The 57,671-nt window shown below is 46.7% G+C and carries 59 protein-coding genes, 1 pseudogene and 1 riboswitch (1 of these 61 running past the window's edge); of the genes and pseudogenes, 1 reads left to right on the top strand and 59 read right to left on the bottom strand.

The genetic code is table 11. The features are described 5' to 3' along the window. The 59 genes and pseudogenes from pyrH to selD form a co-directional block, all read right to left on the bottom strand. Positions 1-527, bottom strand: the 5' portion of a protein-coding gene (gene pyrH / locus Ga0451573_RS15995) for a UMP kinase (protein WP_231685157.1). Its footprint begins 199 nt before the window's first position; only the first 527 of its 726 coding nucleotides appear in the window; it begins with the start codon at positions 525-527; its stop codon lies off the left edge, out of view. A gap of 153 nt (positions 528-680) precedes the next feature. Beyond that, on the bottom strand, positions 681-1,568 hold the full coding sequence (gene tsf, locus Ga0451573_RS15990) for a translation elongation factor Ts (protein WP_231685156.1): 888 nt from the start codon (positions 1,566-1,568) through the stop codon (positions 681-683). Positions 1,569-1,637: 69 nt separating this feature from the next. After that, a complete protein-coding gene (rpsB, locus tag Ga0451573_RS15985) occupies positions 1,638-2,384 on the bottom strand; it encodes a 30S ribosomal protein S2 (RefSeq protein WP_231685155.1) in 747 nt (248 codons plus the stop codon). A 489-nt stretch (positions 2,385-2,873) separates the two neighbouring features. Further along, the gene (locus Ga0451573_RS15980; protein ID WP_231685154.1) at positions 2,874-3,344 is read right to left on the bottom strand and encodes a hypothetical protein; all 471 of its coding nucleotides are present in this window, start codon (positions 3,342-3,344) and stop codon (positions 2,874-2,876) included. Beyond that, positions 3,337-3,975 carry a hypothetical protein gene (locus Ga0451573_RS15975; protein WP_231685153.1) on the bottom strand — a complete coding sequence of 213 codons (639 nt, stop codon included), beginning with the start codon at positions 3,973-3,975 and terminating at the stop codon, positions 3,337-3,339. The genes Ga0451573_RS15980 and Ga0451573_RS15975 overlap by 8 nt, the downstream gene beginning before the upstream one ends. Before the next feature lie 37 nt (positions 3,976-4,012). Further along, on the bottom strand, positions 4,013-4,333 hold the full coding sequence (locus Ga0451573_RS15970) for a hypothetical protein (protein WP_231685152.1): 321 nt from the start codon (positions 4,331-4,333) through the stop codon (positions 4,013-4,015). A gap of 19 nt (positions 4,334-4,352) precedes the next feature. Further along, positions 4,353-6,035, bottom strand: a complete 1,683-nt coding sequence (locus tag Ga0451573_RS15965) for a FapA family protein (RefSeq protein ID WP_231685151.1) — start codon at positions 6,033-6,035, stop codon at positions 4,353-4,355. Between the two features lie 15 nt (positions 6,036-6,050). Continuing rightward, a complete protein-coding gene (gene whiG, locus Ga0451573_RS15960) occupies positions 6,051-6,842 on the bottom strand; it encodes an RNA polymerase sigma factor WhiG (RefSeq protein WP_231685150.1) in 792 nt (263 codons plus the stop codon). A 19-nt stretch (positions 6,843-6,861) separates the two neighbouring features. After that, positions 6,862-7,248: a hypothetical protein gene (locus Ga0451573_RS15955; RefSeq protein ID WP_231685149.1), complete on the bottom strand. Its 387-nt coding sequence runs from the start codon at positions 7,246-7,248 to the stop codon at positions 6,862-6,864. Positions 7,249-7,260: 12 nt separating this feature from the next. Beyond that, positions 7,261-7,743 carry a chemotaxis protein CheD gene (locus Ga0451573_RS15950; RefSeq protein ID WP_331459435.1) on the bottom strand — a complete coding sequence of 161 codons (483 nt, stop codon included), beginning with the start codon at positions 7,741-7,743 and terminating at the stop codon, positions 7,261-7,263. After that, positions 7,743-8,360, bottom strand: a complete 618-nt coding sequence (locus Ga0451573_RS15945; RefSeq protein ID WP_231685148.1) for a chemotaxis protein CheC — start codon at positions 8,358-8,360, stop codon at positions 7,743-7,745. The genes Ga0451573_RS15950 and Ga0451573_RS15945 overlap by 1 nt, the downstream gene beginning before the upstream one ends. Then, on the bottom strand, positions 8,360-8,818 hold the full coding sequence (locus Ga0451573_RS15940; protein ID WP_231685147.1) for a chemotaxis protein CheW: 459 nt from the start codon (positions 8,816-8,818) through the stop codon (positions 8,360-8,362). Before Ga0451573_RS15940 ends, Ga0451573_RS15945 begins: the two co-directional genes overlap by 1 nt. Positions 8,819-8,833: 15 nt before the next feature. Beyond that, the gene (locus tag Ga0451573_RS15935) at positions 8,834-10,915 is read right to left on the bottom strand and encodes a chemotaxis protein CheA (RefSeq protein ID WP_231685146.1); all 2,082 of its coding nucleotides are present in this window, start codon (positions 10,913-10,915) and stop codon (positions 8,834-8,836) included. Between the two features lie 30 nt (positions 10,916-10,945). Beyond that, positions 10,946-12,004: a protein-glutamate methylesterase/protein-glutamine glutaminase gene (locus Ga0451573_RS15930; protein ID WP_231685145.1), complete on the bottom strand. Its 1,059-nt coding sequence runs from the start codon at positions 12,002-12,004 to the stop codon at positions 10,946-10,948. Between the two features lie 15 nt (positions 12,005-12,019). Further along, positions 12,020-12,676 carry a flagellar brake protein gene (locus tag Ga0451573_RS15925; RefSeq protein ID WP_231685144.1) on the bottom strand — a complete coding sequence of 219 codons (657 nt, stop codon included), beginning with the start codon at positions 12,674-12,676 and terminating at the stop codon, positions 12,020-12,022. Between the two features lie 46 nt (positions 12,677-12,722). Continuing rightward, the gene (locus Ga0451573_RS15920; RefSeq protein ID WP_231685143.1) at positions 12,723-13,607 is read right to left on the bottom strand and encodes a MinD/ParA family protein; all 885 of its coding nucleotides are present in this window, start codon (positions 13,605-13,607) and stop codon (positions 12,723-12,725) included. Between the two features lie 2 nt (positions 13,608-13,609). Further along, positions 13,610-14,791, bottom strand: a complete 1,182-nt coding sequence (gene flhF / locus Ga0451573_RS15915; protein WP_231685142.1) for a flagellar biosynthesis GTPase FlhF — start codon at positions 14,789-14,791, stop codon at positions 13,610-13,612. Next, complete coding sequence (gene flhA / locus Ga0451573_RS15910; protein ID WP_231685141.1) at positions 14,791-16,857, bottom strand: flagellar biosynthesis protein FlhA; 2,067 nt, start codon at positions 16,855-16,857, stop codon at positions 14,791-14,793. The genes flhF and flhA overlap by 1 nt, the downstream gene beginning before the upstream one ends. A gap of 13 nt (positions 16,858-16,870) precedes the next feature. Beyond that, on the bottom strand, positions 16,871-17,971 hold the full coding sequence (flhB, locus tag Ga0451573_RS15905) for a flagellar biosynthesis protein FlhB (RefSeq protein ID WP_231685140.1): 1,101 nt from the start codon (positions 17,969-17,971) through the stop codon (positions 16,871-16,873). 2 nt (positions 17,972-17,973) lie between these two features. Next, a complete protein-coding gene (fliR, locus tag Ga0451573_RS15900; protein WP_231685139.1) occupies positions 17,974-18,762 on the bottom strand; it encodes a flagellar biosynthetic protein FliR in 789 nt (262 codons plus the stop codon). A 21-nt stretch (positions 18,763-18,783) separates the two neighbouring features. Further along, a complete protein-coding gene (fliQ, locus tag Ga0451573_RS15895; protein WP_231685138.1) occupies positions 18,784-19,059 on the bottom strand; it encodes a flagellar biosynthesis protein FliQ in 276 nt (91 codons plus the stop codon). 13 nt (positions 19,060-19,072) lie between these two features. Next, complete coding sequence (gene fliP / locus Ga0451573_RS15890) at positions 19,073-19,852, bottom strand: flagellar type III secretion system pore protein FliP (protein ID WP_231685137.1); 780 nt, start codon at positions 19,850-19,852, stop codon at positions 19,073-19,075. Beyond that, positions 19,845-20,450 carry a flagellar biosynthetic protein FliO gene (gene fliO / locus Ga0451573_RS15885; protein WP_231685136.1) on the bottom strand — a complete coding sequence of 202 codons (606 nt, stop codon included), beginning with the start codon at positions 20,448-20,450 and terminating at the stop codon, positions 19,845-19,847. Before fliO ends, fliP begins: the two co-directional genes overlap by 8 nt. 27 nt (positions 20,451-20,477) lie before the next feature. Beyond that, complete coding sequence (locus Ga0451573_RS15880; protein ID WP_231685135.1) at positions 20,478-20,840, bottom strand: response regulator; 363 nt, start codon at positions 20,838-20,840, stop codon at positions 20,478-20,480. Positions 20,841-20,861: 21 nt separating this feature from the next. Continuing rightward, positions 20,862-22,100 carry a flagellar motor switch phosphatase FliY gene (gene fliY, locus Ga0451573_RS15875; RefSeq protein ID WP_231685134.1) on the bottom strand — a complete coding sequence of 413 codons (1,239 nt, stop codon included), beginning with the start codon at positions 22,098-22,100 and terminating at the stop codon, positions 20,862-20,864. Further along, the gene (gene fliM, locus Ga0451573_RS15870; protein ID WP_231685133.1) at positions 22,090-23,088 is read right to left on the bottom strand and encodes a flagellar motor switch protein FliM; all 999 of its coding nucleotides are present in this window, start codon (positions 23,086-23,088) and stop codon (positions 22,090-22,092) included. Before fliM ends, fliY begins: the two co-directional genes overlap by 11 nt. Before the next feature lie 27 nt (positions 23,089-23,115). Continuing rightward, positions 23,116-23,622: a flagellar basal body-associated FliL family protein gene (locus tag Ga0451573_RS15865; RefSeq protein WP_231685132.1), complete on the bottom strand. Its 507-nt coding sequence runs from the start codon at positions 23,620-23,622 to the stop codon at positions 23,116-23,118. Between the two features lie 14 nt (positions 23,623-23,636). Further along, positions 23,637-23,876 (bottom strand): flagellar FlbD family protein, encoded by a 240-nt coding sequence (locus tag Ga0451573_RS15860; protein WP_231685131.1) that lies wholly within the window; start codon positions 23,874-23,876, stop codon positions 23,637-23,639. Between the two features lie 77 nt (positions 23,877-23,953). Then, entirely contained in the window at positions 23,954-25,240 is a 1,287-nt protein-coding gene (locus Ga0451573_RS15855) for a flagellar hook protein FlgE (protein ID WP_231685130.1), read from the bottom strand. Positions 25,241-25,399: 159 nt separating this feature from the next. Continuing rightward, positions 25,400-25,786 (bottom strand): TIGR02530 family flagellar biosynthesis protein, encoded by a 387-nt coding sequence (locus Ga0451573_RS15850; RefSeq protein ID WP_231685129.1) that lies wholly within the window; start codon positions 25,784-25,786, stop codon positions 25,400-25,402. Between the two features lie 48 nt (positions 25,787-25,834). Next, complete coding sequence (locus Ga0451573_RS15845; RefSeq protein ID WP_231685178.1) at positions 25,835-26,461, bottom strand: flagellar hook capping FlgD N-terminal domain-containing protein; 627 nt, start codon at positions 26,459-26,461, stop codon at positions 25,835-25,837. Positions 26,462-26,482: 21 nt separating this feature from the next. After that, positions 26,483-28,111, bottom strand: coding sequence for a flagellar hook-length control protein FliK (locus tag Ga0451573_RS15840; RefSeq protein WP_231685128.1), 1,629 nt, complete (start codon positions 28,109-28,111; stop codon positions 26,483-26,485). Positions 28,112-28,511: 400 nt separating this feature from the next. Next, positions 28,512-29,102 carry a MotE family protein gene (locus Ga0451573_RS20110; protein ID WP_231685127.1) on the bottom strand — a complete coding sequence of 197 codons (591 nt, stop codon included), beginning with the start codon at positions 29,100-29,102 and terminating at the stop codon, positions 28,512-28,514. A gap of 17 nt (positions 29,103-29,119) precedes the next feature. Beyond that, positions 29,120-29,572, bottom strand: a complete 453-nt coding sequence (fliJ, locus tag Ga0451573_RS15830) for a flagellar export protein FliJ (protein WP_231685126.1) — start codon at positions 29,570-29,572, stop codon at positions 29,120-29,122. Positions 29,573-29,589: 17 nt separating this feature from the next. Beyond that, positions 29,590-30,912: a flagellar protein export ATPase FliI gene (gene fliI / locus Ga0451573_RS15825; RefSeq protein WP_231685125.1), complete on the bottom strand. Its 1,323-nt coding sequence runs from the start codon at positions 30,910-30,912 to the stop codon at positions 29,590-29,592. Further along, entirely contained in the window at positions 30,899-31,681 is a 783-nt protein-coding gene (locus Ga0451573_RS15820; RefSeq protein WP_231685124.1) for a FliH/SctL family protein, read from the bottom strand. Before Ga0451573_RS15820 ends, fliI begins: the two co-directional genes overlap by 14 nt. Continuing rightward, on the bottom strand, positions 31,674-32,678 hold the full coding sequence (fliG, locus tag Ga0451573_RS15815) for a flagellar motor switch protein FliG (protein ID WP_231685123.1): 1,005 nt from the start codon (positions 32,676-32,678) through the stop codon (positions 31,674-31,676). Before fliG ends, Ga0451573_RS15820 begins: the two co-directional genes overlap by 8 nt. A gap of 11 nt (positions 32,679-32,689) precedes the next feature. Further along, positions 32,690-34,267: a flagellar basal-body MS-ring/collar protein FliF gene (fliF, locus tag Ga0451573_RS15810; protein ID WP_269438339.1), complete on the bottom strand. Its 1,578-nt coding sequence runs from the start codon at positions 34,265-34,267 to the stop codon at positions 32,690-32,692. A 42-nt stretch (positions 34,268-34,309) separates the two neighbouring features. Then, complete coding sequence (fliE, locus tag Ga0451573_RS15805) at positions 34,310-34,621, bottom strand: flagellar hook-basal body complex protein FliE (RefSeq protein WP_231685121.1); 312 nt, start codon at positions 34,619-34,621, stop codon at positions 34,310-34,312. Positions 34,622-34,635: 14 nt separating this feature from the next. Further along, positions 34,636-35,079, bottom strand: a complete 444-nt coding sequence (flgC, locus tag Ga0451573_RS15800) for a flagellar basal body rod protein FlgC (protein ID WP_231685120.1) — start codon at positions 35,077-35,079, stop codon at positions 34,636-34,638. Between the two features lie 24 nt (positions 35,080-35,103). Beyond that, on the bottom strand, positions 35,104-35,517 hold the full coding sequence (flgB, locus tag Ga0451573_RS15795; protein WP_331459434.1) for a flagellar basal body rod protein FlgB: 414 nt from the start codon (positions 35,515-35,517) through the stop codon (positions 35,104-35,106). Between the two features lie 72 nt (positions 35,518-35,589). Next, positions 35,590-35,775: riboswitch (cyclic di-GMP riboswitch) on the bottom strand. Between the two features lie 751 nt (positions 35,776-36,526). Continuing rightward, positions 36,527-37,309, bottom strand: coding sequence for a GTP-sensing pleiotropic transcriptional regulator CodY (gene codY, locus Ga0451573_RS15790; protein ID WP_231685119.1), 783 nt, complete (start codon positions 37,307-37,309; stop codon positions 36,527-36,529). A gap of 25 nt (positions 37,310-37,334) precedes the next feature. Further along, positions 37,335-38,732 carry an ATP-dependent protease ATPase subunit HslU gene (hslU, locus tag Ga0451573_RS15785; RefSeq protein WP_231685118.1) on the bottom strand — a complete coding sequence of 466 codons (1,398 nt, stop codon included), beginning with the start codon at positions 38,730-38,732 and terminating at the stop codon, positions 37,335-37,337. Positions 38,733-38,949: 217 nt separating this feature from the next. Beyond that, the gene (gene hslV / locus Ga0451573_RS15780) at positions 38,950-39,480 is read right to left on the bottom strand and encodes an ATP-dependent protease subunit HslV (protein ID WP_231685117.1); all 531 of its coding nucleotides are present in this window, start codon (positions 39,478-39,480) and stop codon (positions 38,950-38,952) included. A gap of 20 nt (positions 39,481-39,500) precedes the next feature. After that, positions 39,501-40,403 (bottom strand): tyrosine recombinase XerC, encoded by a 903-nt coding sequence (gene xerC / locus Ga0451573_RS15775; RefSeq protein WP_231685116.1) that lies wholly within the window; start codon positions 40,401-40,403, stop codon positions 39,501-39,503. Between the two features lie 71 nt (positions 40,404-40,474). After that, on the bottom strand, positions 40,475-41,125 hold the full coding sequence (trhA, locus tag Ga0451573_RS15770) for a PAQR family membrane homeostasis protein TrhA (RefSeq protein WP_231685115.1): 651 nt from the start codon (positions 41,123-41,125) through the stop codon (positions 40,475-40,477). 17 nt (positions 41,126-41,142) lie between these two features. Beyond that, the gene (gene trmFO, locus Ga0451573_RS15765) at positions 41,143-42,462 is read right to left on the bottom strand and encodes an FADH(2)-oxidizing methylenetetrahydrofolate--tRNA-(uracil(54)-C(5))-methyltransferase TrmFO (RefSeq protein WP_231685114.1); all 1,320 of its coding nucleotides are present in this window, start codon (positions 42,460-42,462) and stop codon (positions 41,143-41,145) included. Between the two features lie 53 nt (positions 42,463-42,515). Further along, positions 42,516-44,612, bottom strand: a complete 2,097-nt coding sequence (gene topA, locus Ga0451573_RS15760) for a type I DNA topoisomerase (RefSeq protein WP_231685113.1) — start codon at positions 44,610-44,612, stop codon at positions 42,516-42,518. Positions 44,613-44,775: 163 nt separating this feature from the next. Next, positions 44,776-45,888, bottom strand: coding sequence for a DNA-processing protein DprA (gene dprA, locus Ga0451573_RS15755; RefSeq protein ID WP_231685112.1), 1,113 nt, complete (start codon positions 45,886-45,888; stop codon positions 44,776-44,778). Positions 45,889-46,011: 123 nt separating this feature from the next. Further along, complete coding sequence (ligD, locus tag Ga0451573_RS15750; protein WP_231685111.1) at positions 46,012-46,917, bottom strand: non-homologous end-joining DNA ligase; 906 nt, start codon at positions 46,915-46,917, stop codon at positions 46,012-46,014. A 5-nt stretch (positions 46,918-46,922) separates the two neighbouring features. Then, on the bottom strand, positions 46,923-47,864 hold the full coding sequence (locus Ga0451573_RS15745; RefSeq protein ID WP_231685110.1) for an ATP-dependent DNA ligase: 942 nt from the start codon (positions 47,862-47,864) through the stop codon (positions 46,923-46,925). Then, the gene (gene ku / locus Ga0451573_RS15740) at positions 47,861-48,733 is read right to left on the bottom strand and encodes a non-homologous end joining protein Ku (RefSeq protein ID WP_231685109.1); all 873 of its coding nucleotides are present in this window, start codon (positions 48,731-48,733) and stop codon (positions 47,861-47,863) included. The genes Ga0451573_RS15745 and ku overlap by 4 nt, the downstream gene beginning before the upstream one ends. Before the next feature lie 184 nt (positions 48,734-48,917). Continuing rightward, positions 48,918-50,018: a HAMP domain-containing sensor histidine kinase gene (locus Ga0451573_RS15735; protein WP_231685108.1), complete on the bottom strand. Its 1,101-nt coding sequence runs from the start codon at positions 50,016-50,018 to the stop codon at positions 48,918-48,920. Positions 50,019-50,171: 153 nt separating this feature from the next. After that, positions 50,172-51,422 carry a (Fe-S)-binding protein gene (locus tag Ga0451573_RS15730; RefSeq protein WP_231685107.1) on the bottom strand — a complete coding sequence of 417 codons (1,251 nt, stop codon included), beginning with the start codon at positions 51,420-51,422 and terminating at the stop codon, positions 50,172-50,174. Next, positions 51,419-52,204, bottom strand: a complete 786-nt coding sequence (locus tag Ga0451573_RS15725) for a respiratory nitrate reductase subunit gamma (protein ID WP_231685106.1) — start codon at positions 52,202-52,204, stop codon at positions 51,419-51,421. The genes Ga0451573_RS15730 and Ga0451573_RS15725 overlap by 4 nt, the downstream gene beginning before the upstream one ends. Positions 52,205-52,246: 42 nt before the next feature. After that, on the bottom strand, positions 52,247-53,371 hold the full coding sequence (gene tsoY / locus Ga0451573_RS15720) for a selenoprotein TsoY (RefSeq protein WP_376797701.1): 1,125 nt from the start codon (positions 53,369-53,371) through the stop codon (positions 52,247-52,249). 136 nt (positions 53,372-53,507) lie between these two features. Continuing rightward, positions 53,508-54,887: a dihydrolipoyl dehydrogenase gene (gene lpdA / locus Ga0451573_RS15715; RefSeq protein ID WP_231685104.1), complete on the bottom strand. Its 1,380-nt coding sequence runs from the start codon at positions 54,885-54,887 to the stop codon at positions 53,508-53,510. A gap of 69 nt (positions 54,888-54,956) precedes the next feature. Beyond that, positions 54,957-55,307 (bottom strand): annotated as a pseudogene (locus tag Ga0451573_RS15710) (DsrE/DsrF/TusD sulfur relay family protein). 51 nt (positions 55,308-55,358) lie between these two features. Next, complete coding sequence (gene selD, locus Ga0451573_RS15705; protein WP_231685103.1) at positions 55,359-56,402, bottom strand: selenide, water dikinase SelD; 1,044 nt, start codon at positions 56,400-56,402, stop codon at positions 55,359-55,361. 123 nt (positions 56,403-56,525) lie between these two features. Between selD and Ga0451573_RS15700 the strand changes: the two genes are divergently transcribed. Continuing rightward, positions 56,526-57,410 carry a LysR family transcriptional regulator gene (locus Ga0451573_RS15700; RefSeq protein ID WP_231685102.1) on the top strand — a complete coding sequence of 295 codons (885 nt, stop codon included), beginning with the start codon at positions 56,526-56,528 and terminating at the stop codon, positions 57,408-57,410. The last annotated feature ends 261 nt before the right edge of the window (positions 57,411-57,671 follow it).

The raw sequence follows: 57,671 nt of genomic DNA, 5'->3' as shown, positions 1-57,671 counted from the left end.
GGGTTTTTGACAGGATCAGAATCATAAACCCCGTCCACCTGCTTCGCCATCAGGATAGCATCAGCCTCTATTTCGGCAGCCCTTAAGGCTGCAGTTGTATCAGTAGAGAAATAGGGGTTACCGGTTCCCGCACCGAAAATTACCACCCGGCCCTTTTCAAGATGCCTGATGGCACGACGGCGAATATACGGTTCTGCAACTTCACGCATTTCTATGGCAGTAAGTACTCTGGTGTCAACCTCCAGTTTTTCCAGGGCATCCTGCAAAGCCAGTGAGTTCATTACAGTTGCCATCATGCCCATGTAATCTGCGGTAGCCCTATCCATTCCCTTGGTACTGCCTGCAATACCACGCCAGAAATTGCCACCTCCGACAACAATGGTAACCTGCACTTTGTGGGAGATAATGTCCTTAATCTGCTCTGCTATTGAAAAGACAGTATCCGGATCTATTCCGAATCCTTTCTGACCGGCTAAGGCTTCCCCGCTCAATTTCAGGACCACTCTTGTATATTTGGGCTTATCCATGTAGTTGTTTACCTCCCATTTCTCTGAATAATGTTCTACACAACAGCAAAAAATCCTTTTGGGAAATATTTTTTTTTTTAAAAGGTTGCCACCTTTAAAAAAAGAGAACACCGAGAGTGTTCTCTTTTTTTGATAGGCTCAAGCTTTCCCAGGCTAGGATTTTTTCTGCATGGCAGCAACCTCTGCCGCCAAATCGTTTTCTCTCTTTTCAAGCCCTTCGCCCATTTCAAAACGGATAAAACGAGCTACCTTAACCTGTTTTTGCTCAAGCATCTGCTTTACACTTAAATCAGTATCTTTTATAAAAGGCTGTTCTACCAGGCAGTTTTCCTTGTAGAATTTCTCTATCCTGCCCATAACAATCTTTTCAGCGATATTTTCCGATTTACCTTCGTTCATAGCCTGAACTTTAAGAATCTCTTTTTCTTTTTCAATTACATCTGCAGCAACCTGGTCACGGGTTGCATAATCAGGTTTGGATGCAGCAACCTGCATAGCCACATCTTTGGCAACTTCACCGAGGTTATCCGAATTACCTGAAAGCTCGACCAGGACGCCAATACGTCCCACACCGTGGATATATGCTTCTACAAAACCATCGGGTGCCTCAAATGATGCGAAACGGCGAATAGATATATTTTCTCCGATTTTGGCAACCTTTTCGGTAAGCATTTCACTAACAGTACTTTGGCCAGCCTTAACTTGAAGAAGTCCATCCACATCTGTCGGATTATTGTGTAAAATTACATCAGCAACTTCATCCACAAATGCTTTGAATTCATCTGTCTTGGCTACAAAATCCGTTTCACAGTTTACTTCCAGAAGAACAGCCTTTTTGTTACCGGAAGCCACTTTTGCCGAAACCAGCCCCTCAGCGGCAATACGCCCTGATTTCTTGGCTGCAGCGGCAAGGCCTTTTTCACGCAAGAATTCAATTGCCTTTTCCATGTCGCCCCCAGTTTCGGCCAAGGCTTTTTTACAGTCCATCATCCCTGCCCCGGTGCGTTCCCGCAACTCTTTAACCATTGCAGCAGTAACCATTTTAATTAATCCTCCTTAAAAATAAGGGTGACTAGGGCTCCTCAAAAACCCTGGTCACCCTGATTTGTTTTATGCTTCCATTACTTCAGCCTGAGCTTCAGCTTCAGCCTCGGCTTCAGCTTGTTTATCCTTACTTAGATTAATCCCTTCAATAACTGCATCTGCCATCTTGGAAGTCAGTAACCTAACTGCCCTGATTGCATCATCATTCCCGGGAATTACTAAGTCAATCTCATCGGGATCACAGTTAGTATCAACTATCGCAATAATAGGAATCCCAAGCTTTCTTGCTTCTGCCACTGCGATGCGCTCTTTACGCGGGTCAATAATAAACAGGGCGCTGGGAAGTCTTTTCATTTCCTTAATACCGCCAAGAAACTTTTCCAGTTTCTCTTTTTCATGCAGTAAAACAGCTACTTCTTTTTTGGGAAGTACGGTAAAGATCCCGTCAGCCTCCATCTTTTCCAGTTCATGAAGGCGGTCAATCCGCCTTTTGATGGTTTGGAAATTGGTCAGTGTTCCCCCAAGCCAGCGCTGATTTACGAAGAACATCCCACAACGGGTTGCTTCTTCTCTGACAGCCTCCTGAGCCTGCTTCTTGGTTCCCACAAACATGATGCTTTTGCCTTCTAAAGCTAACTGTCTGACAAAATTATAGGCTTCGTCAACCTTCTTAACAGTACGCTGCAGATCGATGATATAAATCCCGTTCCGGTCGGTAAAAATGTACTCCGCCATTTTCGGGTTCCACCTGCGTGTCTGGTGTCCAAAGTGAACTCCGGCTTCCAGAAGTTGTTTCATGGAAATTACAGCCATTGGAGTCACCTCCTCTCTTATTGGTTTTTTCCTCCGTTCCTTTCATCTTCTGCAGAGCCGGTATTAACCCGGCACCACTGCAAAAATCCGGAAACGTGTGTATTTTACACCGTTTGATATTGTAGCACATATTTCAGTCAAGTGCAACTATATTATTGCAATCAATGGAAATTTTTATACAGGAAGCCTTAATTTCCTCAGACTGCTGATAAAAGTATTGGTTTTGTATTATAAAAATATTATTGAGACAGGGGTAGATGTGTTCCGGCAGGCGGATGTCGTCCGTCCGGCCCACGACCCGCGAAGCGGGAGTGGAAGCCGGCGGAGACGTCGGGGGTCCCCCCAAACCGTCGAAACGGCGGCCTTTCCAAAAGGCCGGGGTTTCGGTAACGGATTGGGGGCCCCGCCAGAGGAACATATCTGCCCCTGTCTAAAATATAGTTTGATATATTCAAAATCAGTGCCCTTTGTCAGCAGCCTAAAGAATTGTTACCTCCCTGTTAAAATTTTCAGGATCTCCTCCATATCTCCATCACAAGGCAGGTCAAAGGTTCCGGTTCGGAACCTGCGGTGAGCGCCCTTATCGGTTACCAGTTGGTAAAACTGACTTCTGTCTGTAACTACGCCCTGTTCTTCAAGCATTCGGGAAATCTCTTCCGACCCGGTTCCCGGCCTTATCACAAACTTCACAAATTTTGTGTTTTCAGGCGGATTTGACTCTTCGGTTTTAACAGGTTCTTTTGCAGCATCATTAACAGGGGTTTTTACCGGAATCCCCGGCACTTTATCAGTTTCTTTATCAGTTTCTTTTTCAGCGTGGACCATGCCTAGCTGGGCTGCCCGTTCCATAATCTCACTGTCGGTTAATTTATCCGCACCGGAGAAATTAACTATAAGCGCACTTAGTAAAAACCCCAGTCCTATACCAAGCAGGAAATCCTTCCTGAATATACTAAGCATTTAATTCTTCACCTTTTCTTTTTATCTGGAGAATCAGGCTTACTTCACCTTTTCCTATATTCATCTGTCTGGCAATCTCGTCCTCAGGGTAACCCAGCCGTTCCATGGCATAAACCATCTGGTGTTTTGCAGGTAATTGATTAAGACCCGGTCTGGCAGTATCGGCTGTATCATCCGCAGGTAATGCGGAAGTCCGCGGAAACATAATAGTATTATTTATTTTTTTTGTCATCACAGAAGCAGGTCCGGAATTCACTCCAAGAGACCTTGACTTTGCCGCAAAAGCTTCACCTTCATCTGCCTTATTGGCATCACCTGTATCCGCCTTATTGGCATCACCTGTATCTGCTTCAAGGGCAACACCTGTATCTGTCTCACTGACTTCACCTGAATTCAAATCCTTGAGGAGCTCGGCTTCCTCAATACCGGCTGAGATATCTGTAACAACTTTTTCAGAGACATTTTCCAACTGGTCCAAAAGTATTTCCACATCACTCCTGGCCAGCCGTAGATCTTCCTTTAATTGTCTGTATTCCTGAATTTCCTGCTGCCTAATAACATCACAAACCCGCCCCCTCCAAACAGCGAGGGCAATAAATATTACTCCCAAAAATATGAACAGGTAAACCAAAATCTCACACCCTTAATGCAAATTCACACAACAAAAATTATACCTTGATGTCAAAAAGCTTGCCCCTGTCAGGGTCTTTTAACTCTTCCTGTTTTTCCTGTTCCCGACCGCCCTGGCGGCGTTTTTTGCCTTCGCCATCGTGACTGGCAGCCTTTTCCTCAGTATCTTGCTCGATTTTCTGGCCATCAGGTTTCTCGGAATTGTGAACCTTTTGCTTCTGTATCTCCATCTGTTTCTGGAATTGTGCAGCCATTTGCTGCTGCTGTGTCTGGTCCTGCTGATTCTGGATAGGCTGGTTGCGGTTAACTTCGGAAACCTTCGGCAGAAGAACCTGCATATCGACCGGACGCAGGGTCATATTCTCCCACCACCTGTCTCTATTTATATGGGTTAATTTTTATCTCTCCCATAACATTGGTCAGGGTCACAAACGGCAGGTCATCATATGCCTGCATCGTTGCCGAGCCAATAGTAACTTTAACCCCCGGATGCATAACGCCATGGACCTTGATACGTCCCCGTTCAGACTGCTGTATCTGTGCTTCGATATCTACAAGGCAGTTTTTGAGTTCTTCAAGTTCCCGGATGAGCTCCCCCTGAACTTTGGCAACCCTGGCAAGTATAGCTTTTTTATCTTCAGGAAGAGTCCCCTGGGTCTGCTCCAGGTACTTTAATAATTTAACGGCCTTTTCTGCCTTGTCAAGGTCAACTTCCTTAGCCTGCTTCTCTTTTAAAAGAAATGAATACCTGCGCCGCAGGTCAGGATTGACCCCTGTTTCCAGCTCCGTTGCCGTGGCCATGGGAGAGCCTACGTTTTTACAGTTTATTTCCTCACCGGCTCTGATAAGTCCGCCGACTATTACCCCTTTGCCTGCAACCACAACAGACTTCCGGGCGTGAACTCTGCTGTGCATAATCGCTTCTCCGATTATTACATCCATTCCCGAGTCCAGTACCGTGTTTTCAATAAATCTGGTAAAAACGCTCCCTCCAGCCTTTATCCTGGACTTGCTTCTGCCAACTATGCCGTTTTTCACCTTAAGGGCGCCTGTGCATTCAACAATCCCGTCACTTATGTTGCCCATTACCTCGACATCACCGTCAGCAACAACTTTAAAGCCTTCCCTGATGCTGCCTTTAACAACTACGGTGCCGCTAAACTCAACGTTTCCGGTATTAAAGTCCACATCACCGTTAATTTCGTATATTCCGGAAACACTTATCTTATTTCCGGCTATTACCACATGACCCTTAGCAGCAGCTACAGCAGTATTATTGTCATCAGTAAGTTCCACATTCTTCCCAATGGCTAGCTGAACATCCTTCCCCGGTTTGGGAGGCAGCTCTTCACCAGTAACGGTATGCCCTGGGGTTCCAGGCTGGGCAGGTTTTTTAACAGCAAGTACTTCACCTGGTTCAACATTCTGGATCAGGTGCAGGTTATAAAAATCCACCCTGCCATCCATAAGCTCTTCCGGTTTGCCAGGATTTGCAGGATTAATCTTATACTCAATGACGGCACTTTCCCCATCAACAGGTTCAGAGCCTGCGGCAACTGTCAGGACTTCCCCCACCTGGCCGAATTGGAGAGCAGAATCAATTATATATTCCATTACTCCGTAAACCACATGGTTATCCTTAAGAGCCTTTTGAATATCCTCTCTGGTAACCGGTTTACCCCTGCCCCGGTGAGGGTAAACCGTCAGGTATGCCTCCATCTTGTTCTTACTGATTTCGACAACTATATACCCGTCTTCTGCCAGTTCTCCCTGATGAGGTGCAATTAATTCAGGAGTGCCCTTCATTTCATTAACTATTTGCTGAACCTTTCTGTTATCAATATTTCGGACAGCACGCAGTTCCAGTTCCCTAAGAACCTGGTCTGAATTTATTGCGGAACCGCTGCTGCCGGGAGGGGTAACAGTCAGGTACACGCCATCAGGCTTAAATTGCAGGTGCATATTACCATTCTCCAGTACATCATTAGCTACATCCTCGGCCTTTTCAAGAATCTTCTCCATATCCTGCTGGGTCAGATTTTTTAAACTATCGTCAGTCATATGGTTTCCTCCGTTTTAGTCAAAGATCTTTTTTTTCACCCTGCTTAAGCGGCCGCGAAGCCGCAGAACAGCTTTAGTATGTAACTGTGATATTCTGGATTCGGTGACACCAAGCACTTTACCAATTTCTTTTAGTGTCAGCCCCTCATAATAATATAGCGCAATAACAAGCTTCTCCCTTTCAGGAAGTTTATTAATAGCATCAGTTAAAGCCAGTTTTCTTTCTTCAAACATAACCATTGAAACAGGATCAACAGCGTTCTCATCCTCAATAGTTTCGATAACCCTGACCGAATTACCTCCATCCCTGTCGAATTTCCATATCTCGTCAAGGGATAAAAAGGAAGTAAAACTGGTTTCCATTAGCAGCTGAACAAATTGCTGTTTATTTATACTAAGGGTATCACAAATTTCCTCATCTGTTGCTGCCCTGCCAAGCTTGCCTTCTAGTCGGGAATATGCATATTCAAGCTCTTTGGCCTTTTGCCGTATTGAATAAGGAACCCAATCCATAGACCTTAAACCATCCCAAACAGATCCCCGAATCCGGGCTATGGCATAAGTCTCAAACTTAATGTTGCGTTCAGGCTCAAATTTTTCTATTGCATCGATCAGCCCAAATATCCCGTAGCTTATCAGGTCATCCTGCTGTACACTCGGCGGAAGGGAAATTGCCATCCGGCCTGCCACATACTTAACCAGTCCTACATAATAAAGAATCAACTGCTCCCGGGCAGAAATATCATTATGATTTTTATAGCGCTCCCATAACAGGCCTGTCTCATTTGCAGCAACTGAAGGGTTCATAAAAACCTCCTACCGGGTTTTAACCATCATAACCCATTTTCTTAACTATTTCTGCCACTCTCTCAGGGTCGTCGTTGATAACTCTCTCCAAATCAGGGTCAATCTGTTTTGCTGTAATTGGGGAAAAACCTTTAGGTTCTTCCGAATCTGAAACCGTGAGATCCAGCTGCCCGCCCACATAGTCGTTCTGTGGAGAAGAACTGTCCGCTATGTCTGCTATAGGCAAGGCATACCTGCCGATTACCTTGAAAAGGGCCCAGAGCAATACTGAAAACAACAATCCTGCCATAAAGGCCCGGCCCAGACCGGCTTTAAGGGTTACGCCAGATAGTAATCCAATCAACAGTATCACAAAAAAAACTCCGATAAATGCCAACCCAAAAACCCTATTATTTCCCGAAAACACTTAAGGTCCCCCTTAAATAAACTTCTCCCCCAAATTTATAGTCCTGACATACAGCTTGCCATTTTCAGAGAAAAATTCAATGGTCCTGCCGTAACTTCCGCCTGTATCTTCAGCAAGCAGGTGTATCCTGGCTGACTGTAATGCGGCCTTTACCGCTTCAACATTCCGTTCGCCAATTTTCATGATGTCATTGGAACTGTAGAACGAAAACATCTGGGCGCCGCCTGCAATCTTAGCAACCAGGCGAGACTCATTTGCACCGTTTTTTCGCATTTCGTTAATCAGCAGAGGAACAGCTGTATCAGCGAATTTTGCATCATTGGCGGTCTTCCCCAGAGAACTGGAAGGCAGCATAATATGGGCCATACCGGAAACCTTTTTAACCGGGTCCCATAAGCAAATACCCACACATGAGCCAAGGCCGCAAGTCTGTAAAATATCCGGGAACACTGCAACATTAAGGTCCGCCATTCCTATTTTGATTATGTTTCCCACTAGCCCTTCACCCCTATCGCCTCCATAATTTTTTCCAGCGAATCGGCCTCAGGCAGCAAAAAGAAGTGACCGGTAACCTTTCCTTCAATTTCACTGAAAACCGTTTCCATCAGGAGGGCATGATCTCCGGCAATACCAATCCTGGCCAGCACTGTGTTCAATATAGCGCCTGCCATATCAATCGCTAAGGCGGGCACAGAAGGCACAAATTCCAGGCTTGTAAAGCTAGACAGGGAATTTAAGTATGCGCCGGAAACAATATTACCTACCTCGGCAAGGGCAGACATGCCAACTTCATCCAGATCTTCATCCTGACCGTATTTTCTGTCCATAAGGTAACCCGCCAAGGTCTTGGCACAATCAACCGGAAACATAAACAGAATATTGCAGGGGGCCAGTCCGCTAATAGTCGTGAAAACTCCGGCGACAAGTTTTTCGGCGCCACCTACCGCATCAGGCATCTGGGAAAATGGCAGAACACTAATAGCCGGAACAGACATTCCTATTTTACGCCCCATAAGCTGAGATAAAGCGGTAGCGCCGTTTCCGGCGCCAATGGTGCCGATTTCCCTGAAAGCGTCCAATTGTATTTCACTAAGGTTCTCATATAGAGACATCAAAGTACCCCCCTTCCTGAGGAAACAGAATCATTGATTTCAAAAATTCTTTCCAGATTGAGCATTATCAGCAGCCGACTGCCCAGCTTGCCGATTCCGGAAAAAAACTCAGTATTAGCGCCGCTTACACCGGAAGGAGGAGTTTCCACCGCCTGCGCGGGAAGCCAGATTACCTCGGAAACACTGTCCACCAAAATACCGACCATTTCATTGTTCCGGTTGATGACAATTATTCTGGCAGCTTCTCCAGGGGCCCTGGATGGTAAACCAAACCTTTTCCGCAGATCCATTACCGGAATAACCATCCCCCTGAGATTAATTACCCCGGAAATATATGGAGATGCATAAGGCACTCTGGTTGTCTCAAGTACCCTGATTATCTCTTGAACTCTCTTGATTTCGATTGCATATTCCTCGCCTTCAACTGTGCAGGCAACTACCTGTATTCCAGTTTCCATAACCTGTTCCCCCTTTTAAAACAGCCCTGCCACATCAATTATCAGTGACACCTGCCCATTTCCAAGGATAGTGGCCCCGGACACAACAGAAATATTGCCCAATAGCTTACCCAGGGGCTTAATCACTATCTCCTGCTGCCCAATCAGGGTGTCGACCAAAAGCCCTACTCTTTTCTCACCGTTTTTGACGACAACAATATTAATCTCCTCATCCTTGGGCAAAGCAGTGGGCTGTACCTGCAGGACTTCGTTAAGCCTAATCAGGGGCAGTACCCCACCTCTCAGGAGAATAACCTCCTGGTCCTGTATTTTATTTACCTGTTCAGGCATGACACTGGTAGTCTCAGCTATAAAACTCAGGGGTATGGCATAAGTCTCATCTTCAATCAACACCAGCAGTGCCTGAATTATAGCCAGTGTAAGGGGCAGCTGGATTTTAAATCTGGTCCCGCGCCCAGAACTACTCTCAATATTAATACTGCCGCTCAAAGCCTCAATCTTGTTTTTGACAACATCCATGCCCACACCGCGTCCGGAGATGTCGGTTATTTTTTCGGCGGTACTAAACCCAGGCCGCAAAACAAGCCTGACCGCTTCAGCATCGCTTAGTTCAGCCGCACCTTCAGCATCAAGAATACCCTTTTCAATGGCTTTTTGTTTAAGGGCTTCAGGATTAAGTCCCTTGCCATCATCCTCCACCTCAATAACAACATTATTGCCTTCATGGCGGGCTGACAACAGAACCCGGCCCTGTTCCGGCTTTTGGGCAGCAGCCCGCAAATCGGGTTCCTCTATTCCATGGTCAACAGCGTTCCTCAGCAGGTGTACCAGAGGGTCACCAACTTCATCTATAACAGTGCGATCCAGTTCTGTCTCTTTGCCTTCAATTATCAGTTCTATTTCCTTGCCCAGTTCTTTGGCCAAATCCCTTACCATCCTGGGGAAACGGCTGAATACGGTGTCGATTGGCACCATTCTGACCTTCATAACCACATTCTGCAGATCAGTGGTTATTCTGTCCATCTGTTCAAGCGTTTCAGCCAGGTCCGGGAGTTGATTCACCTTCCCTATCTGCTCTATCCGTGTTTTGTTTATTACCAGCTCGCCAACCAAATTAATCAAATTATCAAGCTTTGTAGTATCAACCCGCACAGTCTGGCTGGCTTTCGCCTTTGCGGGAATGGCCCGAGTTGCTCCCAAATCACGTTTATCGTTAATGTCCAATGACTTGTCCTGCTGCAGAGACTGTGATTTTAAAACCTGGGTTTCAGCCCGGCCGGCAGGTGAGCCTGTTGAGAAAACCTGGGAAATGACCGTAATGTCCGGCTCCATAACCTCAGTTATGCAAACCAGCCCCTTTCTCACGGTTTCCTGTGGTTCTATGGATATCAGAATAATTTCAAAACCCGTGTCAAACTTTTCTTCCTCAATATCCTGGACAGGCGGTATACTTTTTATTATTTCGCCAATAGCCTCCATATTCTTGAATATCATAAAGGCTCTGGCAGACTTCATCACACAGCGCGGGTCAATGGAAACTACAATGTGATAACATTGAAACCCCTGATCAATAGCTTGTTTAATCAGGTTCTTTTCATATTCGTTAAAGTCTATTGATGTTACGATATTCTGTCCAGTGACTGCGCTCCCTGCAGGAACGCCCGGTGAGAGCCCCGTCTCAGGGCTCATGCTCCCAGACGGCTTACCGGCCTGACTTTCCGGATCATTAAGGTTTTTTAATTCGATCAGGAGGTCTTCAACAGCTAAATCGCCTTCTCCGCCTCCAGCTATGTCATTAATCATACTGTCGAGGGAATCAACACATTTAAAAAGCAGGTCTACGATTCCGGAAGCAGAGCACAGCTCGCCGTTCCTGAGTTTATGCAAAACATTCTCCATGTTGTGGGTAAGCTCTGCAACCTGGTTAAACCCCATTGTTGCAGACATGCCCTTTAATGTATGTGCAGACCTGAAAATCTCGTCCAGAATTGCCCGGTTTTCAGGCGAACCTTCCAAATCGAGAAGGGCTTCATTAAGTTTTTGCAAATGCTCCTGAGCTTCTTCCAGAAACATGCCCCTGTATTGTGTCATGTCCATTGCCTTCACCTCCAGCATGTCAGTCATTTTTTAAATATTATTCATAATCTCCTGTGCAATCCGGTATATCGGCGCTACAATATCAACACACCTGTTCTCAATTGCCGCCCTGGGCATCCCGTAGATTACACAGGTTGACTCATCTTCTACAATTGTACAGCCATTTCTTTCCCTGATCTTTTTTAACCCGGCCACCCCATCCTGTCCCATTCCGGTAAGCAGTACCCCCAGGAGAGGCACACTGCACTCAACCAGTGAGTCCATCATCAGATCAATAGAAGGTCTTAGTCCATCCACAGGTGGTTCATCACTCAGGGTTATATAAAAACGGTCATCAAGCCGCTTGATTTTCATATGCCGGTCACCAGGGGCAATTAAAGCCCTCCCGGCAATTAGTTCATCGCCATCCCTGGCCTCTGAAACCTCAAACTCAGAAATACTGTTAAGGCGCTGTGCCAACGATTCCGTAAAACCCGGCGACATATGCTGAGTCACAGCTATTGCAGCCGGTAAGTTTTGGGGCAGCTGTGAGAAGACAGCCTGGAGCGCTCTTGGACCTCCGGTAGATGCCCCAATGGCAACTATTCGCAGCGGAGTCTTTCCAGCAGCGGATTGGCTTTCAATTTTAACCTTCCTGCCATAATCTGCATTCCATTGCGAAGCTGCACTGCGAATTGACCTTATATCGGCCCGGGCTGCAGCTTTTACTTTCAGGATCAGTTCATCCTTGACCTTGTCCAGGTCAAGAGAAATATTACCCGAAGGTTTGGCCACAAAATCCAAAGCCCCAAGTTCAAGAGCCTTTATTGTGGCCTCTGCTCCCACCCTGGTCCTGTTGCTCAGCATAATTACCGGCACAGGGCATTTTACCATGATTTCATTAAGCGCTGTAAGGCCGTCCATTTCAGGCATCTCAATATCCAGGGTAATAACATCAGGTCTCAATTCCGATACCTTTTTTAGGGCTTCAACACCATTAACTGCTGTTGCTACTACCTCAAGGGTGTCATCACTATGTAAAATGTCAGTGATAAATCTCCGCATAAATGAAGAATCATCTACAACAAGAACCCGATGTCTTCCACTCATCAAGCCGTACCACCTCTAAAGAAGTCCCTTTCTTCTTAATTCCCTCTGCTGATTAAAGATGAACCTGATTATTTTATCTCTCTCTGATTCCTCAATTACTGTGAACTCAAACCCCACTGAGTATTTCATCCTGGTTTTCGGAGGGTTTTCCGTGAACCTGACAACCCTGCCGATAGCTCTGACCTTATCGTTTTGTCTCAGGAACACTTCTGCATCCAGAACATCTCCGCAGCTGAGAACCTCATCACACATAAACATCATCCCACCACCGCTGATATCCACAGAAACGCCCTCAAGCACGTTCCCCTTACGCTCAAACCTGTTGTCGAGCTTATAAACCAATACCTTTACCCGTGTATCAAGCCTGACAAAGTTCCTTCTTTGAATTTTCCTTATGTCATACGGCTTACCCAGTGTTACCGTTTCGGCATCATCGTTTGCCAGAGAGACAACCGTAGTAAAAAACACATATACTGCAGTGCTGTCAGTATAAATAACCTTTACTTTTTGGCCATGATCCATAGCCACCCGCGAACTGCCTTTAACCGGCACAATCACTACCATTCTTTCCTCAGACAAGCTCTTTACCCTGCTCCGGTACTGTTTCAATGAATCATTGGGCAGCTCCAGTTCAATGGGCTGGTTTATTTTTATGGGGTCAAACGAGCCCAATTCTTTCACTTCCTTCCGAAAACTTCCATTTACTAGCCGAAAATTACTAGCCGAAAAGTTTGGCAATCTTTCCAAAAAAGGCCTTCACACCCGCGGGTTCCGGCTGCAACTCCTGTTCCAGCATCTGGGCTGCCAGGCGCAAAATACATTCTGCTGCAGCCGACTTGGGGTATTTCAGGAGAAACGGTTCCTGGCTCTTTACTGCCTTAGAGACACTGGGGTCATCCAAAATAAACCCCAAATGACCGATGTTGAGCTTAAGAAATTTTTCAGCAACGATCTTCAGTTTACTGGCAGTAATGTCTGCCTCCTGAGCATCTTCCACTTTATTTACTACCAGATGAACTACCCCGTGCTTCCTTTTGGAAGTCATGGCCTTTACCAGACCGTAAGCATCGGTGATGGCTGTCGGCTCAGGGGTCGTTATCACAATTACCTCATCTGCGGCAAGCACAAAGCTCATTACATTTCTGGAAAGTCCTGCAGCAGTATCGATTATCAATATATCTGCAATTCCTTCCAGTTCCTCAAGTTTGGCAATAAACTGTTCTACCTGCCATCTTCTCAGATTGGCCAGTTCCTGCATCCCGGAGCCCCCGGCAATAATTTGGAGTCCCTGGGGTCCAGGCAGGATAATGTCCTGGATATCCTTTTCGCCTTTTAAAACATTATAAAGAGTGTACTTGGGATTGATCCCCAGCACAACATCAATATTGGCTAAACCCAGATCTGCATCAAGAATTAAAACCCTTTGCCCGTAAGACATCAGAGCCAGGGCAAAGTTGATGGTGAAATTAGTCTTACCAACCCCGCCTTTACCGCTTGTCACTGTGATAATCCGGGTTTTTTTCTGGGTCCCCTTAATTTCACACTCAACCTGATTCTTAAGGTTTCTGGCCAATACGCGAAGTTTTTCGGCCTGGTCACGCATGGCTATCTCTCCCTCATAATCATATTGGCTATTTTGCTGGGATCCGCTATTTCTATATCATCAGGAACGTTTTGCCCAACTGTTACATAAGACAGGTGCTTCTGAGTACTGCTGACAACATTTAGAATAGGTCCATAAGTTGACGTCTCGTCCAACTTGGTGAACACCAGCCTGGAAACAGGAATATCACCATAGCTGTTGACAATATCCATCATATCCCTGTAACGGGTTGTAGCGCTTAAGACCAAAAAAACATCAGATGGTTCCGCTATCTCCAGAAACGTTCTCAGTTCACTCATCTGTTCATCGTTTTTGTGACTCCGCCCCGCTGTATCAATCAGGACCAGATCTTTATCTGTATGCCTGGCGATTGCTTTCTGAAGCTCCTGGGGAGTATAGACCACATCAACCGGGATGCCGATTATCTCACCATAGGTCTTTAATTGCTCAACAGCCGCTACCCGGTAGGTATCAGCAGTTATCAGAGCAACCTTTTTCTGATCAATGATGGAAAAAGTCGCTGCCAGCTTCGCAATGGTTGTTGTTTTCCCTACCCCGGTCGGTCCTACCAGAACAATCGACTGTTGACCAAGAGCCTGTCTCTTGAAGGAAACCGGTCTGGGCTTTTTCAACAAGCGAAGGACCTGTTTCTCCAATGACTTCCTGATGATTTCACTATTGCCGATTTCTTCACGTGGAATCTGTTTCAGGATGTTTTGCAGCATTTTTTTGGTCAATCTGTCATCAACATCATTATCGGTCAATATCTGGTGGAACCTCTGCACCGGTTTGGGCAAACTCTTGATATCCTGTGCCATATCTATCTGATTCATGACTTCACTCAGCATATCCTTCATTTCCTGAAGTTCCTCATGCAGGTCATGCTCTTCCTCGCTGGTTTCGGCAGGCTCTTCCATGGTTATGGCAGTCATCCTGCCCGTTCCCATTTTTCCCTGCATCCCCGGCATATCCTGAGCCGGTTTACCGGCAGGCGCCGGATTCTGAGCCGGTCGGGCTTCCTCTACTGCTGCAGTTACTTCAAACCTGACCTTGCCAAAGAACCCGAAAAATCCTCCCTCCTTGAACTTCCTTGTATGCAGAATAACAGCATCCTTACCCATATCCATTTTCACCTTAAGCATTGCATCCTGCAGTGTTTCGGCAACATATCTCTTAACGCGCACTAAGTACTCACCACCCCTAGAGACTGAACATTTATTCTGCCTTCAAGCTCGTTATATGAGAGCACCACCAGTTCGGGAATCATCTTTTCAGTCAGTTTTTTAAAATAGATTCTGACAACCGGGGCACACAGTATTATTGGCTGGTAACCATTTCGGGACGCGCTTTCCACGTTTGCCGCAAGGCTGTTAAATATCATCTTAGCATTATCAGGGTCCAAGGCAATGTATGAGCCGTGATCAGTTGTCTGGATGGAATCCCTGACTGTCTGTTCAACACCTGGGTCAAGGGTAATAACATGGAGTGTATCACCCGAATCGGTGTACTGTTTTACGATGGTACGCGCCAGCGCCTGTCTCACGTATTCTATGAGCATATCGGTGTCTTTTGTCGCTCTGGCATGATCGGCAAGTGTCTCCAGAATTGTGACCAGATCCCTGATAGGGACCCTTTCGGCCAGCAGTCCTGCCAGAACTTTTTGTATCTCACCAAGAGTCAGCAGGCTGGGGACAATTTCTTCGACAACTGCCGGATGTGTTTTCTTTACATGGTCGAGCAGGTTTTGCACATCCTGCCTGCCGAATACCTCATGAGCATGGCTCTTGATAACCTCGGTGAGGTGTGTAGCGATAACTGAAGATGGGTCAACAACAGTATATCCGGCAAGCTCTGCCTGTTCCCGCAAGTCGGGTGGTATCCATTTGGCCGGCAGTCCAAAGGCAGGTTCGACAGTGTCTATCCCCTTTATGCCATTCTCGGTAAGTCCAGAGCTCATGGCAAGATACTGGTCAGGCATGATTTCTCCGTCTGCCGCCTCTACACCTTTTATTTTAAACACATAACTATTGGGCTTTAACTGCATGTTATCCCTCATCCGGATTGGCGGCAGGACAATACCCAGTTCCAGTGCACACTGCCTCCTAATCATAACCACCCTGTCAAGGAGGTCCCCGCCCTGATTGGCATCTACCAGTGGAATGAGGGAATAGCCCATCTCTATTTCAAACACATCAACCTGTAATAGTGACATAACATTTTCCGGTTTTTTAATTTCCTCAACTTCTTCTTCCTGTTCCATTTCCTGCAGCTTAACCTTCTGCTCATCCTGAATTTTCTTCATGGAATAGGCGCCTACCGCCATAATTCCCGCAAGGATAAAGAACGGCACCGGTGGCAGCCCCAAAAGGCCCAGGGTAGCAAGGGCGCCTGCTGCAATAGCCAGTACCCGGGGACGGCTCGTCAGCTGTATTGACAATTCCTGACCAAGGCTTATTTCAGAAGATGCGGCCCTAGTCACGGTAATACCGGTCGCCGTAGATATCAGCAGGGCCGGTATCTGGGAAACCAATCCATCACCCACCGTCAAAATGGTATAAGTGTTCATGGCATCTGTGAGGGGCATTCCCCTCTGTAAAACTCCGATGGCAAATCCTCCGATAATATTAATGATTACGATAACAATCCCGGCAATGGCATCACCCTTGATAAACTTAGAGGCACCATCCATGGCTCCATAGAAATCCGCCTCCTTCTGAATCCTTTCCCGTCTTTCAACAGCCTCCCGGTCGGTAATCAGACCTGCATTGAGGTCGGCATCTATACTCATCTGTTTTCCCGGCATGGCATCAAGGGTAAACCTGGCAGCAACTTCAGAGACCCTCTCGGCGCCTTTGGTAATTACAATAAACTGAATGACCACAAGGATCAGAAAAATGACAAAACCTACCACCGGGTTGCCCCCGATAACAAAGAGCCCGAATTTCTCAATAATCTTTCCGGCAAACCCATTGAGCAGCACCAGTCTTGTTGAACTGACATTAAGGGAAAGCCTGAATATCGTCATAATCAGCAAAAGAGACGGAAAAGATGAAAATTGCAGCGGCTCATTATTGTACATGCTGACCAGCAGCACAATCAGGGCCAGTGTGATATTTACAGTCAGGAAAAGGTCCAACAGTACGGTGGGGATGGGAATTACCATCATAACCACCATGCCAATGACTGCGGCTGCTACAAATATGTCACTGTACTTTGTGATTTTGGATAGCGCAACCTGCTGTACTGCCATTTAGGTCCTCCTCCTAGATCTTTCCCTTAAGCTTATACACAAAAGCCAGGACTTCTGCAACTGCCTGATAGAGGTCGGCAGGAACCACGTCCCCTATCTCAGCCCCAAAGTAAAGTGACTGGGCCAAGGGCTTGTTCTCCACTATCACAATGTCATGTTCTTTGGCAGTTTCCCGGATTTTAAGAGCTATCCTGTCCTGACCCTTGGCAATAACCGTGGGAGCAGACATCGTTTCCGGGTCATACTGCAGGGCAACGGCAAAGTGTGTGGGGTTGGTGATAACTACATCTGCCTTAGGCAGGGCCTGCATCATCCGCATCATAGACATCTGTCTCTGCTTTTGCTTGATCTTGCCCTTAATTTGCGGATCACCTTCCGCCTGCTTGTGTTCTTCCTTGACTTCATGTTTTTCCATCATCATTTTCTTTTCATTGCGCCACTTCTGAAACATATAATCAAGTATTGCTATGATTACCAGCCAGAGGATTATCTTGAAAACCACTCGCAAGGCCACTGTCCCAATAAATGCTGCCGAAGCCCTGATACTCATATCACTCAGACCGGAGAAATTCATAAACTCTTTCATTATTTCATTGTAGGCGATATAACCTACCAGCAGTACCTTGAGGATTGATTTCACCAGCTCGGCAAGGGACTGCAGGGAAAATATTCGCTTAACACCCTGAACCGGGTCAATATTATTCAGGTCAAATTTGACGGAGGTTATATCAAACCGGAACCCGGTCTGGATAACCGAAGCAGCCGTTCCGGCTACCAGACAGCCGCCCACAATAGGGACCAGTATCTTTGCCGAAAAAACCAACGCCATCATTAGAATACTCTGTAGAATCCTGTAGTCAACCATAAAGTCCTTCTGACCAAACATCTTGAAGAGATCTGAGGTTAATACTGCCCACCCGTCGGCAAATTGGGGAGCCAGAAACTTTACACCCAGAAAACCCACCAACAGGACTAAAACAGAGTTTACCTCGGCGCTGTTTGCAATCTGCCCTTTCTTCGCTGCCTCCTGTCTCCTTTTGGCGGTAGGCTTTTCGGTCTTTTCTGCAAATAGCTGCAGATCAATTGTAAAACAGCGTAAACGCAGCTCTTCCATCCCTAAACCTCTTTACCCAGAATTTGCAGCATTTTGAGGGTATCCTGATAGTTGCCCTCAAACAGGAGTTCCAAAGCAATAACATATACGGGAAGAATTATTGTAATCATTATCGCTCCAATAAATATTTTTGCAGGTATCCCGACGAAGAAAACCGGCATCTGAGGCATCATCCTGGCTACCATCCCCAGAGCAACTTCAGTTACAAATATAGCGCCCATTACCGGCATCGCCAGTTTTAAACCGGTAACCAGCATAGTTCCAAATAAGTCTATCATGAAATTTGTCGCTTCCGGAGGAACTGTAAGGCCAAATATGGGTATTTTATCATAGCTCTTATAAAGAGCAACAATTACATAGTGATGACTATTGGTAACCAGGAACACCAGGAGTGCAAGTATGTTTTTGAAGGAGCCTATCAGTGATGCCTGGGTCTGGTTAAGGGGGTCAACAACATTGACAATACTGTAACCCATCATAAAGTCGATATTCTGGCCGGCAAACTGAACGGCCGAGAAGACAAACTGAGCTACTAAACCTATTATCAGCCCGATAATGATTTCACCGGCCAGGTATAGCGCAAATGGGCCTATCTGTACCGGAATAACCGGAGCTGTCGGCTGAAGACCGGAGAACATGATTACCGATAAAATCATTGTCATCAGAGCCCTTGCCTGACCTGGCATTACTCTGTTGCTGAATACGGGGGCTGCGATAAAGATACCGCTGACTCTTGCCAAAACCATCAGGAATAAATCTATATTTGAGGCTATTTGTCCCAGAATTTCCACAAATATGCCCTACTTTCGGAGTTATTTTATAACTATGAAATTATTCAGGTTAATAAAGACATTTGACATATATGCCAACATTACATTAAGCATCCAGGAACCGAAAAACACTACAACTGCCAGAACAGCGATAATCTTCGGCACAAACGTAAGGGTCTGTTCCTGAAGGTGGGTAGTGGCCTGAAAGAAACTAATCAGAATACCGATTATCAGGCTGCTGCCAAGGATTGGCGAGGCTACCAATAAAACTGTAAATAACGCCTCTCTTGCCAGGTATACTATATTGTCGGCGCTCATTCTTTTTCCCCTTTCACTGGAAACTTAAAACCAGGGAACGTGTCAACAGATACCACCCATCCACCATGACAAACAGGAGAATCTTAAACGGCATCGAGATCATCATAGGTGGCAGCATAATCATGCCCATTGACATCAGAGAACTGGCCACAATCATGTCAATGACAATAAAAGGAATAAACAGCATGAATCCAATCTGGAAGGCTGTTTTCATTTCACTCAGGACAAATGATGGAATAAGAACCATTGTCGGAACATCATCATAAGTCTTGGGACGGGGATTTTCGGAAAGCTTAACAAATAGGGCCAGATCCTTTTCCCGCGTCTGTTTAAACATAAATTCCCTAAGGGGTTTTACTGCATTACCCAAGGCCTGCTCCTGGTCTATTTTTTCCTCCATGTAAGGCTGCAGAGCATTCTGGTTTATCTGTGACCAGGTAGGCGCCATTACAAAAAATGTCAGAAAAAGAGCCATCCCTATGATTATTTGATTGGGTGGAGCATGCTGGGTAGCCAGTGCGCTCCGCATAAAAGAAAGTACTATGATTATTCGGGTAAAGGAGGTCATCATTATTAGAATCGACGGCGCCAGTGACAGGATAGTCAATAGGAAGAGTATCTGCAGGCTGGCAGACATTTCCGCAGGATTATCCGCATTCCCTACTCCTACATTTATGTTAGGTATCGGCACCGCCTGAGCAGCGCTGACGGGTCTGGCCAGAAAAACCAGAGCAGCTGTAAGAATTATTGCGAAAACTATCATATTCCGCTTGATTGCGCCTGACCTATTCATCACCGTCATCCCCCCGGGTAATGTTACCCCGCTTTTCTGTAATCGACTGGAGCCTCTGAATCTGCTTTTTGATATGCTCATTGAATGATTTCTGCCTGGAACCGGTTATGTTTATCCGCGAAGGCATAATCTGATCAAGAATGCCTGGCGGAATAACCCCTTCCGCTTCTCTCGCTTTTGCATTTGCTATCATTTCGCCTATTACTTCCTCATCAGTGATTTCGGAAATGAGATTAATATTTTGGTCAGTCACCCCCAGAACATATACCTTACCAGCTATTTGTGTGATATAAATGCCTTTGTTCATACTAAAAGCATACTGGTCCAGGACACTGATTGTCTCGCCCCTTGATGATACCCTCATGCTTTTACGCAGAAATCTCATTGTAAGGTATGCCAAACCTACAATAATAAGGAGGCTGAGAACCAGTTTAATAAACACAACAGCCATGCTTGGCATCGGAGCAGCCTGGGGCTCTTCAATATTGTCCAGATTCAATTCCCTGGAAGCAGCCAAGACCTTTTCGGTCGATAAAACGGCGTACCAGGTTAGGACAGCGAAAAATGGCAGGACAAGCCTGGTAAAAAATTGCTTCATTAAATTGACCTCTCTCTTATAAAAGGGTTAGGACAGAGCCTTCCGTACAGCCTCCAACACCCGGTCCGGCTGAAAGGGTTTGACAATGAAGTCCTTGGCTCCAGCCTGAATGGCATCAATTACCATTGCCTGCTGACCCATAGCGCTGCACATGATAATATTGGCCTGGGGGTCAAAATCCCGAATTTCCTTGACAGCGCTGATTCCATCCATTTCCGGCATGGTAATATCCATTGTAGTCAGTTCCGGTTTAAGTTCTTTGTATTTTTCAACTGCCACACTGCCATTCTCCGCTTCCCCGACTATCTGGTAACCGTTTTTGGTCAGAATATCTTTGATCATCATGCGCATAAAGGCTGCATCATCCACAATGAGAATACGCGCTCCCATAACTGTCCTCCTTATCACTGTTTATTGTAGATTCGTTACTCTTTCAATTGGCGAAATTATATCTGTAACCCTAATCCCAAAATTTTCATCAATAACAACTACTTCCCCCTTGGCAAGCAATTTGCCATTGACCAACAGGTCGACAGGTTCACCGGCAAGTTTGTCCAGCTCTACTACAGACCCTTGCCCCAAAGCCAGTATTTCTCGAATTGTCTTGCGGCATTTGCCCAGCTCAACCGTTATCTGCAGCGGCACATCCATTATCAGGTCAATATTGGAAATTTCCCTGGATTGGAAACCGGACTGCATAGGAGCAAACTGTACAGGCTGGACAGATACTTGGGGAGATTGGACTGCTGACCTTCCGGCAGGCATGGCCTGCTGGCTGTCAGGCACAAAAGTTCCCGGTTGGTGAATTGCAGCCGGTTCAGCCGCTGCGGCGGCATATTCAAGACCAACGCTGCCTTGATCAACACCGGTAATCCCCTGATCAAGCAAATTATCTAGCTCCGACATATCCGGAGCGGTCATTTCATCCATTAAACTTCTGACCATATTCCGGGCGAACTCCAGAGGGATTAACTGCATGATTTCACTGTCTATCAATCCCTCAATTGTCATCCTGAAAGATACCTTTACCAGCACCTGGCCCTTTTGACCAAGTGTACCTGTGAGCTCATCGGTGGCAAAATTAACCTCCTCAACAGTTGGAGGGGAAATTTCAACCCTTTCTTTTATTATTGTCGACATCGCGGTTGAGGCCGACCCCATCATCTGATTCATAGCCTCACTGATTGCACTGATATGCATCTCACTGAGTTCGGCAGGGGGTGATTGTCCGTCACCACCCATCATCAGATCCACCATCACGCCGGCATCCTGATCACGGATAATCAGAACATTAGCCCCGCTAAGCCCGGTAACATATTCCACATTAACCAGCACATAGGGTAATGGATAGTCCTGCCTGAATGTATCAGGGTCTGTCACTTGAACCACCGGAGTGGTAATCTCGACTTTACTGCCTAAAAGGGTGGACAGTGCAGTTGCTGCAGATCCCATAACAATGTTAGCAACTTCACCGACAGCATCCCGCTCCATGTCTGTAAGCCCACCCCCGGGCTCCAAAACGCCATTTTCTGACTGCAGGGAAACCGGAGTCCCTGCTGCGGGAGCCTCATCAACGGTATCTTTTGCCAGAGTATCTGATCTCAATAAGGCATCTATTTCTTCTTGGGACAGAACACCGTCACTCATCATTGTCATCTCCTTCCTGAACTACTGACGAAATCTGAACAGCCATTTTACTTCCAAGGGTTCCGGGCTTCCCCAGGTACTTTTTCCGGGAACCCACCATGATCTCGACAGGGTCATTAATTTTACTATCCAGCATAATAACATCACCCGGCTGTAATTCCAACAGCTCCCCGACATGTATTGAAGCCTTTCCCAGCAATGCCGTAAGGTTCAGGTTTGCTTTCTCTATCTGGGCTTTAATGCGCCCAATGGATTCCTGAGTGGACTCCTTTGCTGTGCCGGCAAACCAAAAGTGGGCAGATAACTTGCTAATAATGGGTTCCAGAACAATATAAGGAATACACATATTAATCAGGCCTTCATTCTCCCCAAACCTGGTTTTAAATGAAACCAGGACCACCATTTCGGAAGGAGAGACAATTTGGGTGAAAAGCGGGTTTGACTCAATTACCTCAAGCTTTGGTTTTAAGGAGATAATGCTTTCCCAGGCCTCCCGGAATATATCCAGGGTGCGGACAACTACTTTTTCAATAACTACGCGTTCAATATCAGTCAGATCACGGATACTTTCCGGCGCCTGACCGGGACCGCCAAACAACCTGTCAATTATGGTAAACACTATCGAAGGATTAATTTCCAGTATCGCATTCCCTTCAAGAGGCTCCGCCCGGAATATGTTCAGGGTGGAAGGGTTTGGCACCGAATGAATGAACTCATCATAAGTCAGCTGTTCAACCGAATGAACCGTAATCTGTACGATTGTGCGCAGGTGTGCCGAAAAAAACGTTGCCAGCAGGCGGGCATAATTTTCGTTTATGGCCTGAATAGTGTGAATCTGCTCCTTGGAAAACTTGCTGGGCCTTTTAAAATCATATACTCTGATTTTCTTGTGGGAGTCATCTTTTTTCTTAGTCTGGTCCGGTCGGGCCTCATCAGTGGACAAAGCCGATAACAGAGCATCTATTTCGTCCTGGGACAGAATTTCACTCACTTTGCTCTCACCTCCAGTACCAGCCTTTTACTGTACCACAAAACTTGTAAAATAAACACTGTTCACATTCCCCTTAACCATGTGGGTATTGATGTTTTTCTTAAGCAGGTCTGCCAGTTTTTCCATGGCCTTTGTCTGGGAAAGGCTGTCAGGACTCTGCTGGCGGAGTGTACTGTTGATAGTGTGCTGGATTTGGGGCAGCTTGGCAGCTATCTCTTCCTGAACGGTAGGTTCCTGGAATGCCAGCACAATCTTTACTTTAATGTACCTATTATTGTCAGGAGTATCGAGGTTGGTGATAAACTCTCCGGCATCATAAGTTGTGCCAATGGTCTCACTTTTCACTGTGCCATAGCCATCCCCCTTAGGTGTATCGTCTTTGGAAAATGTATTGGCAGCATACATGGCAACACCGTAGGATAATCCGGCACACAGGATAAGAATGGCGACCCCGGCTATGACAAGCTTAACTGTCCCCGAACCTGAAGAAGCCTTCTCCTCGTTCTTCTGAACTTCATTGTTTTCATCTGCCATTTAATGTCTACCCCCTATTCTTTATGGGTTTCGCCCAAATTACCAGTCTCAGGATAAACCCGGTCAATGACTGTTATGCCGATTGACTTGCGGTATTCCATCACCTTGTCAATCAGTTCCTGGACTGAATCCTTAAGGACAAATTTTTTCCCGGTGGTCAGGGTAAGCACCGTATCCGGAGTAGCCTCAATAAACTCGATAAGTTCAGGGTTTATAACCAGCTCCGAACCATTCATCCTGATTACTTTAATCATACAAACCCCTTCTTTCAAAATGGGGTCCAGGGATGGATGTTTCCATCCCCGACCTCCCTCTTAATGCCTAAACCGGATTAGCGTTTCAGGTTTACCAACTCCTGAAGCATTTCATCAGAAACAGTGATAATCCGGGAATTGGCCTGAAACCCTCTCTGAGTGACTATCATATCAGTGAATTCCTGTGAAAGATCCACATTTGACATTTCTATCTTACCGGGAGATATATCCCCCCTGCCCCCTGAGCCTGCTGTACCTATCTGTGCCTGGCCGGAGTTATTAGACGAAACATAATTATTTTCACCAACCTTCATGAGCCCTGCCGGGTTGTTAAAGTTGGCCAGAGTTACCTGGGCTAGCTGCTTGGTAAGCCCGTTGGAGAACCTTCCGGTTACAATACCGGTCTTGTCAATGGAATAACCGTTTAAGACACCTGATGAATAACCATCCTGGCTGTTCAACTCCACATTGGACTCTCCGGAATCTGAGGCATACCCGGTTAAAGAGCTAATGTCTACAGTAATCGGGTTGGTGCCTGCGACAAAGGCGTTGGCGTTAGGTGGCGCTCCGGTGATGACAAGCGGTCCGTCGCCGGCGGCGGTAAGCTTCCCAGTACTATCAAAGATAATTGGCCCACCGGAGACTGAAGGCGCAGTCGTCCAACCGGGGTTGTCAATTCTGGTAACAAGCCATTGGCCGGAGGCAGAGTCTTTATCAAGATGGAGCGTTAACGGCCAGCTGTTCCCCAGTGAGTCATAAACAGTTAATGATACCGGTACGGTTGTGCCTGTGGGGGGTGTTACAGTATCGTCATAGGTAACTGCATTGGCATCAAGGTTGCCAACCAGGGAAATGTTCTGAGTTTCCTGTGGCTGAATTGCCTGTCCCTTGGGAATCTGAATCCCGGAGATGGCTCCCGTTGTGTCTATGTCCCCGGAACTGTCGTCGGCCATCCAGCCCTTAACCATCAGGCCTGAGGGGCTTATCAGATTTCCCGCTGAATCAAAATCGAAGTTCCCTGCCCGGGTATAGAAGGTGTTGTTACCATCTCCCACCATAAAGAACCCGTCCCCGTCTACCATCATATCGGTAACTTTTCCGGTAGTCTCGGAACTGCCCTGGGTATGCAGGATGTCAATGCTGTTTACAGTCATCCCCAGTCCTATCTGCTGGGGATTGGTTCCCCCCTTACCCCCCTGTGGCGAAGAAGCGCCGCGGATATTTTGGCTGAGCATGTCCTGGAAGGTAACTCTTGCTCTCTTGTAACCGATTGTGTTAACATTGGCGATGTTATTGCCGATAACATCCATGCGGAGTTGGTGGTTCCTCAAACCAGACACTCCGCTGAACATGGAACGCATCATAACTAAATCGACCTCCGATTAATAAATTTTTTCCCGGATTTTAATATCCGGCTGAGATACCGGGCTGATTCAGTCAGTCACAGCCCCGGGGCTCCCTCTCAGAGGTCCGGCCCCAACTTACATTAATCTGTTTCTTAAATCCCAACCTGTCAGACAGCCTTACACGATAACAGCGCTGTCAATATTGGTAAATACATGGTCCTTCATACCGGCATTATCCATAGCAGTGATTACTGTTTTGTTTTTGACACTTACCACAAAAGCCAGGTTATTCATCATAATCAGGGAGTCCCTGGATCCTTTTTGAGCGGCCCGGTCAACAGCGCTGCTGATTTTAGCCAAGTCGTCTCCGGTAAGCCTGATATTTCTTACCTCCAGCCTTTGCCGGGCATGGGATGAGAATTTGATCCCCCCTGCTGTAAGCTGATTTTCCAGCACGTCCCTGAATGGAACCTGTGGCCCCTGTTCCGGCTTTTGCGGCTTGGTTCCTGCTTTAGATGGACCAACCGGTATAATTGGCTGGGGATACATCACCTTATCTACCATTAATCTGCACCTCCCTGTGCTAAACTGTTACTGCCGGATTTACCCCGCCTAAACACCTTCCTCAGCGGCCAATTTAACCTCCTCAACCTGGGTTAGGGGAACATCCTTCCCGTTTATGGTAACATGTGGTGACCCATCAATAAGCTTCATTCCTGTGGCAACTCCGGTAATTCTTGGGTTGTCATCAATAGTCAGGGCATCCTCAGCAACATAACCTCTGGTACCGTTTTGCAGGAGCACCTCATACATCCCACCTTCCAGGGCCAGCACCGTAACCGGGGTATCCTTGGCAAGAGTCTGTAACGTCATCGAGTTTTTGTCTGCCTCCAGATAAAGCTTGGTCTGTTCAGTATTAATTTTTCCGGTAACCGATTCTACAGGCAGAATTGCGCTTACCGTCTTCCCGATCAGGTTTATGGCCTGGCCTACCGCCGATTCCCTGAGTATTGATTCCTGGAACTGAGCCATTGTTTCAAAACCCTTGCTCATGTTAGCCATCTGTTCCAGGGAACTGAACTGGGCCATCTGGGCAATAAAGTCCTTGTTATCAGTTGGTTCCAGCGGATCCTGATACCTGAGCTGGGTAATCATCAGTTTCAGAAAATCGTCTTTCCCGAGAACCTTTTTAACCGCACTGGCCGTACTTTCCTGTGTACTGCCAACAATTCCGGACACTGCACTCAACCTAATCACCTCCTATGCCGTAAAATCAACTGTATTGCCATAATACCCGGCGCTAGTCAGACGCCTTGCGCCGGCAGAAAACACCGTTTCAAGCTGGTCTTCATTTAGCGGCAGCCGACTGCCCCTGGCTTGATTCCTTCTCTTGAATAAGCCATCACGTTCCCCTTGTCCCGAATGATTTTTTTCAGGGGTAACAGTTACTGAAAGCTGGTCTACTTTGATGCCCTGGTCAGCTAAACTATCCCTAAGAGCTGCCAGATTCGCCTCAATAACTGCCTTGACCTGTGGGCTGTGAGTATTGAATCTGGCTGTCACCAGACCGTTTTCGGTACTTACCGTCAGTTTTAACCTGCCCAGAAACTCGGGTTTAAGCTCAATCTGCATTTCAGATGTTCCCGGAGCAGCGGCAAGTTTTACCTTCTGGATAATCTGGGTAAAAACTGCCCGGTCTCCCTGATAGGTTTGCGTGGTGTAGGTGGCTGGGGAAACCTGACCAGGTGTGCTGCCTCCATCGGCAGAACCGTTTCCCGAATATTGGTGCTGTGTTCCGACCTGAGCCTGAAGCTGTTCAATACGGGGTCCTGCTGCCTGCGGTTCACTGTTGCCAACCGGTCTGGCATTTTCGGGAGCGCTTGTTTGATTTTCTGAGGCTGTCTTCATTACGACATCACTGGCAGAGGCTTTCTCCAACAACCGCCTTCCCGCTTCAGAACCGCTTCCGCTGTCCGGCATCGCCGGCGCACCATTTGCCTTGGCGCTTACATCAGCCGCCGTGTTAGTTTTAACCATCCCACCGGTTTCATTCTCACCGGTGACCGCCGGACTGCCAGGCCTTCCGGCATCTCCTGAGCCGCTTCCTGTTGTTTTCGCCTGCCCCCCTCCAGGTTCTGCCGGTTTTTGTGCACTTGCAGGCTGAGCTTCCTTACTTCCGTTCGACAGCTCCCGGTTTTGCCCAGATCCGTCCCCGGCAATTCCGGTTAACTGCCTGACTTTTGCAGCAAGCTGAGTCAGAAATACCTCCCGGGGTAAACCGGTCTCAGGGTTTAATTGGTTCTGTATCAGGAGTTTTAGGTCGTTCATTCCCGGCGAAACCTCTCCGGCTGCTTCTAACACCTTCAGAAAATTGCCAAGGAGCTTTTTGAGCTGACCTGGATCCAGATTGTTCATACTACTTAGGTCCTGCAGCAATCCGGTCAGAGATGCAAATTCACTCCGTGAAAGCCCGCCGCCCGCTAAACCAATCTGGTTACCGCCTTCAGCTGCAATGGCGTTCCAACCCGCTTCCGACTCAAGTTCCCGGAGCATTTCCAATAGCTGCATCAATTCATCTGCTTCAGGATGGCGAACCTCTTTGACATCTGTATCTTTAACATCTGCCTCTTTTGCAGCTGCCTTCTCAGACCCGGCTTCGCCGGACCGTCTGCTTACTGAGTCCTTCCTTTCAGTCATAGCTGTTTCATTGTTTTGCTCATTCTCACAGACATTGTGAGAAGCATCTTTCAGTGTCTCAGAGAAGGGTGTCTCTTTAGCCCTATGACTGCTCCGGACATCATTCCGGCACTCTCTGTCCTGACTGGGGCCGTTTCCCGGTTTTACTGCCGGATTACCTGCAATGGCCATAAATGGCATTGTCTGCAACATTTTCACCTCCTTTCCAATATGCTGTTTTTAATCCTGTTTTTCTCTCCAACCACCCCCTTTCAGTAGACCAAGTCTCGGAAACAGAATTTCCTGTATTTTTAGGGCTCTACGCCTAGACTTCTTTTTCCCTCCGACATCGGCTTCGGAAATGACTGTGGAATTTGGTGAGGTGTTGTACAAGATTTTCCTTGCACTGACGCTGTGAGAAATGTTACCGCAGTTCCGCTAAGCGAAGTCCGGGACGCGGGGCCATGGACGGCCCGCGCCGCCACTGAGCCACGGAAGGCGAATTGGCGGTGTTCCCGGACTTCGCCAGGAGCAAGGTTAGATTTCTCCGGCAACAGTGCGGAAAATCGGTACAACAGCTCACCATATGCCATTCCCGGTCATTTCCGAGAGCCTATTGTTTCATCTGATCTACAATACCTGCCGCTTTCTCCGGCTCCATGGCGCTAAGAATTTTGGCGGTCTGTTCATTATCAAGGTACTGCAGTATCCCAATGGTAACGTCATCAGCTAGATTGTTCATTATATTAACTGCAGCTTCGGGTTTCATTTCAGTATAGTATTCTGCCAGTTTCTGATAGCTGACCTCGGCTCCCTCTTGCTGCTCCTGAAGACTCTTCATTGATGCCAGAGTACCCTGAAGAGTTTCCCTTTCTTCCAACAGGTCCTGTTTTTCGGTATTCACAATCTCCAACTGTTTGGCCATCTCCCCAGCCTGTTTTTCAAGCCTTTGCACTTGCTCCTTAAGCTTTTTATTTTCCTCTTCCAAGGGGTTGGGCGGGGCCTCTTTGCCATCTTTTTTGTCGTCCTTTTTATCGTCTTTTACTTCTTCTGCGGATATCATTTTCCCAACAACAGGAATCTTTCCGGCCGTCTTCCGGACATCAATCACTGCCAGCCAGTCCAGGACCCATACAGCGCCTGCAACTATGCCAAGAATCAGTATTACTAATATAATTCTGGAAAGTATCTTTTTTACCCGCACTGGCATTTAACCCCCTGTTATACAGCTGAATCCCTGTGTATAAAGCCTGTTGTCGCCATCTCGTCGATCTGTTTCTGTTCCTCCCTGAGGAACTCTCGCATATAATCCTGGTAGTGCCTTGTCCTGAGCTTTTCCAGGATCTTTCTTTCTTTCATTATTTCGACAAGTTCGCCTCTGACCTCTTCCATGGCGACGCGGTGCTCCTCAGTTATCAGCGCCTGCTGGCTGATATGTTCATTGATGACAGGTATGTAGTCCTGGCATCTCCTTATTTCGGTGACATCAAATTGCTCTCCCTGTTTCCCTCTTACCGTATCCTGAATTTCAGCCAATCTTGTTTTCAGGTATTCCAGGACCCGGCAGCTTTCCTTATATATATCAGTTGCCGTAACCAGTTCTTCCTTTTTCATTTCCTCAGCCTTCAGTTTGAGGTCAAGTGCCGTCTGGAGCTTGAAGACAAACTTTTTCATAGGGCTTCATCTCCTTCTTATGCCGATATACGGTTCTCGGCAAGAGCCCTGAGGATATCAACAGCATCCTCAAAAGTATATTTATCATCTACACCCTGTTTCAAAAATTCAAGCACCCGGTCGATCTTAGATATGGCATAATCTATTTTTGGGTTGCTGCCCATTGAATAAGCTCCAATATCTATCAAGTCCTTAGCTTCCCTGTAAGTTGCCATTATGCTGCGCATTTCATCAGCAGACTTCCTATGGCCTTCTGGCACAATGTCATTCATAACCCGGCTGACACTTGCCAGAACATCTATGGCAGGATAATGGGTCTGCATTGCCAGTTCCCTGGTGAGAACTATATGCCCATCCAGAATACCCCTTACAGCATCAGCAATAGGTTCATTGTGGTCATCGCCATCTACAAGTACGGTATACAACCCGGTTATGGTTCCACTGGCTGAGGTCCCGGAGCGTTCCAGAAGCTTTGGCAATAGTGCAAATACAGAAGGAGTATATCCCCTGGTGGCAGGAGGTTCGCCTACTGCCAGCCCGATCTCCCTTTGGGCCATGGCAAAACGGGTTACCGAATCCATCATAAACATCACATCCAGCCCCTGGTCCCTGAAGTATTCTGCTATTGTAGTCGCTACCATGGCGCCCTTCAACCGTACCAGTGCGGGTTGGTCCGAAGTGGCCACAACCACTACCGAACGCCGCAGACCTTCTTCACCCAGGTCTTTCTCAATAAACTCCCTGACCTCACGGCCACGTTCGCCAATCAGAGCTATTACATTAACATCGGCTGATGTGTTTCGGGCAACCATTCCCAAAAGGGTACTCTTACCAACCCCGCTTCCGGAAAATATCCCAATCCGCTGTCCCTTGCCACAGGTCAGCATACCATCTATTGCCTTAACTCCTATTGACAGAGGTTCCGTGATCCGTTTCCTGTCCAGTGGATTAGGCGGACTATTATTTACCGGGTAATCCACTGAAATCTCAAGGCATCCGCCACAATCGAGGGGATTACCCAGACCGTCGATAATCCTTCCCAGAATCCGGTTTCCCACACCAACCCTGAAGGTATCCCCGGTTGCCACAACTTCACACCCGGGACCGATACCGCTTAGTTCACCGAGGGGCATCAGGAGAATCTTATTTTCTCTGAACCCTACAACCTCTGCCTTTATCTTCAGAGAACCTTTATTCGGAAAAACATAACATAATTCCCCCAGGTTGGCCCCAGGACCCTGGGACTCGATAATAAGACCGATAACCTGGGTGACTTTACCGTTTGTCTTAATCGGTTCTGTCTTTTCTATGGCCTGAAAATACTTTTCAAACTTTTGCATTTGGATTCACTTCCATCAAAGCTTGTTCTATCTCATTCATCTGTCTCTCGATTCTTGCGTCAACAGTACCATTGTGACTTTCAACTACACAACCCCCCGGAGCAATTGCCGGGTCAGCCAAAACCTTTAATTTGCGAATCCCTTTCACTTCCTGTGAAATATCATCTCTGGCATTTATAGTAACATCCAGGTTATCTGGATTGACTCTTACAGTTAGTTCCTCTCTGTCGGTAGCCTTCTGAACGGCCCGTTTAACCATATCTGCCACAATTTCAGGGTTTGTCTCCATTTCCCGGTCGATAACCTTCCTGGCAACCGCCACAGACAGCCTGACAATCTCTTCCTCAGAGCCTGCCACAACCCGCCATTTTTCTTCTTCGGCCTTTTCCAGAATGGCGTCCGCTTCCCTGAGTTTTGCCTCATACTCCTCCATGGCAGCCTTATTGCCTTCCTGCCAACCCTTGGCATATGCTTCTTCTTCAATTTCCCTTAGTTTTTGGCGGCCTACTTCAATTAAATCCTGGGCCTCTTCCCTGGAGTTCCTGATTATCTTCTCAGCTTCCTGTCTGGCAGTTCCAAGAAGTTCCTTAACCATCTGCTCAGTTTCACTGAGGATCTGTGCTGCCTGGTCCTTTAGCTGTCCTACATCCTGTTCGGATATGGGCCCATGGTAATCATCGGGGAGAGGTTCCGGTCCCGTATCACTGCCATGTCGTACAATCATTGGGGATTGCAGCTTGACGGACAAACCCTTTATAACCTTAGACAATTACTTCATCTCCTCCGCCACGAGCAATGACAATCTCCCCAGCTTCTTCCAGCTTTCTGATAATGTTTACTATGCGCTGTTGAGCATCTTCTACGTCACGCAGCCTGACAGGACCCATATATTCCATATCTTCCTTCAGCATATCTGTTGCGCGTTTTGACATGTTACGCTGAACCTTGGCGCCTACTTCCTCATTTGACCCCTTAAGTGCCAGAGCAAGGTCTTTGCTGTCCACATCGCGGAGTATCTGCTGGATTGCCCTGTCATCAAGCTGTACGATATCTTCGAAAACAAACATCCTTTTCTTGATTTCCTCGGCCATTTCCGGGTCCTGTATTTCCATACTTTCCATAATGGTTTTCTCAGTTGTGCGGTCAACCCGGTTAAGGATATCAACAACAGATTGAACTCCACCCGCACTGGTGAAATCGGTGGAAACCACTGATGAAAGTTTTCGTTCCAACAATCGTTCAATATCCCTGATTACATCCGGGGAGGTGCTATCCATCATGGCAATCCTCCTGGCTACATCCGCCTGGCGGTCAGGCGGCAGCGCCGAAAGTATAGTGGCAGCCTGGTCAGGAGCCAGGTATGCAATAATCAGGGCTATGGTTTGCGGGTGTTCTGACTGAATAAAGTTAAGCAGCTGCGCAGGGTCTGTTTTCCTGACAAAGTCAAAAGGCTTGACCTGTAGGGTAGCTGTAAGTCTCTGAATGATATCCAGGGCTTTCTGGTTGCCCAGAGCCTTTTCCAGAACCTCCCTGGCATATTCGATACCTCCGGAGGATATGACATCTCTGGCCACCAGCAAATCATGGAATTCAGACAGGATATCGGCCTTATCATCAGCGCTGACCTTGCGTATATTGGCAATTTCAATAGTAAGCTCTTCTATTTCCTCATCTCTGAGGTGCTTAAATATCTCTGCAGAAACCTCCGGACCCAGGGAAATGAGTAAAATTGCTGCTTTTTGTTTTCCCGTCAAGGCTCTCGCCATTAATGTCACCTCTATTCTTCAATCAACCAGGTACGGAGCAATTGGGCGATATCGTCAGGCTGCTCTTTAGCAACGTTTTCCACGCGTTCCTTAATTCTTTTCTGCTCTTTCTCTTCAGGTGTCAGGTCTTTTTCAGGAATACTGTTATCCTCTAATTCATCTATCGACAATGGCCTGCTAATCACAAATTGGTCTTCCAGGGGTACTTTGTCTTGCTTTCTGCGTCTCATGACCACTACACTGCCAACAATGACCCCAATCAGAACAACTGCTGCCAAAGCCGCTGCCCCGCCGTAAATATACATCTGCCTTTGCTCTGCATCAGCTATCTGCTTGCTCAGCTCATCCTGATACTCGGTATTAAACGGCATTCCGGCAACCGACAACTGATCGCCACGGTTAGTGTCGAATCCTGCCGCACTCTTAACAATGTCTTCGACAACCTTCTGCTGATTAGCGTCAATCTCCCTATCAATAACAACCGCCACAGACATTCTTTTCACACCGCCCGGGGCGACCTCCCTGAATTCTTCATATGTATTAATCTCATTGTTTCTGATTTCATGTATTTCTGTGGTTTCACTGGTTCCGGTTTCCCCGGCAGTTTCGTAGCCCGGAATATTGCTGTCAGTACCCGGCGCCCCTAATGCTGCAGTACTGTTGGTGGTAGTGCTGGTCTTTTCGGACTCTTCGGTGCTTCTGGGTACTGCATCCCCATACTCCTGCCTTTTCTGCTCAATCTTATCAAAATCAATATCCAGGCTAACCCTGCAGACAACCTTCCCCGGGCCCCAGATTTTTTCCAGCATACTCTCAACCGAATCCTGAAGCTCGCTCTGGTACTGTTTCTGATACTGCTGCCTTACTTCGACCTGTTTTCCCGAAATAGCGCCGCTTTCTGAACCGCTGGTGTTTTCGGAAAGAACATTTCCGTTAATATCAACAATAGTAATATTATCTTCCGTTAATCCCTCAACACTGTTGGTCACCAGCTTGGCAATACCTGCGACCTGGCTTTCCTCAAGGGTCTTGTTGGGTTTAAGCTTTAACATCACTGCTGCGGTAGCACTTTTTTGGTCTTCAGAAAAAAGAGAAGGTTCGGGTTGGACAATATGCACTCTGGCCCTATCGACCTCGGACATCCCCTCGATTGTGCGGGTAAGTTCGCCCTGCAGTGCACGGAGGTATCTGGCCCGGCGATCGGTATCTGTCTCCCCGAACTTAGTGTTATCAAAACTCTCAAATCCGACAACTCCGCCTGTGGGCATTCCTTCACCGGCTAATTCCAACCGTGTTTGGGTAATATCCTTGTTAGGAATCATAATGGTAACGGTACCATCGGCTCCATTGTCGGCAAACCTGAAAGGTATTTTTTTCTCATTAAGCTTTTCTACTATCTGCCCTGCCTGCTGCTCGTCTTTTAGAGTGAATAAGGCCCCATAATCCGGCATAGTCGCGCTTCTGGTAAGCAGAATTAAAACCACAATCAGAAGAGCCGCCGAACCTACAATGACTGATTTCTGTATTTTGTTCATTTTTTGCCACAACTCAATAGACTGCGTTTTCAGTTGCAACAAATACTCTTTCATTAAGACAAGTCACCTCATTCCACTCTATAAGAAAAAAAACTGTTATACCTGCATTCTCATAATTTCCTGGTATGCTTCTACAACTTTGTTGCGAATCTGGAGTGTTAACTGAAAAGAAAGACTTGATTTTTCTGCCGCAATCATTACCTGGTGCAGCTCATTTAGTTCACCTGTAACCAGGGTGTTTTTCAGGTCAGCCGATTGCTGCTGAAGAGAATTTATTTCATTGATGGAGTTCTGCAGCATATCGGCAAACCCCATACCCTTGTCATTGTCATTGTTCTGTGCCTGTGACAGTTCGCCAAGTTTACGACCAGCCTGCAGCACATCAACCGGTGTGCTCAGAATATTCACCTGTCAACCCCCCTTTACTTTCCAATTTCCATAGCCTTGAGCGCAATGTCCTTGGAGGCTTTTGTAGCCGTTACATTGGCCTCATATGACCTGGTGGCTGAAATCATATTTACCATTTCAGTCACAATGTTGACATTGGGCATGCTCACATATCCCTCATCATTGGCATCAGGGTGATTGGGGTCATAAACCATTTTAAAAGGGCTCTTGTCTTCATTTATCCCTAAAACCCTTACCCCGGCACCTGTCTTTTGCTGTTCTAGAGTTCTGCCCAGGATCCCCGCAAAACTGCTTTCCGGTCCCCTGGCCTCGAAAATAGCCATCTTCCGGCGGTAAGGTCCTCCCGCCTCGGTTCTGGTAGTATTAATATTAGCTATATTTTCAGAAATGAGGTCCATCCTCAGCCTCTGTGCCGTCATTCCGGATGCGCTGATATCTAATGCCTTAAAAAGATTCATGGTAACCCTCCTCAGTCCCGAACATTATCTTCCATTAATAGCCATCTTAATTTTCTGGAATTCACCGTTTAATTCCTGGGCCAATACGCTGTATATAATTGTATTTTTTGCCAATGCCGCCATTTCCCTGTCAATATCCACATTATTACCGTCATTTCTCATAGACGCATCTTCACTTCTGACAACCTCCGGCGTTACATTAAATTCTGATTTTCTGCCAATCGGAATGTGCCTGTCATGGGTGAGCTTCCCGGCCAGTCCAGTCTCCCGTCCTATAGCCTTCCGCAGCTCTTCCTCAAATAGCACATCTGACCTTTTATATCCCGGGGTATCCACATTGGCAAGGTTGTCCGCGATCACCCTGTTCCTCAGGGCAGATGCGTCAAGACCCTTTTCAAGCATTTTCATCGTCTTGGTAATTAACAGATTTTCGATCAAATCTAATCACTCCCATAACGTAAAAATCCAAACCACAGCTACCGCAGTTTGGCATAATAATGCTAACCTCCCTTCGGCAGCCCGCAACCATAGCTCTGAATAAATAGCCCATTTAATACAATATAATGGAAGTTACCAGCATCATAATATTCAATGACCGTTTTTACGATAACTGCATAATTGTAATGGTATCATAACCAAGCCTCTAGGTCCGCAGCTTTGCGCCTTTACCTTTCAGTAAATTTGCCTTTAACAAAGTTTGGATGTATTGTGAACTCACATTCAGGAATAAAATGTAACCCTGGATAAAATATGTAAACCCTTGGGGGTGTATTCGTCATTCGTTCCCAAAATTCCTACCTTTTCTTACATTTTTTTATATTTTTTTATAATTTTTTACCATTTGGCAACCTACAATTTTAACCTGTATTGTGTAACGATTTCCAATGTAACAATATTTCGCCATTGTTACCCAAAATCCTTTTTTTACTATCTAATTTTCTTTGAAATTACTTGGTTTATCGACAAATCTCGCACCCTCTCCCAGAAGGCCGTTTTCACCTGCAATTACACTGCAATTACTTCTTCTGCTATTCATCCGACCCGCGGGTGGGAAAATGGCTCCTTCGGAGACCGCCGTCCCGACAAAACGGGGGGACCCCCCATGCCCCCATTTTGTTACCGGAACCCCGGCTCCTTCGGAGACCGCCGTCCCGACAAAACGGGGGGACCCCCGGCATCAAGATTGCGATTAGTTGTACAACGCATTGATTAAAGATTCACCATAGTATGTTAAACTGCCGCATTTTTTTCATTTCAGCTTTTGCTATTCATCCGACCCGGAGGTGGGAAAATGGCTCCTGACAAGGCGTACGGCTGACCGTAACCGCAGGCGTACTGGACGTACGTCGAGGATTACGGTCAGCCGCACAACGCAGTCAGGAGCCATTTTCACCAACATGCACAATTAAAAAAGAACCTACAGTGTTATAACACTGTAGGTTCTTTTTTAATGTTTCAGCTTATGCAGCTCATCCAACAGCCGCTCATTCAATATCCTAATATAAGTCCCTTTCATGCCCAGCGATTTGGACTCAATAACCCCGGCACTTTCAAACTTTCTTAGGGCATTGACGATAACAGAGCGGGTAATTCCTACCCTGTCAGCAATCTTGCTGGCTACCAACAGGCCTTCATCACCTTCAAGCTCTTCGAAAATATGTTCAATTGCTTCCAGTTCAGAATAAGAAAGGGTTCCCAGGGCAATCTGCACAGCAGCCTTTTTACGGGCTTCTTCTTCAACACGTTCTGCTTTTATTCGAAGAACCTCCATGCCGACCACTGTTGCGCCATATTCGGCCAAAACCAGGTCCTCATTGGTAAACTGCTCGTTAAATTTCGCCAGCACCAGCGTACCCAGCCTTTCCCCTCCACCTGCTATAGGTACTACTGTCATTACCTTATCCTGAAAAACACACTGATTCTCAATATGAAAAACACAGGTATTTGATTTCTCATTAAAGTTGGCTTTTGTTTCAATAATCCTTAGCAGCGACTCATTATAACTCTCAGGAAAACGTTCTGCATTTTCAATGATATCCCTAATAACATCACAGTCAAACTTGTCCACAAAAGAAAACCCGAGAAGCTTCCCTCTTCTGCCAACAATGTAAGTATTTGATTCAATGTTTTCAGTCAAGACATCGGCCATTTCCTGAAAATCGACCGGGTTTCCGGCAGCCTTCTGAAGCAGTTTATTAATCTCCCGGGTTCGTTCCAGCAAATCCTTCATAACTTTCCTCCCTTAGCTCAAGGCCTTATAAGATATAACGGCTTAAGTCCTGGTTTTGAACAACATCCTGAAGTTTATTGCGAACGTATTCACAATCTACCGAAATATCTTTTACCTCGATATCAGGCGCATCAAACGCAATATCCTCCAATAATTTCTCTAAAATTGTATGTAAACGTCGAGCGCCGATATTTTCTGTCTGTTCATTAACAGTATAAGCTATTTTAGCTATTTCATCAAGAGAATTTTCAGTAAATTTTAAACTAACCCCTTCTGTTTCCAGCAAAGCTGTATATTGCTTAATCAAGGCATTCTGAGGTTCGGTAAGAATCTGTTTAAAGTCAGCCTCGGTAAGGCTTTCCAGTTCAACACGGATTGGAAAACGCCCCTGCAGTTCGGGAATCAGGTCTGAGGGTTTGGAAACATGAAAAGCACCAGCTGCTATAAAAAGGATATAATCTGTTTTAACCGGTCCATATTTTGTCATTACTGTGGAGCCTTCCACAATCGGCAGGATATCCCGCTGCACCCCGCCCCTGGATACGTCAGGCCCGGAACCGCTTTCCTGTCCCGCTATCTTATCTATTTCGTCAAGGAAAATAATCCCTGACTGTTCCGCCCGATCCACTGCTATGGAAACAACTTCATCCATGTCGATAAGCTTTTGCGCCTCCTGCTGGACCAGGATTTTACGCGCTTCCCCGACAGTAAGCTTACGATGCTTCTTCTTTTTAGGAAATATTCCCCCCAGCATATCCTGGATATTTATCCCCATTTCTTCGACACCAGCACCTGTAAAGACCTCCACCATAGGGGTTCCGGTATCTTCAACCTCTATCTCAAGATACTCGTTCTCCAGTTTCCCTGCAGCCAGCTTTTCCTTAAGGGTATCCCGTTCGAACTGCAGCCTCTTGATGTGCTGGCTGTGTTCATCATCCGTGGTCTGGTCCTGCTGTCCGCCCCCGAAAAAAACTTCAAAGGGGTTTTTGGCCCCACCGTCTTTTTCCGGCAGCGGCGCCAAAAGCTCAATTATCCTTTGTTCCGCCAGTTCGCCAGCCTTTTCTTCAACAGCAGAAATCTTCTCGTTTTTCACTACCCTGATGGCCGTCTCCACCAAATCCCTGATTATTGACTCCACATCTCTGCCTACATACCCGACCTCAGTAAATTTGGTGGCCTCAACCTTGACAAAAGGAGCATTGACAAGCTTCGCCAAGCGCCGGGCGATCTCTGTTTTGCCAACACCGGTAGGGCCAATCATAATAATATTCTTTGGTACAACCTCATCCCGGAGACCGGCTGAGAGCATCCTCCTCCGGTAACGATTGCGCAAGGCTACGGCAACAGACTTTTTGGCCTTATTCTGCCCCACAATATATTTATCCAGTTCGGTAACGATTTTTCTTGGAGTTAAGTCTTGCATGGAAATGTCCCCCTTATTAACATCTGGTGATAATAAAAATCTTATTTCCACGGACGGCCCGCGCCGCCATTGAGGCAGCAGCGGAGCCGTTGGCACTTTAGTGCCTTTACGGATCCGGCGTGCCCCCTGCGGGTAGATGACGAATTAGCGGTGTTCCCGGACTTCGCCAGGAACAAGGTTAGATTTATCCGGTGTCTGTGGAGAGCCTACTGCATCCCTACAGTTCCTCAATTGTTATATTGGAATTCGTATATATGCAGATTGAGGCAGCGATTTCCAGGGCCTCCCTGGCTATATCAGAAGCGCTCAACTGTGTGTGGTTGACCAAAGCCCTGGCCGCGGCGAGAGCATATGCCCCGCCGGAACCTATTGCTGTTACATTATCATCAGGTTCGATAACCTCACCGTTACCCGATATAATCAACAGGTGTTCCTCATCAGCAACTATCAGCAGGGCTTCAAGCTTTCGCAGGAACTTATCCATACGCCATTCCTTGGCAAGCTCCACTGCCGCTCTGGGGAGGTTGCCCCGGAACTCTTCCAGCTTTTTCTCAAACTTTTCAAACAGGGTAAAGGCATCAGCCACTGAACCGGCAAAGCCGGCGACAATCTTATTATTATGCAAACGGCGAACTTTTTTGGCCTTTTGCTTTAAAATCATATTCCCGCCAAAAGTAACCTGCCCGTCACCGGCTACAGCTACTTTCCCATTCAACTTGACAGCGACAATGGTAGTACCTTGAAACATAACAATACCTCCTGTCCCCATTAAGCCCGGGGATGGCTTTTTTCATAAACAGACCTCAGCTTTTGCTTGGTCACATGTGTATATATCTGAGTTGTGGACATTTTAACATGCCCCAGCAGTTCCTGAACAGCCCTGAGATCAGCTCCTCCGTCCAACAGGTGGGTGGCAAACGAATGCCTTAACGTGTGCGGGCTGATGCGCCGCTGGATACTTACCTGTTTCACATATTTATCTACAATGTTGCGGACACTTCTTGCCGTCAGCCGGCCCCCGCTCTTGTTTAAAAAAAGCGCTCCGGTACTCTGTTTGCCGGTAAGCTGAGGCCTTCCGTCCGCCAGATACCCATTCAGGGCCTTGATAGCATAAGACCCCATGGGAACAATCCTTTCCTTGGCACCCTTACCCATAACCCTCACATACTCAAGCTCCAAATCAGAGTCACCGATATCCATCCCCACAAGCTCGCTGACCCGCAAGCCGCTGGAATACAGTACCTCAAGAATAGCCCGGTCCCTTAGCCCCGATGCCTTCTGGGTATCAGGAGCTTCCATAAGGCTCCTGATTTCATCCTCATACAGGAATTCGGGAAGCCTTTTTTCAAGCTTCGGAGTTGAAACCCTCAACATAGGGTTGCCGGACACAACCTCCTCCCGGGAGAGAAAGCGGTAAAATGACCTTAAGGCTGCCAGTTTCCTGGCAATCGTAGACCTGTACAGCCCCTTTTTCTGCAGTTCAGCCAGGTATTTCCGGACTGACAGGTGGTCAACCTGTTGGGGTGTCACCTGTTCACCGGACACTTTAAATTCATCAGCCAGGAAATCCACAAACTGCCAGATGTCTCTCTGGTAACTTTCCTGAGTCCTTGGCGAGGCATTTTTCTCTACTTTTAAATAAACTATGAAGCTATCAATAAATGTATACATGCAATCACCCTGCTTCGTGAGCTCACCGATTCAGCGCCCTTTTTAACAACCCTTCGGCTGCCCGCTGCTGATTAGGATTTTAAAGGCAGTACATATAAAAGCACTGCCAGAAAATGGCACACACTGCCCGCCATGACAAACAAATGCCAGACAGCATGATTAAAGGCCTTCTTTTTCCTGATGTAAAAAAACGTTCCCGAACTATACAGTACGCCACCGGCAACCAGCCAGGCAAGACCCGGGCCGGGGATACCTGCAACCAGAGGCTTGACTACTGAAACCACTAGCCAACCCATTGCTAGGTACAAAGCTGTTGACAGGATGCGAAATCTTTTTACAAAAAATATTTTGAATACAATTCCGGCAATCGCCAGCCCCCAGACCACCCCAAATAAAATCCAGCCTAATCGGCCGTGGAGTGTGATGAGGGTAAATGGAGTATATGTACCCGCTATTAGTAAATATATCGCCGAATGGTCCAAAACCTTCAGGATATCTTTGGCCTTCCTGTTCCTTAGTGCATGGTACAGGGTTGATATTAGGTACATTAAAACAAGTGTCGAGCCATAGATGCTAAAACTAACAATATGCCAGATGTCACCATACATAACTGCAAATACGATAAGTAAAACAAGGCCTGTCACAGCAAGAGCGGTACCTATGCCATGAGTCAGGGCATTGATTCTCTCTTCTGCAAGAGAATACTCCCCAGTATTTACCATAGCTCTTCCCACCAACCTTATACTTTTATTACCGCTAAACCCGGCTTAAATTCCTCAAGCCTGTTGAGCGCCCTTTCTGATATTTTACCATATCTAAGCCGCTTATCCCGAATTTTTTCATCAAGCTGCGGTAAAATTCCGAAATTAATATTCATGGGTTGAAACTTTTTGGCCGCCGGTGTGGTAATATATTTGCATAATGCCCCATGTGCCGTTTCCTCCGGAAAAATGACCGGTATCCCACCCGCGCTCATCCGGGCTGCGTTAATCCCGGCAACCAGCCCCATTGCCGCCGATTCCACATATCCTTCAACCCCGGTAATCTGTCCGGCAAAAAAAATATTTTCATCGTTCTTAATCTGAAGAGTAGGCCTCAGAATTTCGGGGGAATTGATAAAAGTATTGCGGTGCATGACACCATAACGTACAAACTCAGCATTTTCGAGTCCCGGGATCATTCTGAAAACGCGGTTCTGTTCACCCCACTTGAGATGTGTCTGAAAACCTACGATGTTATATAAAGTGCCTTCACTGTTGTCCTGTCTAAGCTGGACCACTGCATAAGGTCTGTCGCCGGTACGCGGGTCTGTTAGTCCCACCGGCTTTAACGGCCCGAACAGCAAAGTCTGGTATCCTCTGGAGGCTAATTCCTCTACAGGCATACAGCCCTCAAAAAATATCTCTTTTTCAAACTCTCTTAAGGGAGTACACTCAGCGTCCACCAGTTCCTGATAAAACCTTTCGTACTCTTCCCTGTTCATAGGGCAATTGAGATAGGCGGCTTCACCCTTATCATACCTGGAAGCCCGAAAAACCCTGGAGTGGTCCAGGGATTCCAGAGTAACTATCGGAGCTGCCGCATCATAGAAGTAAAGATATTCATACCCCGTAATTTTCCTGATAGTATCAGACATGGCATCAGAGGTCAAAGGCCCGGTGGCAATTATCACCGGATTGGCTGTATCAATTTGGGCAGCCTCCTGCCTGATAACCTCCACGTTTGGATGTCCTGATACCATATCGGTGACCAGCCCGGCAAATTCCGACCGGTCAACTGCCAAAGCGCCTCCTGCCGGAACTGATGATTTATCGGCACACATTATGATTAACGAATTAAGACGGCGCATTTCTTCTTTTAATAATCCCACGGCATTTTCCAGCGAACTCCCCCTAAGGGAATTGCTGCACACAAGCTCGGCAAACATGTCGGTATGATGAGCCGGAGATTTTCTCACCGGCCTCATTTCAAAAAGGCTCACCGGGATACCTCTGGAGGCAAGCTGCCAGGCCGCCTCCGAACCGGCCAGCCCGGCACCAATTACAGTTACTGGTTTCATTTAAGCCAAAACCCTTTCTTGATTAGATAGTTGACTGGCCCCCGAATTGACGATTATTCAACAACTGCTGCTTTTTCCTGGTATTTACAGTCGCTACCCGAGCATTTAAGAACCGTTCCTTTACCGCTTACGGATTTCTGCACCAGAACTTTGCTGCATTGAGGACATCTCTTATCTGTAGGCTGGTCCCAAGAGACAAAGTCACAATCCGGGTAGTTGCTGCACCCGTAAAACTTCCGACCCTTTTTACTTCTCTTCAAAACTACGTCTCCTCCGCATTGAGGGCAGGAAACCCCGATAGTCTCCAAAAGGGGTTTGGTATTCCGGCATTCGGGAAAACCAGGGCAGGCCAGAAACTTGCCATACCTTCCCATTTTAATAACCAGATTACGTCCGCACAGGTCACAAACCTCATCACTTACCTCGTCTTCTATCTCAATGACACCGATGTTTTTTTCCGCCTTTTCCAGTGTTTCTTTAAACGGAGTATAAAATTCACGGATAATTTCTATCCAGTCGGTAGCGCCCTCTTCTATGCTGTCAAGCTTATCCTCCATGGCAGCAGTAAACTGTATATTAATAATATCGGAAAAATGCTCCTTCAACAGGTCAACCACCACAAAACCCAGCTCTGTGGGGAAAAACTGTTTTTCTTCCTTTATTATATAGCCCCTCTTTTGGATTGTCTCCACTATTGGCGCATAGGTACTCGGGCGGCCTATCCCGTTTTCCTCAAGGGCCTTAATAAGACTGGCATCCGAATATCGCGGAGGCGGCTGGGTAAAATGCTGTTTCGGTTCCAGGCCTTTTTTTTCAAGAGAGCTGCCCTTTTCCAAATCCGCAGGCAGTGACCCAGATTCCTCTTTGTCACCATTGTCCCGGCTTTCAGTGTAAACCTTCATGAACCCGGGGAATTTCACCACTGAACCGGTTGCCCTGAAAGTATACTCTCCGGCCATAATATCTACCGTCGTGGTATCCACCACCGCAGAACTCATCTGGCTTGCCAGGAACCGCTCCCAAATCAGTTTATATAGTTTATACTGGTCCCTGCTGAGAAACTTTTTAATCTTTTCAGGTTCGTGGATAATGGTTGTCGGCCTGATAGCCTCATGGGCATTTTGGGTCCGGCCCTTGGTTTGGTACTGCCTTGCCTTGCCAGGCTTATAGTCGGCCCCATAGTTATCAAGGATATATTGTGCTGTCTCCTCCTGAGCTGTTTCAGAGATTCTGGTGGAATCTGTTCTGATATATGTAACCAGACCTACCGTACCTTCAGGACCAATATCCAAACCCTCATAAAGCTGCTGGGCCACCTGCATGGTTTTCCGGGCCGCAAAATTCAGCTTCCGGTAAGCTTCCTGCTGCATCGTACTTGTTGTAAAGGGCGGGGATGGATTCCGCTTCTTTTCTCTTTTCTTGATGTCATCGATGACATAGTCAACCTCTTTAAGGTCTGACATGACTCTGTCCATCTCAGTTTTGTTTAAGATGTTTATTTTCTTTTTATTATGTTTCAGAAGTTTTGCGGTAATATCACTCTTATTGCCTTTTTTCCTGAAAATACCTGTCAAGGACCAATATTCTTCAGGAACAAATGCCTTAATTTCTTCTTCCCGGTCACAAACCAGCCGCACCGCTACTGACTGAACACGACCGGCGCTAAGCCCTTTTTTAACTTTTCTCCAGAGCAGCGGGCTGAGATTATAGCCGACCAGGCGGTCCAAAACCCTTCTGGCCTGCTGGGCATCTACTCTGGGCTCATCAATGGTGCGCGGGGACTTCATCGCCTTTTGGACGGCATCTTTTGTAATTTCATTAAATTCTACCCGGCACTTTTCCTTTTCATTGATCTGCAGCTGGTACTGCAGATGCCATGCAATTGCCTCACCCTCCCGGTCAGGGTCAGTGGCCAGCAAGATATGAGTGGACTTTTTGGCTGCGCTGCGCAGTTCCTTCAAAATATCACCTTTGCCCCTGATAGTGATGTACTTAGGGTCAAAGTTCTTTTCCACATCTACTCCAAACTGGCTTCTGGGCAAATCCCTGATATGTCCCATAGATGCCTTTACAGTATACTTTTTGCCAAGAAATTTTCCTATGGTTTTGGCCTTGGCAGGCGACTCTACAATCACCAGATACTTTGACAAAATTATCACCCCTGTAACAGCTTCTGCTTCTAAATATTCAAAAGAGCAATTCCCCATTAACACAGTGCTGTCATTTCGTAGTCTTAACCGCAACTTTACGTTTATATACAGTTACAAAAATATATACAGTTACAAAAATATATACAGTTACAAAAAAATGCTTTTAAACAAGGATACTCCGGACATATCTCTGTCCGGGAAGCTGCCTGACGAGGCCTTTTAATTCCATAACCAGAAGCATAGACATAACCTCAGAAGGCCTGATCCCGGTGCTGCATATGATTGTTTCACTGCTTATCGGGTCATCTGAAATAATATTATATACCCTTTTTTCTTCATCGGTCAAATAAATATTACCTGAGACACCACACAGCTCCCGCCCGGGAAGTACCCCTTGATCAGGAACAGCCAATCCCAGTTCCTCAAGAATATCTCCTGCGTTTTCCACCAGGCAGGCACCCTGTCGGATAAGCCGGTGGCAGCCCCGGTTCATCCTGTTAGTCACCTGCCCCGGGACGGCAAATACCTCACGCCCCTGTTCCAGGGCAAAATCCACCGTAATCAGGGAACCGCTTTTCTCGGCAGCTTCGATAACCAATACACCACAGGATAATCCACTGATGAGTCTGTTGCGCTGCGGAAAGTTGCCGGCCACAGGTGAGGTTCCCGGAGGAAATTCACTAATCACCGCTCCTTTTTGAATTATCTCTTCCATTATATTTCGGTTCTCCCTGGGGTATACCACATCGACCCCACATCCCAAAACAGCAATAGTGATTCCACCTGAATCCAGGGCCCCCCTATGGGCTGCCGTATCAATTCCCCTGGCCATACCGGATACAATGCCCAGACCGGCGTGTGACAATTCACCCGCTATCGCCCGGGCTGCCGTTAATCCATAATGGGTCGCCTTCCTGGCTCCCACTATAGCAAACATCTCTTTATTCAGGATACTCTTCTTCCCCTTGAAATATAAAATCTTTGGAGGGTCAAAAATGTTTTTTAACAATAGCGGATATTCGGGTTCCTCGATAGAAATAACCCCGATTCCGGAGTCCGCAAGTTTTTGTGTTTCTGCTTCCGGTTTTAATTCCCTGCGCCTGTCCAGAAGACTCGAAATAACCTTTGCCGGAATTCCCGGTATAGACCTTAAAGCTGCTTCACTTCCATACCAAACCTTTTCCGCTGAACCCATGAACTCAATCAAAGCAGCAAGCCGGCGCGGCCCCAAACCTTCCACCATGCTCAGCAAAACATAATAAGCCTTGGAATCCACAAACTGCACCCCTGACAGATAGTTAGATTTCTCAAAACATAAAGCCTTTTTATCCTTTACACTGTTTCGGGGTAGTTCCTTAATTTCCTGCATGGGAAGGAATTTTTCTGTCAAATTATTCTATTAGCGTACCATTGCTACCAGTTTTTGCAGCCCCTGGCCAGGTCTGAGAAAATCCCCATAAAGATCCCCGACCTGCCTGATTCTGTCCAAGACATTACCGCTGTTAAAATCACCGGGACGTACCTTGCCCTGCCTGACCTCTTCCCAGGTCAGCGGCGCCGATACCGGCGCTCCGGGGACCGGACGCAGGCTGTATTGAAAAGTCATAGTCTTGCCCCGGGTATTCTGCAGGTAATCCAAGTAAACCTTCCCTCCCCGGTCGGCCACTAATCTTTCCATGGTCGTCTTGCCGGGAAAAACCGCATGCACCTGACGGCAGATAAACTCTACGGCATCCCGAACCTCACTATAGGTATATTCAGGCTTGACGGGAACAAAGACATGCAGGCCCGTGGCGCCCGAGGTCTTGGGATATCCGTAAAGGCCAAACTGGTCCAGAGCCTCTTTTACCAAAACAGCAACCTCAAGTGTGTCAGCAAAACCTGCCGGAGGCATCGGGTCCAGATCAAAAACCATAATATCGGGGTAGTTTATTTCCGGCGCCTTGGCCAGCCAGATATGAAGTTCTATACAGGCCTGATTGGCCAGCCATAATAGTGTAGGCAGGTCATTACAAATAATATAGTTTATCGTTTTACCTGCCTCAGGCGACCTCACCGGAAATGTTTTCACCCATTCCGGAGCATACCCCGGACAATCCTTCTGATAGAACATCTCCCCATCAATCCCATCAGGATACCGGCTCATTACGAACAGCCTGTCCCTCAGATGTGGCAGCAGGATATCTGCAATTTCAGCATAATACTTAATAAGTCCCGCCTTATTTATACTATCACCGGGCCACATCGTTTTTTCCAGGTTTGTCAGTCGAAGGCTTTTTCCGGCGACAATAACCTCTCTATCCAACTAAATCACCTTTCCAAGCGGCATTTTTCCGGCGGAATTTCTACAAACGCCTGAATACTTGGCTGTCTCAGAGTCTGACCCCCGGTCCATTCAATGAACTTTACTTTAACAGTGATGACAGGCTGCAGCCAAACAGCAGTTTTTATACGCTCCGGCTTGTTCACGAAGTGACGCTCCTTGACCACTAAAGGCTTAATGCGTTCAGTCAGCGCCCTCCATTCGGTCATGTTCAATTTCCCCGTTCCGGCATGCCCGATGTACCAAAGCCGGCCTTCCCGGTCATAAAGGCCCAACAGCAATGCATTTACAATATCGCCCCGAAAGGTCACCCCCCCGACTACAGCAATCAAGTCATGATAATTCTTCAGTTTTTGCCACCTGCGGTCTTTACCCTTGATACCATATGTACTTGTTAAGTCCTTACAGACGATGCCCTCTAAGTCCTGTGCTGAAACTACTTTATAAAGAGATTGCGGGTCATCAAAATTTTCAACTAACTGTACATGATCGGAAGGTATTATCACATCATGCAGTATCTCCTGCCTTTGTTCCAATGGTGAACCGGTAACCCATCCCCCGTTATAAAACAGGATATCAAAAATCATATAAACCACAGGTGTTTCTCTCATAGCCCGGAGAACTTTATCCGGTTGTCTGACACCATCCCGCTTCATCACATTATGAAAAGAGGGTTTCCCTTTTTCTAAAGCAATTACTTCACCATCCAACACAACTGATGCAGCGGAACAATATCTCTTTATTTCAGCAAACTCGGGAAACTGAAGGGTTCGGTTATTCAGCTTCCTATTATATAAGGCAGCAATATCCCCGTCAAAATACGTTAAAATGCGCACTCCGTCCCATTTAACCTGAGCTGTCCACTGGTTTCCAACCGGCATTTCATCAGCCTTTACCGGTTCAAACGGGATTACCGGTTTCAACTTCATGTTCCGGCCTTCCGGCGACCTTTGCCGGACCCTGCTGCGGCCTTTCTGCCGGCCTTTGCTCCTGGTTTGGCGTCCTTTTTCATCCGAGTCCGTTCCTTTTCTTCCTTGGCCAGGTCGATACTCGCCTTAAGAGCCTCCATAAGGTCAACTACCTTGCCGGTCTCCACTCTGGGGGCAACCTCTACCTCTTTACCGGTGATCCTGGACTCAATAAGTTCACTTAACGCAGCCCGGTATTCATTGTGGTATTTTTCCAGGCTGAACGGCTCAGCCAGACTTTCAATCAGATTTGATGCCATTTTAGCCTCATTTTCACTTACCTTCACATTATAATTGATTTCCGGCAGCAGCTCCGTATTCCGAATTTCATCAGGGTAAAACATTGTCTCCATAACAATTATATCCCGGTATACCCTGAGGGCTGCCAGAGATTCCTTGGACCTGATGATAACTTTTGCTATAGCTACTTTTCCGGTTTCCGCCATCGATTTTTTGAGTAGTTCATATGCCTTCTGCCCACCGTCTCCCGGAGCCAGGTAATATGATTTATCAAAAAGCACCGGATCTATTTCACTCAGATCTGCAAAGTTTATAATTTCTACTGTTTTTGCGGTGGCCAGGGGAATACTCTCAAAATCCTCATCACTGAGAACAACATATTTACCTTTTTCATATTCATATCCCCTGACAATTTCATTCATAGGCACTTCTGTTTCGCAAGTCGGACAAATCTTTTCATACCGTACCGGCGTCTTACATTTCTCATGAAGGTAATTAAATTTAATGTCCTTACGTTCAGTGGCCGCATACAGTTTTACAGGTACATGCACCAGGCCGAAGCTGATAGCGCCCTTCCAAAGGTTTCTCACAAAAACCCACCTCACTTTATATTATTATCACCCCCATTACATTTATCATGTACAGACAGTGTTTCATAATTAAATGAAGTATTTTTGCCTAAAGCACAGGAAGCGGCAGACACATTGCTTTACAACGACTCCAGTCGTTCCGCAACATATCTGCCACTCCATTAACAGATGAATTTCTCTAGTGTTACCGGACAGGCAATTTTACTATGCAGGTTGTGCCAACACCTTCAATAGAATTAACCTGCATGATGCCATCGTGATTCTGAACAATCCGATAACATACTGTCAGTCCCAGTCCGGCAGCCTCCTCTCTGGTTGTGAAAAAAGGGTCGGCTATCCGGTTGAGAACATCGGGGGAAATTCCGGTTCCGGTATCACTAATTATCAAGGTGACCATATTTTCCTCACCTGAAAACCTGGTCTGAATTTTTAAGGTCCCCCCATATGGCATGGCCTGAATCGAGTTTCTGCATAAATTGCTAACCAACTGCGTAATCTGCGGGCGGTCGATGTAAACCTCAGGCAGGCCTCCGGAAAAATCTGTTTCTATTAAAACCCCGTTATCAACTGCATACATGGCAGTATCAGGCAGCAGTTGGTCAATTAATTCATGGATGCTGCTTTGTTTCATCACCGGGAAAGTCGGTACCGCCATCATCAGGAACTGGTTGATAATACCCTCAATATGCTGAACCTCTTTTTTAATTATCTGCGCATATTCCCATCCTTGTTCCCCGTGTTTAAACTTGTCCTGAAGAAGATATGTGAAGCCCTTTATACTTGTAAGCGGGTTCCGGATTTCATGGGCTGTACCTGCTGCAGTCTCCCCGATAGCAGTAAGCTTTTCATACATGAAGTGATCTTCCAGCATCCGTTTGTCATCTTCATGATACTCCCGGATTTTCCCAACCATATCATTGATGGAGGCGGCCAGATGTGCAATTTCATCGGTTCCGTCATCTACAATTACATTTGTGAAGTTCCCTGCCGAGGCCTCATCCAAGCTCTCCGTTATCCTGTAAATACGCTTCAGGGTACTGTGTAAATACCTGAAAATGATTCCGGAAGTTATGATAATACCTCCCAGCGGAACCGCCAGCAGCGCTAAAACAGGCATGCATCCGGACCATGCTTCCAGGCCGGTCAGCGCTGTACTCATATTATGATGTAAATTAAATCCGATTAAAAAAATGCTGCCTAAAACCACTGAAGAAGTGATCAGCAAAGAAAAAACCAAAGCGATGGTCTTCCTAATATCATACCCCGGAAATACATCATTTTTCACTTGTTTTTCGGAATCCCCTTTTCTATTAATTCATAATTTTTACGAATTGTCTGAATTTTGTTCGGAGCTTACTTTTTTTTCGTTATATAGCGGGGGAATCCCTCTATTTTCCGGCCGAAATGATTGTAGATATGTGGGAAGTTTTTTCGAATTTTAGTCTTTTGAAGCAGTTGCAATTCCCATTGCCCTGGCCACCAGTTCTGCCATATGAATAACTTTAAGTTTTGATTCAGCTATTGAGGCGCCGCCTGACAGTCCTGAAAAGCAGGTCGGGCATGGAGTTGTCAGATACTCGGCTCCGGTTTCCTCAGCATCTCTGATGCGGCGGACCGATGCCGCTTCCTGCAAATCGTGGTTAGCAATCTTCAGGCCTCCGCCGACCCCGCAGCACCTTGAGAACTGCCTGGTTTTTTCCATTTCAACGAACTCCATTCCGGGAATTGCCTCAACCACCCGGCGCGGGGCGTCGTAAATATTGTTGTGCCGTCCCAGCAGGCAGGGGTCATGGTAGGTGACTTTTCCTGGAATAGGCTCCTTTAACTTGATTTGTCCCTGCCGGATTAGAATGTCAAGATACTCAGAAAGATGATAAATCTTATATTTTTGCTCCCCAACCTTGGGATAATCAGCGTTAAGGGTTTTAAAACACCCTGCACATGCAGAAACCAGAGTATCAAATCCCAAACTGTTCAGCTTTTCGATGTTTTGCTGTGCCAACTGTTTAAAGGTCGGATCTCCCATCCGGCGCAGCTTGCCATAACAGCAGTTTTCCGCTGTCCCCAAAATCCCAAACTTAACTCCTGCCTCGTTAAGGATATTAACCGTATGTTTGGCAATTCTGCTTACCTTTTCATCAAAGGTTGCTGTACAACCTATAAACAGCAGCACGGAAGCCTTATTTTCCGTAATCAGTTCCGGCCTGGACAGCAGTGTTCCATCCTGAAGGCCGGCTTCTATCCAGTCGGTCCGGGCTGACTGTTCCTTTTTATAGGGATTCCCGAATTTGACCAGATTCTCACAGAAGGTTCTTTGTTCAGGAATTGGCCCTAATCCGGACCTGAACATGGCCTCCCGGACATCTTCCCATAATTCAACAGTATCAATTCTTGACGGACAGACGAAATGGCACTGGTTGCAGCAGGAACACTCATACAGACCTGTCAAAAAGTCTGACAGGGTATCCTGACTAATGTCAGATTTGAATAATCCCAGAAATCCGTTCTGCGCTTTTAAGATAGACTTGAAATTCTTTATTTTAGCCCTGGGAGTAACTTTTTCATTTTCCGTAAGACTATACACCGGGCACCAATTCTGACATTCTCCGCACCTGGTACAGGCATCCAGGCACATCAACCGGCGGGGACTTAATTTATCCAAAGGTATTTTACTATTACTCTTTTTCATATATATAAATCACCCCTTACCCGTTCTTCGGAAGCATTTAAGATAATTTCTGCCGGACTATTGATGATGTGCATAAACTTGCTGTGGGGAAAATAAGCCAACATGGCGGCAGTAAGTACGGCATGCGTAATCCAGATCACAGATGCCGCAGCACGAACCCACTCCCCCTTAAATAAAGCAAATCCAGACAACCGGTATCCAATAAAGGAATACTCCAGTCCGGGTACAGGTCCGGACAGCGCAATCCGCACAGCCTCCAGGAAGAACCCGGTAATCACCAACAGAAACAGAAAAACCAATGTTATCGTATCAGTAGAGTCTGTATTTAGTTGTTCGGCCCGGAAAACAAACCTTCTCAGGAAAGCAGCTGCCACCCCGGCTAACAGCATTAGTCCAAAAAGGTCTCCGGCCAGCTTATAATAGTTGTGGCCCTGGCCGTGAAGCATATATTGGCTGATGCCGGAGCTTTCCGGAATAACGGTCTCCAAAGCCACCGCTATTGCCGAGAGAGACATTAGTCCGATAAAGCCCCAAAAAACCAGCATATGAACTGACCAGCGCAAAAAGCTTCTTTGGGCTATATGTTTCTGAAACAATACTTCCCGGAAAAAGGCGGCGAACATTGCTCTGCAGTCAGGCTGTCGATAAAGTAGTCTGCCTTTTCCGCTGAAATAAAAGGAGAATTTATTGACCAATCCTACTATTAATAGTAGTAGTCCAAGAGACTGAATTACCCAGAATATTGTCCAGGGCTTGTAGTAGAGAACTACACCTGAATCCATCTAACCACCCCACTTAATTATATTGGGAGCTGTTTCTCCTATTCACTTAACTTTATGGGCTTGATAGAACTTGCCAAAAACAACAGCATACATGATTGATGCAAATATAACGCTGATATAGTTTACGGCAGAAAGTACTGCATTGGGAAAATAATTTGCGTACACATAAACCCCCAAAACTTGGGAGCCAACGAAAGCTCAGACCATCGCCCACTGGGTTGCGGAAAATTCACTGCTATAGAAATATTCCTTAAAGTAGCTGCTGAGTAAATAAACACTGAAAATCCCCCAGCCAATTGCAGCGACATATGAAAAATTGATTAAAAAGAACGAGATAACCTCTGTATTAAAGCCAAAATGCACCTGCAAATAATCTGTAAACCTCAGGAGACTTATGCCAAACAGACAGGTAATTGGAATCATAATGAAATAACTGGGCAGTACGGGGTTCTGCGGCAGACTGACAGATTTTAGCTGCAGGTAAACTAAATAACTAAGTTTAGTTACCAGTAAAAACAAACCAACACTCAAAGCCAGCAGAGACCCGAAGGCAGCTATAGACGAAAGCTCTTTGTTGGCTGACATGGAGGCTATGCCGGTACCGGTCAGATTAACCAGACCGAAGGCGAAGACATCAAGCAGCCACACAAAATTCAATTTCGCTCCATCAAGCGGCCGGGTTAACCAGTTCTTCAGAAACTTGAATTCAAGTGTAAACAGAATAAACCAGAGACAACCAAAGAGAATAAAGCCGGGCAGCATCAAAGATTGCAGATTTGACGATATTTGAGGGATAAAAAAAGCCAAGGGAGCCAAAACCACATTTGCAATCATTGACATGGAGGCAATGGGAACAAAAATACCAATACTCATGGTGGGCGGCCCATTCATGAAAGCGTTGTATTCCTCCCTGTTAAAAAGCCATACTGTTAAACTTTTCAAAAGAACAACTGTGGATACCAAGCTAATCACTGTAAAAGTCAACATAATTCCGGTTAAAAAAAGGTACAACAGATTTTGAACTGTACTAAACCCTCCCCAGGGCATATCTGACAATTTGATTAGTCCCTCTCCATGAGGTACGGCAAACTGCAGATAATTAAAGGCCATTAGTGTGATACCTCCTGCAGCCAAAGGTACCTGGAATTTGAATGGATTAAACTTCATTAGATACTTTCTCCTTTCTGTAGTACTTTTTATAGTAGTACTTGCGGGCCTACCTTTAAAGTTGTTCCTATCTTACCATAACCTTAAATATAATTGAAATGCATATTTATCATATTAGTTATGACAGATTAACATATCAAATATGAATGCTGCGTCCATGTACAGCCTCTGCGGCTTCCATTACTGCTTCCGCCAAGGTAGGATGAGCATGGATTGTACCGGCAAGCTGGGCAGCAGTTGCCCCCAGTTTTACTGCCAGGGCTGCTTCAGCTATCAGATCTGACGCATGTGGTCCGACAATTGTTACCCCAAGAATTTTATCAGTTACCGGGTCTGCAATGATTTTTACAAAGCCTTCTGCCTGTCCTGCTGCCAGAGCCCTGCCGACAGCCATAAAAGGAAATTTTCCTGCTTTTGCGGCAATACCCTGCTCTTCAGCCATTTGGCCGGTTATCCCAACTGAAGCCACTTCCGGATAAGAAAAAATACAGTTGGGCACCACAGTATAGTCCATTTCAGTTTCCATACCCATGATATTTTCCACTGCAGCAATACCCTGGGCTGAGGCCACATGGGCAAGCTGTATCTTATTGGTTACATCACCAATGGCGTAGATATTCCCGACACCGGTCTGCATCCTGGAATTGACCGGTATTTCGCCCTTGAGGCCGGTCTTCACACCAACATTGTCCAGACCTATACCTTCAGTATTAAAAGCCCGCCCAACAGAAACCAGCATCTGATCAGCCCTGATTTCCTCCCCGGTCTCCAGTGTCACCGCAACACCATCCTGACCCTTGGTTACTTGTTGGATTCCGGTTCCGGTCTTTAGAGTAATCCCCTGCTTTTTAAAGAGAGTCTGCATTAACCTGGCCGCTTCCTTGTCGATACCGCTGAGTATTGAAGGCATTATTTCCACAATGGTAACCTCGGCGCCAAGCTCCGCAAAAATACCGGCAAATTCACACCCAATGACTCCGCCGCCGATTATGAGCAAGCTCTTAGGGCATTCCGTCAGGTTAAGGATTTCATCACTTGTTAACACTGTTGTCCCGTCATAACCCCATGAGGGATTGACAGCCGGTCTGGAGCCGGTTGCTATAATTATGTTCTCAGCCTGTACCTTTTCACTGCTGCCATCCTCCTTGTCAATTTGAACACTGTTTGGAGACAACAGTTTTCCGGTGCCTTTTACTGTCTCAATCTTGTGCTTTTTAAACAGGTAGTTGATACCGGTAACCAGTCTTTGGACCACCTGGTCCTTGCGCTTCATGAAACGGGGAAAATCTATCACCGGGTTACCGGCATCAATGCCAAATTCCCGACTATTTCTAAGGCCTCGGAGTACTTCCGTCCCGGAAACCAACGCCTTGGTAGGAATGCAGCCCCTGTTAAGGCAGGTTCCGCCCAAACGGTCTTTTTCCACCACCATGACCTTTGCACCCAGTTGTGCAGCCCTGATGGCAGCCACATAACCTCCCGGTCCTCCACCCAGAATGACTATTTTGTAAGCCATAGTTTTTACCTCCTTAAACTTTACCGGAGGCCTGCAGCCTCCGGTAAAAACTGAATGTTTGGACCCTGGCTAAAATGTTGCAACCTTGTCCGCCTCTTCCATCCAATGGGCCAATTCTATCATGTTGCTTCTTTCAGTTCCCTCGACCATTTGTACTTCGCTCAGTCCCCGAGCGTCCATACAGGTCCCTCACAACTTGACTTTCCCGCCTTTAACCAGGATTCCCTTAAGCATGCGCTCAATATTATAATAACCCTGTGGCGTATTCTGGCCTGTTACAGCATTGCCAACAGCATCAGCCATCAGAAAAACCCTGACATCGGCAGCAACCTCTTTTTGCATGACCATGGCCAGCCTAAGTGCATTATAGGCCTTTTCTGTTCCATAGGGACCGTCATTAACTATAAAAAGATACTTCACATTATCCCTCCTTTCATTTCACCATCTGTCATCAGACAGCGTATTTTTGCGCTATGGCAAAAGTTCAATAATACCTGAAGGCCCGCCTGTGATTTCCCCAACACACGCCGCTGCCAGGCATCCTTCTCTAATCAGCGACTCTTCCAGCTTCTCTGCCTTTTCCGGTGTCACTGCAATTAACAATCCGCCCGAAGTCTGGGAATCACATAAAACCGTTCTGGTTTCAGGCATTACGTTATCTGATTTCACTTTTTCTGCCAGGTAACGATAATTATTATGAGTTCCGGCTGGTACGATACCGGAACGGACCAGGTCCCAAACCTCATCAATAACCGGTACGGAGCCGGTATAAATCTGCGCACTTATCCCACCTGCTGTTAACATCTCATAAAGATGGCCCAGGAAGCCAAACCCGCTCACATCAGTACAGGCATTGACACCAACTTCCAACATTGCAGTGGCTGCGCCACGGTTCAGCTCCACCATCAGGTCATAGACCTTTGCTGTCAGCTCTGTACCGGCTAAATCGCGGTCGATGGCAGTTGTTATTATTCCTGACCCTAAAGGCTTGGTCAGGTACAGCTTATCACCGGGCCGCGCCCCCTTTTTAAATAACAGCTTTTCGGGATTTACCGTACCCGTAACAGCCATCCCATACTTGGGAGCATTGTCTTCCACAGAATGTCCCCCTGCAACGGTGACCCCGGCCTTTAAAGCAATATCAGCCCCGCCGCGCAGGATCTCCTCAAGGATACTGACAGCCAGGCTTTTTACGGGAAAACAGACGATGTTTAAAGCAAAAACCGGTTCCGCCCCCATGGCATAGATATCACTTAAGGCATTTGCAGCTGCTACTGCTCCAAAGGAGTAGGGGTCGTTTAAAACCGGGGTGATAAAATCAACGGTCTGGACCATTGCCAATTCTTCACTGACTTTAAAGACCGCCGCATCATCAGCGCCCTCCGTATAAAAACGTTTATCCTTGATTTTGGGGAGGCTCGTCAGAATCTGTTTTAGATCCGCCGGATCTATTTTGCAGGCTCAGCCCGAACCCGGCGAAAAACTGGTTAACCTGACAGTAGGTTTCTCTTTCAATGCTATTACCCTCTTTTCCCACAGAACTTATATTTTACATATTACCACATGTAGTGATATAATAGAAATGCATAATCATCATAGCAGCTATAATAATACATTATATCATCAGGTGGTGGATTTATGGAGTTATCCCAGCTCAGGGCTTTTTATGAAATCGCCAGATCCGGCAGCTTCAGTAAAGGAGCCGAAAAACTTCATATTACTCAGCCGGCCCTGTCACGCCAGATTGAATCCCTTGAAAAATCAGTAGGGATAAGCCTGTTCAACAGGCACAGCCGTGGTGTTTACCTGAGTGAAGCGGGCCGCAGGTTGTTTGAATATGTTGAACAGATGTTGCGGCTGGCCGATGAGGCTGACAGAACCCTCCAGGAATTACAGGGCCTTCATATCGGTAAGCTGAGTATTGGCGCCTGCACAACTATGGGCAGTTATTTACTGCCTACTCCACTGGCTACTTTTCTGAAGCAGCATCCCAATATTGAGGCTTCCCTGGAACTGGGCAGCAGTGATGAAATCGCTGCCCGGGCTGCCAACCGGGATTTCGACCTGGCCTTTATTGCGGGAATTGCCGACCCTCCGGGACTGTGTATTGAACCAATTCTTGAAGACCAGATTCTTTTTTTAGTTTGTCCGGACCATCCTTTGTCTAAAACGACCGTCTTTCAGCCGGAACTGCTCACTAAAGAGGTTTTTATCATGAGGGAATTGGGTTCAGCCACCAGAAAGGCCCTGGAAGCCATTCTGGAACGTGTCCAGATCAAACCCGGCAGGGTTGTCACCCTTGGTGATACCGAGGCTGTGAAAAGGGCAGTCATGGCCGGAATGGGGATTACATTTCTGTCCCGGTTCACCGTGGGGCTGGAACTGCAGACCGGCCTTTTATGTGCCCCCAGTTTTCCTGAGCTGCAAATGAACCGGAAGCTGCTCTGTATTTATCCCAAAGGAGTTCACCTTTCTCCGGCAGCATTGGCCTTTTTGTCACATATAAAAAAAGAGAGCTATTAGGCTCTTTTCAGCTCATGACAAAACCCGCGCTTTTTGATCATTAAAATTTAATAAGGCAGGGGTGGATAAAATTACTACAACGGGGCTCCCAAGCGGTTACCACCCCCCTTAAATAAGCGACCGTTCCTTGCTGTAAGACTATTTCCTACCTTGATAAATGATCATAATTACCCGTCATATCCTTGGGGTTATACGGTCTTCCTATCGCTTCCCTGAAAATGTAGTAATTCCAATGGGCCTCCTTAGTGTTCTCACCATCTG

Source organism: Phosphitispora fastidiosa, assembly GCF_019008365.1.
Taxonomy (GTDB): domain Bacteria; phylum Bacillota; class Thermincolia; order Thermincolales; family UBA2595; genus Phosphitispora; species Phosphitispora fastidiosa.
Note: the sequence above shows the minus strand (reverse complement) of the source record. Positions and strands in the feature narration are given on the sequence as shown.

Coding starts and splice junctions, on each gene's coding strand:
- tsf (WP_231685156.1), bottom strand. CDS start 1,568: ATGGTTACTGCTGCAATGGTTAAAGAGTTGCGGGAACGCACCGGGGCA.
- rpsB (WP_231685155.1), bottom strand. CDS start 2,384: ATGGCTGTAATTTCCATGAAACAACTTCTGGAAGCCGGAGTTCACTTT.
- Ga0451573_RS15980 (WP_231685154.1), bottom strand. CDS start 3,344: ATGCTTAGTATATTCAGGAAGGATTTCCTGCTTGGTATAGGACTGGGG.
- Ga0451573_RS15970 (WP_231685152.1), bottom strand. CDS start 4,333: ATGACCCTGCGTCCGGTCGATATGCAGGTTCTTCTGCCGAAGGTTTCC.
- Ga0451573_RS15965 (WP_231685151.1), bottom strand. CDS start 6,035: ATGACTGACGATAGTTTAAAAAATCTGACCCAGCAGGATATGGAGAAG.
- whiG (WP_231685150.1), bottom strand. CDS start 6,842: ATGAACCCTTCAGTTGCTGCAAATGAGACAGGCCTGTTATGGGAGCGC.
- Ga0451573_RS15945 (WP_231685148.1), bottom strand. CDS start 8,360: ATGTCTCTATATGAGAACCTTAGTGAAATACAATTGGACGCTTTCAGG.
- Ga0451573_RS15940 (WP_231685147.1), bottom strand. CDS start 8,818: ATGGAAACTGGAATACAGGTAGTTGCCTGCACAGTTGAAGGCGAGGAA.
- Ga0451573_RS15935 (WP_231685146.1), bottom strand. CDS start 10,915: ATGGACATGACACAATACAGGGGCATGTTTCTGGAAGAAGCTCAGGAG.
- Ga0451573_RS15930 (WP_231685145.1), bottom strand. CDS start 12,004: ATGAGTGGAAGACATCGGGTTCTTGTTGTAGATGATTCTTCATTTATG.
- Ga0451573_RS15920 (WP_231685143.1), bottom strand. CDS start 13,607: ATGCGTGACCAGGCCGAAAAACTTCGCGTATTGGCCAGAAACCTTAAG.
- flhA (WP_231685141.1), bottom strand. CDS start 16,857: ATGGCAGTACAGCAGGTTGCGCTATCCAAAATCACAAAGTACAGTGAC.
- flhB (WP_231685140.1), bottom strand. CDS start 17,971: ATGGAAGAGCTGCGTTTACGCTGTTTTACAATTGATCTGCAGCTATTT.
- fliQ (WP_231685138.1), bottom strand. CDS start 19,059: ATGAGCGCCGACAATATAGTATACCTGGCAAGAGAGGCGTTATTTACA.
- fliP (WP_231685137.1), bottom strand. CDS start 19,852: ATGAATAGGTCAGGCGCAATCAAGCGGAATATGATAGTTTTCGCAATA.
- fliO (WP_231685136.1), bottom strand. CDS start 20,450: ATGAAGCAATTTTTTACCAGGCTTGTCCTGCCATTTTTCGCTGTCCTA.
- Ga0451573_RS15880 (WP_231685135.1), bottom strand. CDS start 20,840: ATGGGAGCGCGTATTCTCATTGTGGATGATGCAGCCTTTATGCGCATG.
- fliY (WP_231685134.1), bottom strand. CDS start 22,100: ATGATGAGTGACGGTGTTCTGTCCCAAGAAGAAATAGATGCCTTATTG.
- Ga0451573_RS15865 (WP_231685132.1), bottom strand. CDS start 23,622: ATGGCAGATGAAAACAATGAAGTTCAGAAGAACGAGGAGAAGGCTTCT.
- Ga0451573_RS15860 (WP_231685131.1), bottom strand. CDS start 23,876: ATGATTAAAGTAATCAGGATGAATGGTTCGGAGCTGGTTATAAACCCT.
- Ga0451573_RS15855 (WP_231685130.1), bottom strand. CDS start 25,240: ATGATGCGTTCCATGTTCAGCGGAGTGTCTGGTTTGAGGAACCACCAA.
- Ga0451573_RS15850 (WP_231685129.1), bottom strand. CDS start 25,786: ATGGTAGATAAGGTGATGTATCCCCAGCCAATTATACCGGTTGGTCCA.
- Ga0451573_RS15840 (WP_231685128.1), bottom strand. CDS start 28,111: ATGTTGCAGACAATGCCATTTATGGCCATTGCAGGTAATCCGGCAGTA.
- fliJ (WP_231685126.1), bottom strand. CDS start 29,572: ATGAAAAAGTTTGTCTTCAAGCTCCAGACGGCACTTGACCTCAAACTG.
- fliI (WP_231685125.1), bottom strand. CDS start 30,912: ATGCAAAAGTTTGAAAAGTATTTTCAGGCCATAGAAAAGACAGAACCG.
- fliG (WP_231685123.1), bottom strand. CDS start 32,678: ATGGCGAGAGCCTTGACGGGAAAACAAAAAGCAGCAATTTTACTCATT.
- fliF (WP_269438339.1), bottom strand. CDS start 34,267: ATGAAAGAGTATTTGTTGCAACTGAAAACGCAGTCTATTGAGTTGTGG.
- flgC (WP_231685120.1), bottom strand. CDS start 35,079: ATGAATCTTTTTAAGGCATTAGATATCAGCGCATCCGGAATGACGGCA.
- codY (WP_231685119.1), bottom strand. CDS start 37,309: ATGAAGGATTTGCTGGAACGAACCCGGGAGATTAATAAACTGCTTCAG.
- hslU (WP_231685118.1), bottom strand. CDS start 38,732: ATGCAAGACTTAACTCCAAGAAAAATCGTTACCGAACTGGATAAATAT.
- hslV (WP_231685117.1), bottom strand. CDS start 39,480: ATGTTTCAAGGTACTACCATTGTCGCTGTCAAGTTGAATGGGAAAGTA.
- xerC (WP_231685116.1), bottom strand. CDS start 40,403: ATGTATACATTTATTGATAGCTTCATAGTTTATTTAAAAGTAGAGAAA.
- trhA (WP_231685115.1), bottom strand. CDS start 41,125: ATGGTAAATACTGGGGAGTATTCTCTTGCAGAAGAGAGAATCAATGCC.
- trmFO (WP_231685114.1), bottom strand. CDS start 42,462: ATGAAACCAGTAACTGTAATTGGTGCCGGGCTGGCCGGTTCGGAGGCG.
- Ga0451573_RS15745 (WP_231685110.1), bottom strand. CDS start 47,864: ATGAAGTTGAAACCGGTAATCCCGTTTGAACCGGTAAAGGCTGATGAA.
- Ga0451573_RS15730 (WP_231685107.1), bottom strand. CDS start 51,422: ATGAAAAAGAGTAATAGTAAAATACCTTTGGATAAATTAAGTCCCCGC.
- Ga0451573_RS15725 (WP_231685106.1), bottom strand. CDS start 52,204: ATGGATTCAGGTGTAGTTCTCTACTACAAGCCCTGGACAATATTCTGG.
- lpdA (WP_231685104.1), bottom strand. CDS start 54,887: ATGGCTTACAAAATAGTCATTCTGGGTGGAGGACCGGGAGGTTATGTG.
- Ga0451573_RS15700 (WP_231685102.1), top strand. CDS start 56,526: ATGGAGTTATCCCAGCTCAGGGCTTTTTATGAAATCGCCAGATCCGGC.